General features: G+C 66.6%; 41 protein-coding genes and 2 tRNA genes (1 of these 43 running past the window's edge). 24 read left to right on the top strand and 19 right to left on the bottom strand.

What is annotated here, in order from left to right; all coding sequences use genetic code 11:
* Window positions 1-162: 162 nt before the first annotated feature.
* On the bottom strand, window positions 163-426 hold the full coding sequence (rpsT, locus tag ASD82_RS15140) for a 30S ribosomal protein S20 (protein ID WP_007804840.1): 264 nt from the start codon (window positions 424-426) through the stop codon (window positions 163-165).
* 69 nt (window positions 427-495) lie between these two features.
* Window positions 496-693: a hypothetical protein gene (locus ASD82_RS17915; protein WP_162253834.1), complete on the bottom strand. Its 198-nt coding sequence runs from the start codon at window positions 691-693 to the stop codon at window positions 496-498.
* On the opposite strand from ASD82_RS17915, the gene murJ reads away from it, so the two are divergent.
* The 14 genes from murJ to ASD82_RS15210 all read left to right on the top strand — a co-directional run bounded on the left by murJ (window position 647) and on the right by ASD82_RS15210 (window position 21,086).
* The gene (gene murJ, locus ASD82_RS15145; protein ID WP_056718644.1) at window positions 647-2,257 is read left to right on the top strand and encodes a murein biosynthesis integral membrane protein MurJ; all 1,611 of its coding nucleotides are present in this window, start codon (window positions 647-649) and stop codon (window positions 2,255-2,257) included. The two genes, ASD82_RS17915 and murJ, sit on opposite strands and share 47 nt — an antisense overlap.
* Before the next feature lie 49 nt (window positions 2,258-2,306).
* Window positions 2,307-3,260 carry a bifunctional riboflavin kinase/FAD synthetase gene (locus tag ASD82_RS15150; RefSeq protein WP_056718645.1) on the top strand — a complete coding sequence of 318 codons (954 nt, stop codon included), beginning with the start codon at window positions 2,307-2,309 and terminating at the stop codon, window positions 3,258-3,260.
* A gap of 90 nt (window positions 3,261-3,350) precedes the next feature.
* Window positions 3,351-6,257: an isoleucine--tRNA ligase gene (ileS, locus tag ASD82_RS15155; RefSeq protein ID WP_056718646.1), complete on the top strand. Its 2,907-nt coding sequence runs from the start codon at window positions 3,351-3,353 to the stop codon at window positions 6,255-6,257.
* A gap of 200 nt (window positions 6,258-6,457) precedes the next feature.
* Window positions 6,458-6,955 carry a signal peptidase II gene (gene lspA / locus ASD82_RS15160; RefSeq protein ID WP_056718647.1) on the top strand — a complete coding sequence of 166 codons (498 nt, stop codon included), beginning with the start codon at window positions 6,458-6,460 and terminating at the stop codon, window positions 6,953-6,955.
* An 87-nt stretch (window positions 6,956-7,042) separates the two neighbouring features.
* On the top strand, window positions 7,043-8,002 hold the full coding sequence (gene ispH / locus ASD82_RS15165) for a 4-hydroxy-3-methylbut-2-enyl diphosphate reductase (protein ID WP_056718648.1): 960 nt from the start codon (window positions 7,043-7,045) through the stop codon (window positions 8,000-8,002).
* Between the two features lie 94 nt (window positions 8,003-8,096).
* A tRNA-Thr gene (locus ASD82_RS15170) sits at window positions 8,097-8,172 on the top strand.
* A 184-nt stretch (window positions 8,173-8,356) separates the two neighbouring features.
* Window positions 8,357-8,941, top strand: a complete 585-nt coding sequence (locus tag ASD82_RS15175) for a GspH/FimT family pseudopilin (protein ID WP_056718649.1) — start codon at window positions 8,357-8,359, stop codon at window positions 8,939-8,941.
* Window positions 8,872-9,480, top strand: coding sequence for a type IV pilus modification protein PilV (gene pilV / locus ASD82_RS15180; RefSeq protein ID WP_235580736.1), 609 nt, complete (start codon window positions 8,872-8,874; stop codon window positions 9,478-9,480). Before ASD82_RS15175 ends, pilV begins: the two co-directional genes overlap by 70 nt.
* Window positions 9,477-10,526, top strand: a complete 1,050-nt coding sequence (locus tag ASD82_RS15185; RefSeq protein ID WP_082585383.1) for a prepilin-type N-terminal cleavage/methylation domain-containing protein — start codon at window positions 9,477-9,479, stop codon at window positions 10,524-10,526. The genes pilV and ASD82_RS15185 overlap by 4 nt, the downstream gene beginning before the upstream one ends.
* 1 nt (window position 10,527) lies before the next feature.
* Complete coding sequence (locus tag ASD82_RS15190) at window positions 10,528-11,142, top strand: PilX N-terminal domain-containing pilus assembly protein (protein WP_235580737.1); 615 nt, start codon at window positions 10,528-10,530, stop codon at window positions 11,140-11,142.
* A 77-nt stretch (window positions 11,143-11,219) separates the two neighbouring features.
* Window positions 11,220-15,158 (top strand): PilC/PilY family type IV pilus protein, encoded by a 3,939-nt coding sequence (locus ASD82_RS15195; RefSeq protein WP_056718652.1) that lies wholly within the window; start codon window positions 11,220-11,222, stop codon window positions 15,156-15,158.
* An 11-nt stretch (window positions 15,159-15,169) separates the two neighbouring features.
* The gene (locus tag ASD82_RS15200) at window positions 15,170-15,676 is read left to right on the top strand and encodes a type IV pilin protein (RefSeq protein WP_304437867.1); all 507 of its coding nucleotides are present in this window, start codon (window positions 15,170-15,172) and stop codon (window positions 15,674-15,676) included.
* A 289-nt stretch (window positions 15,677-15,965) separates the two neighbouring features.
* A complete protein-coding gene (locus ASD82_RS15205) occupies window positions 15,966-17,243 on the top strand; it encodes an RNA polymerase sigma factor (protein WP_056718654.1) in 1,278 nt (425 codons plus the stop codon).
* 120 nt (window positions 17,244-17,363) lie between these two features.
* Complete coding sequence (locus ASD82_RS15210) at window positions 17,364-21,086, top strand: EAL domain-containing protein (RefSeq protein ID WP_056718655.1); 3,723 nt, start codon at window positions 17,364-17,366, stop codon at window positions 21,084-21,086.
* 21 nt (window positions 21,087-21,107) lie between these two features.
* Here the strand turns inward: ASD82_RS15210 and ASD82_RS15215 are convergent, their stop codons facing one another.
* The 5 genes from ASD82_RS15215 to ASD82_RS15235 all read right to left on the bottom strand — a co-directional run bounded on the left by ASD82_RS15215 (window position 21,108) and on the right by ASD82_RS15235 (window position 25,543).
* Window positions 21,108-21,746 (bottom strand): DUF2894 domain-containing protein, encoded by a 639-nt coding sequence (locus ASD82_RS15215; RefSeq protein WP_235580738.1) that lies wholly within the window; start codon window positions 21,744-21,746, stop codon window positions 21,108-21,110.
* On the bottom strand, window positions 21,739-22,377 hold the full coding sequence (locus ASD82_RS15220; protein ID WP_056718657.1) for an OmpA family protein: 639 nt from the start codon (window positions 22,375-22,377) through the stop codon (window positions 21,739-21,741). The genes ASD82_RS15215 and ASD82_RS15220 overlap by 8 nt, the downstream gene beginning before the upstream one ends.
* Complete coding sequence (locus ASD82_RS15225) at window positions 22,374-24,461, bottom strand: DUF802 domain-containing protein (RefSeq protein ID WP_056718658.1); 2,088 nt, start codon at window positions 24,459-24,461, stop codon at window positions 22,374-22,376. The genes ASD82_RS15220 and ASD82_RS15225 overlap by 4 nt, the downstream gene beginning before the upstream one ends.
* A 10-nt stretch (window positions 24,462-24,471) precedes the next feature.
* Window positions 24,472-25,179 carry a DUF3348 domain-containing protein gene (locus ASD82_RS15230; protein WP_056718659.1) on the bottom strand — a complete coding sequence of 236 codons (708 nt, stop codon included), beginning with the start codon at window positions 25,177-25,179 and terminating at the stop codon, window positions 24,472-24,474.
* A 289-nt stretch (window positions 25,180-25,468) separates the two neighbouring features.
* Window positions 25,469-25,543: transfer RNA gene (locus ASD82_RS15235), tRNA-Val, on the bottom strand.
* A gap of 136 nt (window positions 25,544-25,679) precedes the next feature.
* Here ASD82_RS15235 and ASD82_RS15240 point away from each other — a divergent pair.
* Entirely contained in the window at window positions 25,680-26,021 is a 342-nt protein-coding gene (locus ASD82_RS15240; RefSeq protein WP_056718660.1) for a lipid-A-disaccharide synthase N-terminal domain-containing protein, read from the top strand.
* A 1-nt stretch (window position 26,022) separates the two neighbouring features.
* Here ASD82_RS15240 and metH read toward each other — a convergent pair whose 3' ends face one another.
* From metH to ASD82_RS15255, 3 genes are all read right to left on the bottom strand, one after another.
* Complete coding sequence (metH, locus tag ASD82_RS15245; protein ID WP_056719118.1) at window positions 26,023-28,788, bottom strand: methionine synthase; 2,766 nt, start codon at window positions 28,786-28,788, stop codon at window positions 26,023-26,025.
* 151 nt (window positions 28,789-28,939) lie between these two features.
* Window positions 28,940-30,016, bottom strand: coding sequence for a homocysteine S-methyltransferase family protein (locus ASD82_RS15250; protein WP_056718661.1), 1,077 nt, complete (start codon window positions 30,014-30,016; stop codon window positions 28,940-28,942).
* Between the two features lie 17 nt (window positions 30,017-30,033).
* A complete protein-coding gene (locus ASD82_RS15255) occupies window positions 30,034-30,963 on the bottom strand; it encodes a metalloregulator ArsR/SmtB family transcription factor (RefSeq protein ID WP_056718662.1) in 930 nt (309 codons plus the stop codon).
* 154 nt (window positions 30,964-31,117) lie between these two features.
* Here ASD82_RS15255 and ASD82_RS15260 point away from each other — a divergent pair, with 154 nt between their 5' ends.
* On the top strand, window positions 31,118-32,278 hold the full coding sequence (locus ASD82_RS15260; protein ID WP_056718663.1) for an acyl-CoA dehydrogenase family protein: 1,161 nt from the start codon (window positions 31,118-31,120) through the stop codon (window positions 32,276-32,278).
* A gap of 64 nt (window positions 32,279-32,342) precedes the next feature.
* Here the strand turns inward: ASD82_RS15260 and ASD82_RS15265 are convergent, their stop codons facing one another.
* Genes ASD82_RS15265 through ASD82_RS15275 form a run of 3 tightly spaced genes read right to left on the bottom strand, consistent with a single transcriptional unit; the run spans window position 32,343 to window position 36,957 of the window.
* The gene (locus ASD82_RS15265; RefSeq protein WP_056718664.1) at window positions 32,343-32,588 is read right to left on the bottom strand and encodes a hypothetical protein; all 246 of its coding nucleotides are present in this window, start codon (window positions 32,586-32,588) and stop codon (window positions 32,343-32,345) included.
* Window position 32,589: 1 nt separating this feature from the next.
* Window positions 32,590-35,766, bottom strand: a complete 3,177-nt coding sequence (locus ASD82_RS15270) for an efflux RND transporter permease subunit (RefSeq protein ID WP_056718665.1) — start codon at window positions 35,764-35,766, stop codon at window positions 32,590-32,592.
* Window positions 35,767-35,778: 12 nt separating this feature from the next.
* Entirely contained in the window at window positions 35,779-36,957 is a 1,179-nt protein-coding gene (locus ASD82_RS15275; RefSeq protein ID WP_056718666.1) for an efflux RND transporter periplasmic adaptor subunit, read from the bottom strand.
* 528 nt (window positions 36,958-37,485) lie between these two features.
* Here ASD82_RS15275 and ASD82_RS15280 point away from each other — a divergent pair.
* The 3 genes from ASD82_RS15280 to ASD82_RS15290 all read left to right on the top strand — a co-directional run bounded on the left by ASD82_RS15280 (window position 37,486) and on the right by ASD82_RS15290 (window position 44,450).
* Complete coding sequence (locus ASD82_RS15280; RefSeq protein ID WP_056718667.1) at window positions 37,486-42,411, top strand: NAD-glutamate dehydrogenase domain-containing protein; 4,926 nt, start codon at window positions 37,486-37,488, stop codon at window positions 42,409-42,411.
* A gap of 242 nt (window positions 42,412-42,653) precedes the next feature.
* A complete protein-coding gene (locus ASD82_RS15285; RefSeq protein ID WP_056718668.1) occupies window positions 42,654-43,415 on the top strand; it encodes an NAD kinase in 762 nt (253 codons plus the stop codon).
* Between the two features lie 111 nt (window positions 43,416-43,526).
* Window positions 43,527-44,450: a 5'-nucleotidase gene (locus ASD82_RS15290; RefSeq protein ID WP_056718669.1), complete on the top strand. Its 924-nt coding sequence runs from the start codon at window positions 43,527-43,529 to the stop codon at window positions 44,448-44,450.
* Window positions 44,451-44,496: 46 nt separating this feature from the next.
* Here the strand turns inward: ASD82_RS15290 and ASD82_RS15295 are convergent, their stop codons facing one another.
* From ASD82_RS15295 to ASD82_RS15305, 3 genes are all read right to left on the bottom strand, one after another.
* Window positions 44,497-45,450 (bottom strand): transporter, encoded by a 954-nt coding sequence (locus ASD82_RS15295; RefSeq protein ID WP_157599299.1) that lies wholly within the window; start codon window positions 45,448-45,450, stop codon window positions 44,497-44,499.
* A 128-nt stretch (window positions 45,451-45,578) separates the two neighbouring features.
* Window positions 45,579-46,214: a LysE family translocator gene (locus ASD82_RS15300; protein WP_056718670.1), complete on the bottom strand. Its 636-nt coding sequence runs from the start codon at window positions 46,212-46,214 to the stop codon at window positions 45,579-45,581.
* The gene (locus ASD82_RS15305) at window positions 46,211-47,065 is read right to left on the bottom strand and encodes an NIPSNAP family protein (RefSeq protein WP_056718671.1); all 855 of its coding nucleotides are present in this window, start codon (window positions 47,063-47,065) and stop codon (window positions 46,211-46,213) included. Before ASD82_RS15305 ends, ASD82_RS15300 begins: the two co-directional genes overlap by 4 nt.
* Window positions 47,066-47,158: 93 nt before the next feature.
* Between ASD82_RS15305 and ASD82_RS15310 the strand changes: the two genes are divergently transcribed.
* Entirely contained in the window at window positions 47,159-48,121 is a 963-nt protein-coding gene (locus ASD82_RS15310) for a YafY family protein (protein ID WP_056718672.1), read from the top strand.
* 13 nt (window positions 48,122-48,134) lie between these two features.
* On the opposite strand, the gene ASD82_RS15315 is transcribed toward ASD82_RS15310, so the two are convergent.
* Window positions 48,135-49,010 carry a DMT family transporter gene (locus ASD82_RS15315; RefSeq protein WP_056718673.1) on the bottom strand — a complete coding sequence of 292 codons (876 nt, stop codon included), beginning with the start codon at window positions 49,008-49,010 and terminating at the stop codon, window positions 48,135-48,137.
* A 121-nt stretch (window positions 49,011-49,131) separates the two neighbouring features.
* Between ASD82_RS15315 and ASD82_RS15320 the strand changes: the two genes are divergently transcribed.
* From ASD82_RS15320 to ASD82_RS15335, 4 genes are read left to right on the top strand one after another with little or no spacing between them, the layout of a single operon-like run.
* Window positions 49,132-50,301 carry an acyl-CoA dehydrogenase family protein gene (locus ASD82_RS15320; protein WP_056718674.1) on the top strand — a complete coding sequence of 390 codons (1,170 nt, stop codon included), beginning with the start codon at window positions 49,132-49,134 and terminating at the stop codon, window positions 50,299-50,301.
* 16 nt (window positions 50,302-50,317) lie between these two features.
* Complete coding sequence (locus tag ASD82_RS15325) at window positions 50,318-50,860, top strand: GNAT family N-acetyltransferase (protein WP_056718675.1); 543 nt, start codon at window positions 50,318-50,320, stop codon at window positions 50,858-50,860.
* Complete coding sequence (locus ASD82_RS15330) at window positions 50,857-51,363, top strand: hypothetical protein (protein WP_056719123.1); 507 nt, start codon at window positions 50,857-50,859, stop codon at window positions 51,361-51,363. Before ASD82_RS15325 ends, ASD82_RS15330 begins: the two co-directional genes overlap by 4 nt.
* A gap of 40 nt (window positions 51,364-51,403) precedes the next feature.
* A complete protein-coding gene (locus ASD82_RS15335; RefSeq protein WP_056718676.1) occupies window positions 51,404-53,680 on the top strand; it encodes a thiamine pyrophosphate-dependent enzyme in 2,277 nt (758 codons plus the stop codon).
* Window positions 53,681-53,701: 21 nt separating this feature from the next.
* On the opposite strand, the gene ASD82_RS15340 is transcribed toward ASD82_RS15335, so the two are convergent.
* Entirely contained in the window at window positions 53,702-55,465 is a 1,764-nt protein-coding gene (locus tag ASD82_RS15340; RefSeq protein WP_056718677.1) for a diguanylate cyclase, read from the bottom strand.
* Window positions 55,466-55,790: 325 nt separating this feature from the next.
* Window positions 55,791-57,671, bottom strand: the 3' portion of a protein-coding gene (gene mfd / locus ASD82_RS15345; RefSeq protein WP_056718678.1) for a transcription-repair coupling factor. It continues 1,599 nt past the right edge of the window; 1,881 of the gene's 3,480 nt are visible here — the last part of the coding sequence; its start codon lies beyond the right edge, outside the window; it ends in the stop codon at window positions 55,791-55,793.

Below are 57,671 nucleotides of genomic sequence, written 5' to 3' on the forward strand. Positions count from 1 at the left end.
GGGGGGGGGGGGGGGGGGGGGGGGGCCCGCTCTTCGCCGAAGTCAAAAGCGAACCCCCTCCCAACCTCCCCCTGCGCGCAGGGGGAGGAGCCAACACTCGGGACCGGGCACGAAAAAGCCGGCTTGCGCCGGCTTCTCGTGCAACTCGAATCGCGCCCCGGCTTACGCCAGTTCGCGGATCTTCGCGTTGAGGCGGCTCTTGTGGCGGGCGGCCTTGTTCTTGTGGATCAGGCCGCGGGCGGCGTAGCGATCCATCACCGGCTGGGCGGCGGTGAAGGCGGCAACGGCGGCTGCCTTGTCCTTGGCCTCGATGGCCTTGACGACCTTCTTCAGGGCGGTGCGGACCATGGAACGTGCGCTGATGTTGCGCAGGCGGCGCTGTTCGGACTGGCGCGCGCGCTTCTTCGCGGACTTGATGTTGGCCAAGGTAGAACTCCGGAATGCAGGGTTGAGGTTGGAAAAAGACGCCAATTATGCGGGCGATTCGCCGATGCGTCAATCATTTACGCCGCCGGAATGGGCCGGCGGGGGCGTGTCGCCATCGGGGTGTCGCCATTCTGCCATATCCGGGCTGTCATCCGGCCCGCGCGGGCTGTCAGACTGTGCGCCCTGCGCGATCGGCGCCCAAGGCAGAAACCAGGCACTCATGAAGTCACCCAGCATGCTCCGCGGATTGCTCTCGTTCAGCAGCATGACGATGATTTCGCGGGTACTGGGCCTGGTGCGCGACATCTCGATGAGCCACGTGTTCGGCGCCACGGTGGCCACCGACGCCTTCGTGGTGGCGTTCCGCATCCCCAACTTCATGCGTCGGCTGTTCGCCGAAGGGTCGTTTTCCACCGCTTTCGTGCCGGTCTTCACCGAAGTGAAGGAAACCGGCAGCCACGATGACCTGAAGCGACTGATGGCGACCGTGGCCGGCACCCTGGGCGGCGTGCTGCTGGTGGTGACGGCGCTGGGACTGATCTTCGCGCCGCAGCTGGCCACCGCTTTCATCCCCGGCGCGCTGGACCAGCCGCACAAGTTCGACCTGACCACCGAGCTGGTGCGCTGGATGTTCCCGTTCCTGCTGTTCGTGTCGCTGACCGCGCTGGCCGGCGGTGCGCTGAACAGCTTCCATCGCTTCGCGATGCCGGCGCTGGCGCCGGTCATCCTCAATGTCTGCATGATCGTGGCGGCGCTGTGGATCGCGCCGCACCTGCATACGCCGATCCTGGCGATGGGCTGGGCGGTGCTGCTGGCCGGTGTGCTGCAGTTGCTGTTCCTGCTGCCGGCCCTGCGCAAGCTGGACTTGCTGGTGCTGCCGCGCTGGGGCTGGCGCCATCCGCAGGTCAGGAAAATCATGCGGCTGATGGTGCCCACGCTGTTCGGCTCGTCGGTGGCCCAGATCAACCTGCTGCTGGACACCATCGTGGTGTCGCTGCTGGTGACCGGGTCGCAGACCTGGCTGTGGCAGTCGACGCGCTTTCTGGAATTGCCGCTGGGCGTGTTTGGCGTGGCCTTGGGCACGGTGATCCTGCCGGCGCTGTCGCGTCACTATGTGGGTACCGACCAGGCGGGATTTTCGAAGGCGCTGGACTGGGGCCTGCGGCTCACCTTGTTGATCGCCGTGCCGGCCGCCATTGCGCTGGCGCTGCTGGCCGAACCGCTGGTGGCCACGCTGTTCCAGAATGGCCAGTGGACGGCTTTTGATACCCGGATGACCGCTGCCGCCGTGTTGGCGCTCAGTTGCGGCCTGCCGGCGTACGCCCTGGTCAAGGTGGTGCTGCCGGCGTTCTACTCGCGCCAGGACACCCGCACGCCGGTGAAGGCGGGCGTGGCGTCGCTGGTGGTCAACATGATCTTCAACGGCTTGCTGATCGCGTTGTTCTTCGAGCTGTGGGCGCCGGCGTCGGTGAAGCAGGGCAGCTGGCTGGAGGGCATCGCCCAGGTGCCCGGCCTGCACGTGGGCCTGGCGCTGGCCAGTGCGCTGGCCAGCTACGTGAACTTCATGCTTCTGTGGCGCTGGCTCAAGCGCGCCGGCGTGTACCAGCGGCAGCCCGGCTGGGTGCGGCACTGGCTGCGGCTGGGCTCGTCCTGCCTGGCGATGGCTGCCGTGCTGCTGCTGGGGCGCTGGCTGTGGCCGGAATGGGTGCACGGCGTTTCGGTGGCCACCCGGCTGTGGCGCCTGGCCGTGCTGGTGGTCGCGGGGGCGGGCACTTATGTCGCGGTGCTGTTTGCCGGCGGCTTCCGCCTGCGCGATCTGCGCGGGGCGTGAGCCGCGCCTGCGCGATTATCGGCGGGCGTCCGGCCGTTATACTCAGGCGATGATGAAACTTTCCAGGGATGTCGCAGGCCCTTGCCTGACGCCGCGCGGCAGCGTGATGGCGGTCGGTGCATTCGATGGTCTGCACCGTGGCCACCAGGCCTTGCTGGCGCAGGTGCGCGAACGTGCGCAGGCGCTTGGCTGCAGTCCCGTGGTGGTCAGCTTCGAGCCGCTGCCCCGGGCGTTCTTCTCGCCCGAACCGGTGCCGCGGCTGTCCAGCGTGCGCGAAAAACTGCGCGGCTTTGCCGCCGCCGGCATGGAACAGGCCCTGCTGCTGCGCTTCAACCGGGCGCTGAGCGCGATGTCGGCCGAGGATTTCGTGCGGCGGGTGCTGGTCGAGCGCCTGGCTGCGCGCGAGGTCTGGGTGGGTGGCGACTTCCGCTTCGGCCACAAGCGCGGCGGCGACGTGGCCTTGCTGGAGCGCATGGGCGCCGAACTGGGCTTCAGCGCCTGCACCATGCCGGTGATCCAGCTGGAGGGCGAACGGGTTTCCGCCAGCCGCGTGCGCGCCCTGCTGGCCGCGGGCGATTTCACCGGCGCCGAGCCACTGCTGGGCCGTCCGTTCGTGATCGACGGCAAGGTCGAATACGGCAACCAGCTGGGCCGCACGCTGGGCTATCCCACCGCCAACATCCACCTGCAGCAGCGGGTCAGCCCGATCCAGGGCATCTTCGCGGTGCGCGTGGGCCTGGGCGAGGGCGAATGCAGCTGGCCCGGCGTGGCCAGCCTCGGCGTGCGCCCCACGGTGAACCAGGTCAGCCAGCCGCTGCTGGAAGTGCACCTGTTCGACTTCGACGGCGACCTGTACGGCCAGCGCATGGCGGTGGAGTTCGTGGCCAAACTGCGCGACGAGCAGAAGTTCGACGGGCTGGAACCGCTGAAGGCGCAGATGGCGCTGGACTCGCGCCGGGCGCGTGAGCTGCTGGGCATGAACCCGCGACTGGTCGATGCGTGAGGCGGCTTCCGGCAGGCGCAGGTATCGTTTAACTTTGAACTCTTTGTCCGCGCTGGCGGACGGCAACGCTTCCATTACGGCACCCAGGCAATGACCCACGATTACAAGAGCACGATCAACCTGCCGCAGACGGACTTTCCGATGCGCGGCGATTTGCCGAAGCGCGAGCCGGGCTGGCTGGCGGAGTGGGAGCGGGTGGGGCGCTATGCGCAGATCCAGCAGAAGACCGCGCACCGCGATAGCGTGTTCGTGCTGCACGACGGCCCGCCTTACGCGAACGGCCCGATCCACATCGGCCATGCGGTGAACAAGATCCTCAAGGACATCGTGGTCAAGTCCAAGCTGCTGGCCGGCCAGCGCGCGCCCTACGTGCCGGGCTGGGACTGCCACGGCCTGCCGATCGAGATCGCGGTGGAGAAGAAGTTCGGCAAGCCGGGCGACAAGCTCGATGCGGCGGCGTTCCGGCAGAAGTGCCGCGAATACGCCGCCGAGCAGGTCGAAACCCAGCGCAACGACTTCAAGCGCCTGGGCGTGCTGGGCGACTGGGACCACCCGTACCGCTCGATGGATTTTCGCTTCGAGGCCGACATGCTGCGTGCGCTGGCGCGGATCGTTTCCAACGGCCACGTGCTGCGCGGCGCCAAGCCGGTGTACTGGTGCTTCGACTGCGCCTCGGCGCTGGCCGAGGCGGAGATCGAATACGCCGACAAGGTCTCGCCCGCCGTCGACGTCGCCTATGACGCGCTGGACGCGAAGGCGCTGGCGAAGAAGTTCGGCGTGGATGCCGGCGACGCCATCGTGGCCATCCCGATCTGGACCACCACGCCGTGGACGCTGCCGGAAAGCCAGGCGGTGTCGCTGGGCGCCGGGCTGGAATACGCGCTGATCGAAGGCCCGCAACGCGATGGCCGGCGCGTGCTGCTGGTGGTCGCCAGCGCGCTGGCCGACAAGGCCGCCCAGCGCTACAACATCTCCCTTCCCCCGCAAGCGGGGGAAGATGCCCGAAGGGCGGATGGGGGCGCTCTTCATGTACTGGGCCATGCCGAGGGCAAGGCGCTGGAAGGCTTCAAGCTGCAGCACCCGTTCTACCCGCGCGAAGTGCCGGTGATCCTGGGCGACCACGTGTCGGCCGACGACGGCACCGGCGCCGTGCACACCTCGCCCGATCACGGCGTGGAGGATTTCGTGGTGGCCCGCGAGTACGGCATCGGCCTGCTCAACTACATCGAACCGCGCGGCACCTATCGCATCGACACGCCGCAAGCGGACAGCCTCGCGCTGGGCGGCATGCACATCTGGAAGGCCAACGAGGCGCTGGTCGACCTGCTGCGCCAGCGCGGCGTGCTGCTGGCGTTCGCCAAGATCGAGCACAGCTACCCGCACTGCTGGCGGCACAAGACGCCGGTGATCTACCGCACTACGCCGCAGTGGTTCATCTCGATGGAGCAGCAGAACCTGCGCGACACGGCGCTCACCTCGATCAAGTCCGTGCGCTGGGTGCCGGGCTGGGGCGAGGAGCGCATCGCCGGCATGGTCGCCGGGCGACCGGACTGGTGCATCTCGCGTCAGCGCACCTGGGGCGTGCCGATCGCGCTGTTCGTGCACAAGGCCACGCAGGAACCGCATCCGCATTCGGTCGAATTGCTGGAGCAGGTCGCGCAGAAGGTGGAGCAGGGCGGCATCGATGCCTGGTTCACGCTGGATGCGGCCGAGCTGCTTGGCGACGACGCGCAGGATTACGAGAAAGTCACCGACGTGCTCGATGTCTGGTTCGACTCCGGCGTCACCCACTACACCGTGATCGACCAGCGTCCCGAGCTGCAGCAGGGCGCAGCCACGCACTACAAGGTGATGTACCTGGAAGGCTCCGACCAGCATCGCGGCTGGTTCCAGTCGTCCTTGCTGACCTCGGCGGCGATCCATGGCCGCGCGCCCTACAACGAGGTGCTCACCCACGGCTTCGCGGTCGACGCGAACGGCCGCAAGATGTCCAAGTCGCTGGGCAACGTGGTGGCGCCGCAGAAGGTGATGGACACGCTGGGCGCCGACGTGTTGCGCCTGTGGGTAGCCTCGGCCGATTACCGCAACGAGATGACCGTCTCCGACGAGATCCTGAAGCGCGTGTCGGACAGCTACCGGCGCATCCGCAACACCGCGCGTTTCCTGCTCGGCAACCTCGACGGTTTCGATCCGGCCACGCACCTGCTACCGGTGGCGGACAGCCTGCTGCTCGACCAGTGGGCCGTGCAGCAGGCGCATGACGTGCAGCAGGCGGTGACTGCCGCGTACGAGCGCAACGACTATCCGGACGTCATCGCGCGCATCCAGAACTTCTGCACCAACGAACTGGGCGCGTTGTACCTGGACATCACCAAGGACCGGCTCTACACCATGCCCACCGACAGTCGCGGTCGGCGCAGCGCGCAAAGCGCGATGTACCGCATCGCCGAGGCGCTGGTGCGCTGGCTGGCGCCGGTGCTGAGCTTCACCGCCGAGGAAATCTGGCAGCAGTTGCCGGGCGAGCGCGGTGACAGCGTGCTGTTCGAAACCTGGTACGACGGCCTGAGCGCGGCCCAGGCTTCGCCGGAACAGCGGCGCTGGTGGACCGACCTGCTGGCGATCCGCGATGCGTCCTCGCGCGTGCTCGAAGGCATGCGCAAGGCCGAGCGGATCGGCGCGGCGCTGGAGGCGAAGCTGGTGGTCCACGCCGACGCGATGCTTTCGACCCGCTACGCCGAAGCCGCCGACGAGCTGCGCTTCTTCTTCATCACCTCCGACTTCACCCTGGCCCCGCTCGCCCCGCGTGCGGACGACGCGGTGAAGGTGGAGCTGGATGGCGCCGAAGCCTGGGTTTCCGCCAGCGTCAGCGGCGCAGCCAAATGCGTACGCTGCTGGCACCGCCGCGACGACGTGGGCAGCCACGCCGAGCATCCGGAGTTGTGCGGTCGGTGCATCGGCAATATCGAGGGCGCGGGCGAAGATCGCCGCTGGTTCTGAGCCCGGCGTGCCCCCATCCGCCCTTCGGGCACCTTCCCCCGCAGGCGGGGGAAGGAAACGGCGGCGCCGCACTTCAAACGAACGGCGTCGTCCCACCACGTTCCTTCCCCCCGCTTGCGGGGGAAGGTGGCCGACAGGCCGGATGGGGGCGCTGCGCAGCAGCGACCACTACCATCGAAGAACACCAACGAGCCCATCCCATGATCAAACCCAACGCACTCATCTGGCTATGGCTGTCCTCCCTTGTCATCGCGCTCGACCAGCTCAGCAAATGGTGGGCGCTGCACGCGCTGCAGCCGATGGGCGTGCCGCATCCGGTGATTCCCGGTTTCCTCAACTGGACGCTGGCCTTCAACAAGGGCGCCGCCTTCAGCTTCCTGGCCAGCGGTGCGGGCTGGCAGCGCTGGTTCTTCGTGGTGCTGGCGCTGGTGATCAGCGCGGTGCTGGTGACCTGGCTGGCGCGCACACCACGCCGCGACTGGCGCACCAGCCTGCCGCTGGCGCTGATCGTGGGCGGTGCGATCGGCAACCTGATCGACCGGCTGCATGCCGCGCAGGTCACCGACTTCATCCACGTGTACTTCCGCCAGTGGGATTACCCGGTGTTCAACCTGGCCGATTGCGGCATCACGGTCGGCGCGGTGATGCTGGTCGTGTTCGGCCTGTTCGCCGGCAAGCCGGCGGACGGCGTGCGATAATTCGCCGCTGCAGCCTTTCGCATCTGCGAAGCGCACTCCTCCATCTCCCCATGCTTCGCAGGGGGAGGGACAAGGTCACGAGTTCCCATGGATATCCTGCTTGCCAACCCCCGCGGCTTCTGCGCCGGCGTCGATCGCGCCATAGCCATCGTCGAACGTGCGCTGGAATCGTACGGTGCGCCGATCTATGTCCGGCATGAAGTGGTGCACAACCGCTACGTGGTCGACAAGCTGCATGCCGACGGCGCGGTGTTCGTCGAGGAACTGCACGAAGTGCCCGATGGCGCCACGGTGATCTTCAGCGCACACGGCGTGTCGCAGGCGGTGCGCGAGGAGGCCGATCAGCGGCACCTGAAAGTGTTCGACGCCACCTGTCCGCTGGTCACCAAGGTGCACATGGAAGTGGCGCGGCTGGGTCGCATCGGCCGCAGCGTGGTGCTGATCGGCCACGCCGGGCATCCGGAGGTGGAGGGGACGATGGGTCAGTGGAACCCCGCCAACAGCGGCGAGATCCTGCTGGTCGAGTCGCTGGAAGATGTCGCCACGCTGGCGCCCGCGTTCCCGCAGCTGTTGTCCTACGTCACCCAGACCACGCTGTCGGTGGACGACACCAAGGCGATCATCGAAGCCCTGCGGCTGAAGTTTCCCGACATCGAAGGGCCGCGCAAGGACGACATCTGCTACGCCACGCAGAACCGCCAGGACGCCGTGCGCCGGCTGGCCGACGCGGTCGACCTGATGCTGGTGGTCGGCTCGGTCAACAGCTCCAACTCCAACCGCTTGCGCGAGCTGGCCGAGAAGCAGGGCGTGCGTTCGTTCCTGATCGACGGCGCCGAGCACATCGAGCGCAGCTGGCTGGATGGCGTGAACCGCATCGGCCTCACCGCCGGCGCTTCCGCACCGGAGAAGCTGGTGCGCGACGTGATTGCCCGCCTGCAGTCGTGGGGTGCCGGCGCGGTGCGTGAGCTGGACGGCGAACCGGAAAACATCACCTTCGCCCTGCCCAAGGAACTGCGCGTGGTCGGCGACAACAGCTCCAGCCTCTGACCCGACACGAGCCGCGGTGCGTGCGGCCCGTAGGGCGCTCACCGCCCGCCGCTTGCGCCACCCTGCCGCGACAACGTAAAATCCGCGGCTCTTTGCCGGAATAGCTCAGTTGGTAGAGCGGCGCATTCGTAATGCGTAGGTCGTAGGTTCGATTCCTATTTCCGGCACCAGAACCCCAAAGGCCCGCGCAAGCGGGCCTTTGCTTTTCCGGAGCGGCCCCCGCCCGTGATCCCCGTCACCCTTTCCAGCGGGCCAGCGGCCGTTTGTCGGCCAATCCCTACCGCTGGTCGGCTGGGGGCTGGCTGGCGGTGACGGCGTGGGTACAGTGCGCTCAGGGGTATCAGGGAGAATTCCATGCAAGTCTTGTCGTGTCAGCGAGCTGTCTCGCTGGTCGCATCGCCCGGGTCGGCGCGCCGCGCGCAGCGCGGTTTCACGCTGGTCGAGCTGATGGTCACCATGACCATTGCGCTGGTGCTGATCATGATCGCGGTGCCGAGTTTCAAGAACATCATTCTCCAGAACAAACTCACCACCGCCGCCAACGAGGTCGTCGGGGCCATCAATGTCGCGCGGATGGAAGCCATCAAGCGCAATGCCAGCACCCAATTGTGCGGCAGTGCCTCCAATGGCACGGATACGCTCGGCAGTGCATGCAAACAGGCTGGCGAGGTGTATGCGCTGAGCAATGGCGTGGTCACGCAAGTACGTGCTGGCACCAGCGGCATCAGGGCCCCGATCGCGTTGACCGGCAACATGATTCCGGTGCGTTTTGGTGGACAGGGGCTGGGGCACTCTCCCACCAGTACGGCGCCGTATTCCGGCCCGATCGCGGACATTTCCACTTCCTCGATCAGCACCCGCAATCATCGGTGCATCAGGATAACGGCAGGCTCGATCCTCGCCACGACCACTTCATCGGCAGCGTGCCCGACATCATGAACACTTCCTGCTCGGCCTCATCCTCGATTTTCGCGAAAGAAGCAGGTCGCATGCCCGCGCGCTTGCTCCGCAAGCGCGGGCTCCCTCCCACTGCGGCGACCCAGTCCGGCGTTGGCCTGATCGAGGTGCTGGTGGCGGTGCTGATCTTGTCGATCGGCTTTCTCGGCATCGCGGCGCTGCAGACCATGTCGCTGTCCACCAACAACAGCGCGATGGCGCGCAGCATGGCCACCGTCAGCAGTTACTCGATCCTGGATGCGATGCGGGCGGACAGCGTCAATGCCAAGAGTTCCGGCCTTCCTTACAACGGCACCGTCACCGCGAGCAGCTGTCCCACCACCACGACCACATTGGCCCAGGCCCAGCTCAAGCAATGGTGCGCACAACTCGGCAAGACTCTCGGTGAGGCAGCGACCACCACGGGCAAGATCGCGTGCGTGACCAGCGGCGAGTGCACAGTGACCATCACCTTCGACGACAGTCGGTCGGGCAAGGGCGGCAGCAGCACCCAGCAAATCATCACCAAGGCCATCCTATGAACAAGCGCCCCCACATTTGTCCGCCATGCACCGGCAATCCGGTACGGTCGGCGAAGTTTTCAGCGGGCTTCACCCTGATCGAGCTGATGATCGCCATGGTGCTGGGCTTGATCGTCATTGCCGGCGTTACCAGCGTGTTTATTGCCACGCAGCGCTCCTATCGCACCAACCAGGCGCTGGGTGACGTGCAGGACAGTTCACGCGTGGCGTTCGAGCTGATGGCGCGCGACATCCGCGATGCTGGCCTCACCGGTTGCGGCAATTCCGGGCGGGTTGCCAATGTGCTGAACCCCAGTGCGACCAATTGGTGGGCGGACTGGGGCAACGCGGTGCATGGCTATGGTGCAGGTACGGTGGTAGACCCAGCCTTGACGGTCGGTACGGCCGCGGGCAATCAGCTGACAGGCACCGACTCGCTGCAATTGCTGGGTGCTGCCGACACCGGCCTGAGCGTGGCAGCCACCCCCAGTTCGACGGCAGCCAATTTCAAGCTCAACGACACGACTTCGGATCTGAAGACCGGCGAAGTGATCATCGTCTGCGACCCCGACCATGCCACCATCGTGCAGATCAGCGATTACAACGACAGCAATGTCACGGTGGTGCACAACGTAGGCAACAAGGTTTCGCCCGGCAATTGTTCCAAAGGCATGGGCTACCCCACCGTGTGCAGCACCAACGGCACCGGCTACATGTTCGGGGCCAACTCGCAGATCTTCAAACTGGCTGCGGTGGACTGGTACATCGGTACCAACCCAGTGGGTGGCAAATCGCTGTACCGCATGACCGTGGACACCACGGGGGCCGCGCCAGCAACGAGTTCCCAGGAAATGGTGCGTGACGTCACGGCGATGAACCTTCGCTATCACGTGGCCGGTGGCGCCAGTTTCGTGGATGCAGCCACCGTGGCGGCCAACTGGCCCACCGTCGACTCCGTGCAGGTCAAGCTCACGCTGGAAAGCGTCGACAAGCGCGCAGGTACTGATACCAAGGCGATCTCGCGCGACTTCACGGCCACCACCACCATTCGCAACCGGGTGCCATGAGATGAACCACAAGACTCTCGATCCCTCGGGTTCCATCAGCCGCTCGCGGCGTCAGCGCAGCGCGAGGCTCCATCCCCATGCCGCTCAAGGTGGCGTGGCCTTGGTGGTGGCGATGATCCTGCTACTGGTGATTACCCTGGTCGGCCTGGCCGCCGTGCGCGGCACCATCATGCAGCAGAAGATGGCTGGCAACATGTACGACCGACAGCTGGCCTTCCAGAACGCCGAGGCAGCCATGCGTGCGGCGGCGGCAAGCATCCCCGACAATCCGGGCGACATTGCGCGCAATTGCCAGACCCCGGCCGTGATCTGTCTGACCAACCCGTTCGAAGACAAGAACCTGCCCGCAAACGGCATCAAGACGCTCAGCAAAACCCTGTACACGGCAGGTGCGCTGGCCGTCGGCCAGCCGCAGTACGTGATCGAGAACATGGGCAACTTCCAGGATCCGAGCGCCAGCACCGGGTTCAACCAGAGCGCCAACTCGCACAACTATGGCGTCAACGGCGGCACCATCACCAACATCTATTACCGCGTCACTGTCCGCAGTGCCGATCCTGCGGTCGTGGGTGACCGTGCCGTGGTCGTGCTGCAGGCCATGATCAAGCAGGGCTGAGCTTCCGGCCACAGGCCGACTTCACCAAGGGCGCATGGGCCTTCCCATGCCGCACCATCGCCAAGAGCGGAACCGACATGAACATCATTCCCCGTCTGCACAGCAAGTCCGGCAACCTCATCGGCAGACTGCTGACCACCGGTGTATCCGTCTGGCTGCTGGGCGTCGCCTTCACGCCGGCGCTGGCTGCCACGCAGAACCCGGTGGTCGAACAGGCCCCGCTGATCATCCAGAAGCCGCTGCCACCGAATATCGTGCTGATGCTGGATGACTCGGGGTCGATGGATTCGGATCTCATGCCGGATAGTGGGTCTCTTCCAAGCGATACAGCCGGGACGACATCCAATCCGGACTCGTACCGCATTGCTTCCAATAACGGAACCTATTACGACCCAACGATCACTTACAAAACGCCACCGTATGCGACGAAGCAAAGCGATGGTTCGACCAATTACCCGGTGCCGACCAATATTGGCGCCGCTCCCAATAATGGATTCAGTGGTACCAGCACGAAAGACGTTACGTCCTACAACGGCGGGACTTACGATTATTTTACGAGTCTTCAAGTCACCACGACGACTCCCTATGACCCAATTCCCGTCTATACTTATTCGTGCCCGAAGGGAGGGGCGTTAAATAGCTTTGGCGGAACTAATTATTGCGTAATAAGTTACAGCAATTATTATGTCGCAACGGCGACCATTTCGGGTTATTCATGCAATGGCACTGATTCGAAGAATGCTGACGGTAAATGTGTCCTGATCGGAACGGCCAATAAAAACTTCTTCACTTACGACACGGGTACGGCAACGGGAAAGCTTTCGGACGGCACGCTTGTCCGGAATTACGTTGGCAAGACCGCCGGTGACTGCGCCAGTTTGACATCGGCGACGGCCAAGGCCGTCTGCAAGGATGACGCAACAACCCAGAAAAATGTGGCAACGTGGTTTTCGTTCTACCGCACGCGCATGTTGATGGCCAAGAGCGGTGTCATGAATGCGTTTTCCGGGGTGGAGTCGAACTTTCGCGTGGGCTTCGGTTCCATTGGAGGAAGTAATGCAAGCAAGAGTTCGTTGGGAGATGACTACTACGCCTTCACCACTTCTGCGCACAACGTGACATACCAGACGGGTATCGCGCAGGTAAAGCCATTTGGTGACGGTACCACCGGTACTCAAAAGAGCAGGCTATGGAGTTGGCTGGTGGGCACGACGCCTAGCAGCTGGACACCTTTGCGCGGCGCCTTGGACGCCTTAGGTAAATATTATCGTACCCAGCAGCCCTGGCTGACGTTGAATGGAGAGTCCGGGTACGTCAGCGGCACCAATACCGAACTGGCCTGCCGGCAGTCGTATACCATCCTGACCACGGATGGCTTCTGGAACGACGATGCGCCCGCCAACATCGGCAATGTGGACAACACCAAGGCCGGTCCCATTCCAAGGCCCAACAATCTGCCTACCGTTACTTACACCCCTGCCTCCCCTTATTCGGACAGCAACAGCAGTACGCTGGCCGACGTCGCCATGAAGTATTGGGTTACCGATTTGCGCACGGCCTCCAACGAGGTGCCGACCAGCAAGGAAGATCCGGCTTACTGGCAGCACATGGTTACATTCACTTTGGGCATGGGCTTTTCGCCGGTCAATATTTTGGGTGACAGCACGGCGGATAAGGACATCTTCGCCTGGGCCAATGGCGGCTCCGCCATTGCCAATTTCAAGTGGCCGACGCCTTCGAAGGACAACATAAACAATATTGCCGACTTGGAGCATGCCGCGGTCAACGGCCACGGCGGCTTCGCCTCCGCGAAGACACCCGACGAGTTCAGCAATGCCTTGAAGAAGGCGCTGCAACGCGCCTCCGACCGCGTGGGTACGGGCGCCAGCCTGGCGGCCAACTCCACCCAGTTGAAAACCGGTGCGTTCGCCTACCAGGCCAACTACTACACGGGCGACTGGAAAGGCGACCTGAAGGCAATCAAGGTGGATCCCAACAACGGCACGCTGGCCACGTCGGCGTCGTGGACCGTATCCAGCGAAATGCCTGCGGCCACCGACCGGAAGATCTATACCTGCGTGACCTGCACGACCTCGTCGGCGACGGCTGTGGCGTTCAAGACCGTCACTGATCTGTCGAGTGCCCAACAGACCGCACTGGGCAGCGACGCGACGGCGCAGCAGAACATGATCGACTATCTGCGCGGTGACGGCTCCAAGGAGGTCGGCAAGACGGGCGGCGTCTACCGTCCCCGTACCACGCCGCTGGGCGATATCGTCGATTCGCAGCCGGTCTTCGTGGGCCAGCCCGACGCGAACCAGTTTGTCGGCCAGTCGTTCACGGGATCGGACACCTATCTTTCCTATGCCTCGACCGTCCGGAATGGCCTGATTTTCGTGGCAGCCAACGACGGCATGCTGCATGCGTTCTACACCGATGACATCGCCGCGACCGATACCACGGCGGCCATCGCCGCAGGCACCGAGGCCTATGCCTACCTGCCGTCGGCCGTGATCACCACCAATACCAGCACGACCACGCCGGCGCGGGCCACCAGCGACCTGACCACCTTGGCAGACCCTGGCTACGGCACCACGACGGCGGTGCCGCACCAGTACTTCAACGACGGCGAGCTGACCGTGGCCGATGTGTATTTCGGATCGGCCTGGCATACCGTGGCCGTGGGCACCACAGGTCGTGGCCTGGCCAAGACGGTCTATGCGCTGGACGTGACCAGTTCGACGCCCAAGCTGCTGTGGGAGCGCTCCGCCGGTGACGGCAAGACCAATGCCGACTACATCGGCCAGATGACCGGTAAGCCGGTGATCGCCCAGACCAATGATAAGGGTAGCGCGGATCTGACGGGCAACAGCAACTGGTCGGTGCTGATCGGCAATGGTTACAACAGCAAGAACAACGTAGCAGCATTGCTGCAGTTCAATATCTCCGATGGCGCTCTTACCGTGCATCAAACGGACTCCACGACCAATAACGGCCTAGCTGCACCGGCCGTATGGATGGATGACCTGTCCACGGGTATCAGCACGACGGCGTATGCGGGTGATGCGCAGGGCCGGGTGTGGTCGTTCCTGCTCAACGCCATCGTGCAGTCCGGAAACGGCAACAATGCCGTCTACACCCCCACTGCTTATCCCGACAGCACCGGCACCAAACTGTTCACCGCCACCGATGGCACGAACGCACAGCCGATCACGGCCGGCATGCTGGTGGGCAAGAACCCGACCACCCAGGACCTGTGGCTGTTCTTCGGCACCGGGCAGTACCTGGGCAACGGCGACCTTGCCACGAAGACGACCCAGTCCTGGTACGGATTGATCGTGAAGGCGGGACCGAGCAGCGGCAGCAAGGTCGTGACCACCAGCACGACGCGCACATCGACCACCACCCAGCTGAAGCGGCGCTCGATCATCGCGGAAACGCCGGGAACCGACGCGGTTCTGAATGACGACGGCACCATCAAGACGGCGGCGATCGCGCCGGCGCGGGCAGTGACGGCGTTGCCGACTACTTCCGACATGACCGACATGTCGGGTTGGTACATGGATTTGCTGTCGCCGACCAGCACGACCGCCGATGGCAAGGTGACATACACCGCCAATCAGACCGCCCAAGGCGAGCGGATCGTCACGCCCAGCCAGTTCCAGGGCAACCAGTTGCTGGCCACCACGCGCATCCCCGAGGCGGCCGACCTGTGCAACCCTTCCGGACGCGGCTGGATCATGGCTGTCGACCCGTTCACCGGTACCAATCCGAAGTCGAGCTTCTTCGATCTCAATGGCGACGGTCAGATCAACCAGCCGGCCGATTACATCATGGTGAACGGAGTCGCGGTGGCCACCAGCGGCATCGGTTTCAGCTCGCTGCCGAACAACCCGATCTTCATGGGCGGCACGATGTTGGTGAGCTTCGACAACGGCAGTGCCAGCAGTATCAAGACCTCCGGCACATCCAACACCCTGCAGCGCGTTTCATGGCGCGAAATGATCGCCCAGTAAAGGACTGAATGATGAAATCGCTCTCGAATGAAGGCAGTTGTTTCTCGAATCTCGGGTCGCCGGCGACCCGAGGCGAGGGTGGGTCGTGCCGCATCGGCGGCTTCACCTTGATGGAGCTGATGATCACGGTGCTGATCATCGCCATCCTCGCGGCCATCGCCTGGCCGATCTACAGCAAGTACGTGACCAAGACCCGCCGCGTGGCAGCCGAGGGTTGCCTGTCGGAGTACGCGAACTACATGGAGCGGTATTACACGACCAACCTTCGTTATGATCAGGATGCTGCAGGTACCGGTAACAAACTTGCACTGGCCAATCTGGATTGTGCCGCCGCTGCGCAGACCGGGCGCTTTTACAGTTATGCGTTTCCCACTGGTGCGGCGAGTACGTCCAAGTACACGATCCAGGCCACGCCGATAGAACCTCAGAAGACCAAAGACGCAAAGTGCGGCAATCTGAAGTTGACCAACACCGGCGCGCGCACTGCCGACGGCACCGACCCGGGCTCATGCTGGTGACGAGGAACGCGACGCGCGCATGACGGCGCGTTGCACGGTTCGATAGCGCTTCAACCACCGGCCTTCCGCTGCAACAGCGGAGGGCCGGTTTCTTTTTGGGCTGTCGCCAGCCGTTTTCTCCGGGCTGCCAAGCCGGACACGAACCGTCGTTCGCGTCGCGATGCGGGGGCGGCGGACGGTGGTCCGCCCTGCGGGGTGTCGTGGGTTTGCGTGAATCCGGCATTGTTCGCCATGCGAGCGCGGCGGGATGTGTTGCGCTGGCGCCGTGGCAATGCTTTGATCGACGGTCATGAGCCAGACTGATACCCATCGCGCCATCGATACCGTGTGGCGAAGCGAATCCGCGCGGTTGATCGCGGGGCTGACCCGCATGCTGCGTGACGTGGGGTTGGCCGAGGAGCTGGCGCAGGATGCCCTGGTGACGGCGCTGGAGCAGTGGCCGCGCAGCGGTGTGCCGGAGAACCCCGGTGCGTGGCTGATGACCACGGCCAAACACCGCGCAATCGACCGCCTGCGCCGCAGCAAGCTGCTGGAGCGCAAGCATGCACAGCTGGTGCATGAGCTGGAGCACGAGCAGGAGCACGCCCACGCGGCGGCGGAGGCGGCGCTGGATGATCCGTTCGGCGACGACCTGCTGCGGCTGATCTTCGTCGCCTGCCATCCGCTGCTGTCGATGGAGGCCCGCGTGGCGCTGACCCTGCGCCTGCTCGGCGGCCTCAGCACGGAGGAAATCGCGCGCGCCTTCCTGATTCCCGAGCCCACCATCGCGCAGCGCATCGTGCGGGCCAAGCGCAGCCTGGCCAAGGCCGAGGTGGCCTACGAGGTGCCAAGGGGCGACGAACTGCACGAACGCCTTTCCGCCGTGCTCGGGGTGATCTACCTGATCTTCAACGAAGGCTATTCGGCCACCACCGGCGATGACTGGATGCGACCTGCGTTGTGCGATGACGCGCTGCGGCTGGGGCGCGTGCTGACCGGTCTGATGCCGCGCGAAGCCGAGGTGCACGGGTTGCTCGCGCTGATGGAAATCCAGGCCTCACGTTCCGCCGCCCGCGTGGATGCGCAGGGCGAACCGATCCTGCTGCTGGAACAGGACCGCAACCTGTGGGATCACCTGCGTATCCGCCGGGGACTGGCTGCACTGGAGCAGGCGGGCAGGCTGGGTGGGGCCGAGGGTCCGTATGCGCTGCAGGCGGCGATTGCCGCGTGTCACGCGCGCGCCTCGACCAGCGAGCAGACGGACTGGAATGGCATCGCCGGCCTGTACGCGACGCTGGCCGAAGTGGCGCCTTCGCCCATCGTCGAGCTCAACCGGGCGGTGGCGGTGGGCATGGCGGCGGGCGCCGCCGCCGGGCTGGCGCTGGCGGATGGGCTGGTCGACGAGCCGAGCCTGCAGAAGTACCACCTGCTGCAGGCCGTGCGCGGCGACCTGCTCGAACGGCTCGGCCGTCGTGGCGAGGCGCGGGAGGCGTTCGAGCAGGCGGCCGCGCTGACCATGAATCGGCGCGAACGCGAGTTGATGCTCGGTCGCGCCCGCCTCTGTGCAGGCGACCCGCCACCGGCGTGAGCCGCCGACATCGCCATCCTGCCGCGCGCCTGCACGCCGTGATGGATTCCTGCCGGCGGCCGTGCTGAAGTAGGCCGGAAGGGGAACCCTCGTCCACGCGTACGGGACACTGGCGGGCGAATGAACAACCAGGAACAGGCCCGCGCCGAACTCAGGGAACGCTTCTACCGGAGCGTGGCGGAAACCCTCGCGCTGTTGCATGCCAAGCCCGATCGCGATCGCGAAGGAGTCATGCAGACCATCGCCGGCATCCTGGCGTCGACCATGGATCTGCCGCTGGTCTGGATTGGCCGGCGCGAGTCGGCTAGCGATGCGGTCCAGGTGCTGACCGCCGCCGGCCCGGCGGCGGCTTACGCGACGGCGCTCAAGCTCAGTGCGGATGCCTCCCAGCCTGGTGGCCGTGGCCCGGTGGGCATCGTGTTGCGACAGGAGCAGGCTCGCGCCACCTCGGTCGATGCCCCGGAGTTCCGGCCGTGGCGCGAGGCGGCACAACCCTGGGGTTTCGGCTCCTGCATCGCGGCTGCGGCGAGGACGCGCGATCATGGCCAGCTGGTGCTGGTGGCCTATTCCGGCGACGGTGGCCCGAGCCTGAGCGCGGAACTGCTCGACTGGGAGCAACGGCTGGTCGATGAACTGGCCCGCTTCTGGGACCACCACATGCTGCTCCAGCGCAGCCTGCGGATGAGCCGCTACCGCGATGCGCAGCGCACGATCCAGCGCGCGCTGCTGGAGCAGCCCGATCCCGAGGCGGTCTACCGCACGCTGGCGCAGGCACTGGCCGGGATCGCCGGCGCGGCCGCGGTCGACGTGTTCGCCGCCGATGGCGAGGACGGCCTGTTGCGCCGGGTGGCCCTGGTCGGCCCGCTCGCCGAGGTCATGCTGGCCTTGCCGCTGCCGCCGCTGCGCATGGACGCCGGCGCGGTGCCGGTACCCACGCTGGCCTTCATGCAGGGTGCGCCGGTGATCCGGCGGCTGGGCGCGCCGCCGGCCGATGCCGACGTCTGCGGCGACTTGCCCGCGCACGCAGGGGCGCTGGGTTGCTGGCCGCTGTTTTCCGCGCCGAACGACACTGCCGCGATGCGGGTGCCGGCTGGCGTATTTGCCGTGGCCACCGTCGAGCCGGATGCGTTCGACGACGAGATGTGCCGCCTGCTGGACGAGATCGCCGACGCCGCCGGGCTGGCCCTGAAGCAGCATGCCCAGCGCGACGCCCTGCTGCAGGAGCAGCAGCGGCAGACCTACCTGGCCCTGCATGACGACCTCACCGGGCTGCCCAACCGGCGCGCGCTGGATCAATACCTCGACAAGGTGCTGGCGCAGGCGCGCCGGCACTCCCGCCAGGTCGCCGTGGGCCTGCTCGACCTGGACGACCTGAAGCCGATCAACGATCTTTGCGGCCACGCGGTGGGCGATCGCATCCTGATCGAAGTGGCGAGCCGTTTTCAGCAGGTGCTGCGCGCCAACGATTACGTGGCGCGCCTGGGCGGCGACGAGTTCGTGCTGGTGTTCGGCGATCTGGAGGACGAGTCCGACCTGGACGAGCTGCTCGGGCGCGTCGACGCTGCACTGCGCCGGGCGATACGTATCGACGATGCGGTGTTTTCGGTCGCTGCCAGTCTGGGCATCGCGATGTATTCCAGCCAGACGATCGCCACCGGCGAACAATTGCTGCGGCGCGCCGACCAGGCGATGTACCAGGTCAAGGCACGCAAGCGCAGCCGTTCGCGCTGGTGGGGCATGGCCTTGCCCGAAGGCCAGCGGGATCACACGGTCGAGCTGGACGTGGTCGCCGCCCCTTATGGCGATCATGCCGGCGACCTGCTGCAGGCCTGCCGGGAAATCTGGGAGCGCCAGCTGCCGGCGGTGGTGGAGCAGTTCCACGCCGGGTTGCGCCTGCACGAAGGCATTGCCCGGCTGCTCGACGTGCTGCCGGCGGCCGACCTGGAAACCTTGAAGCTCCGCATCCTGCAGCACCTGCAGTTCCTGTTGCGGCCGGACCTGGATGTGGACACCCATCGCAAGCGGGCCAGCCGGACCGGCCTGTTCCACGCCGGTTGCGGACTGGAGGAGGTGTGGTTGCTGGAGGCGATCGAGCAGTTGCGCGACATCCTGGCGATGCAGCTGGGCGGCAGCGGCCCGAACGATCGCCGCGCACTGGCGATCCTGTTGCAGCGTCTTGGCATGGAGCGCCAATGGCAGCTGGAGAGCATGCGCGAGCTGCAGCGTCGCCGGGTCGCCCTGCTGGCCCGGGTGAATGCGCTGGCGTGGTCGGCCGAAGGCTATCTCGAACTGATCCAGGGCGTGGTCGATGCGCTGGTGTCGCATCGGGAAATCGCCGCCTGCGCGGTGGGCCGCCCCGACGCGTCGGGCGAGCTGACTTACGAGGCGGTGGCCGGTGTCGCCTTCGCCGAATACCTGCATGCACTGGGCACCGGCAAGGCCATGCCGATTCGGGTGCAGGCCGGCAGCCCGGACGGCGAGGGGCCGAGCGGGCGGGCCTGGCGCAGCGCGACCATCCAGCGCTGCACGCACTACGGCAGCGATCCGTCGATGCTCGGCTGGCGCGACATCGCGCTGAGCCTGGGCGTGGTTTCCAACGTGGCGATTCCGCTGTCGCCGGTGCCGGCGACGCCGGCCGTGCTGCTTACCCTGTACAGCCCGTATGCCGGCGGTTTCCAGGGCGAGGATCAACAAGCCTTCGTTGGCCAGATCAAGAGCGTGCTCGATCTTGCGCTGGCCCGCCTGGCGCCACCGCGGCAGGGCACCGAGCTGCTGCCGTTCTTCGTGCGCGAGCGCTGGCGTGCGCTGGTCGCGACCGACGCGCTGCAGATGCACTACCAGCCGCTGATCCGCTTGGCCGACGGCTCGGTCGGCGAGTTCGAGGCGCTGGCGCGCCTGCGCGACGACGGCGGCGAGCTGCTGTCGCCGGCGCGCTTTCTTCCCGCGCTGGGCGCCGACGATCTGCTGGCGCTGTTCGGCCAGGGCGTGCGGCAGGCGCTGGCCTGCCGCGAGGCGCTGCTGCAGGCCGGCCACCCGCTGGACATGTCGGTGAATGTGCCCGCGGCGGCGCTGGAGGACGTGCGCTACGCCGGGGTGCTCGCCGGCCTGCTGTCCGGCAGCCGCTGTCCGCCGCCGTCATTGCTGCTGGAAATACTCGAGTCGCCGATCGGCACCGAACATGACGTGGTGTTGCATGGCCCCGGCATGCAGTCGCTGCGGGCGCTGGGCATACGCTTGGTCGAAGACGATCTGGGCGCGGGCTACAGTTCGCTGATCCGCCTGCGCCAGTGGCCGTTCGACCGCATCAAGATCGATCAGGCCATCGTGCTGCAGGTGCGACAGGACCCGCTGGGTACCTTGCGCTTCATCCGCCAGCTGATCCGCATCGGGCACGACCTGCAACTGGAGGTGGTGGTCGAGGGGCTGGAATCCGCCGAGCTGTTCGAGGCCGCCGCGATCCTGGGCGCGGACTTCGGCCAGGGTTATGCGCTGGCGCGTCCGATGCCGACCGATGCGCTGGCGAACTGGCTGGTCGGCCATCGGCATCCGCCGCGCCGGGGCGGGCCGCGAACCGGGCTCGGTGCGCTGGCCGGCGAGTTGCGCTGGGAAGAACAGTTCGTGGCGCTGCCGCCGGAGCCGGCGTTCTGGGCAAGGCATGCCGGAGGCAACTGCGATCCGGGCGAGTACCTGCACGGCGCGAACCTGGGCGCGGCGCTGAACGCGAGTCATCAGGCGATGCACGAGGCAGCTCTGGCCGGTCCGCTGGACCCGGTCTATCGCCGTCGACGCGAGGCTTTCCTCGCGCTGCTGGTCGAACACGTGCTGGAGCGGGAAGGCGGTTGAGCGGGCTTGCGTCGGCGCGCGTCAGTCCGCGCGCTTGCCGCGGACGCGTTTCCTGCTGCCGCTGGCGCGCGCGCTCTGCGGTGCTCCGAACGCACCGGCTTCCTTCATCTGCTCCATCCACGACAAGGCGTCGAGGTAGGCCAGGAAATGCTGGAGATAACCGGGCGAGAGTTCGCGCATGAGGGTGAGCGAACGGTGCACCAGGCTGCCGGAGTTGAGCGGGCCGGCGTTGGCCGGCACCTGCTCGAGCGATTGCCGCAACTGGCTGCGGGCGCGCACATGCGTCCACAGGCTCCTGAATTCGCCCAGTGATTCGAGCACGGGCAGGGCGGCCGGCGCGGGCGCTTTTCCGGTGACGGCGGAGTCGGCACGAACCGCGGCGATTTCCTCGACCAGCCGGCCCAGCGCGCCAGGCCTGGATGGCTGGGCGAATGCCGTGGCGCCGTCGAGTGCGCCTGTCGAGTGCTCGACTTCGTTCGCATAGGCATCGACCAGGCTGGCCAGCCGTTCGTCCAGCATGCAGCGCGCCGTGCCCTGCTGATCTGCCGCGTGCCGCTCCAGCGCGTCGATGAGCTGGAAGCGGACGGGGTCCAGCCGATCGGCCTGCCGCTCGCGCCACGCGTCGAGCATCGCCCGGGTTCGCGAGCAGGTGTCAGTCACGGGGCGTGGCCGGCTGCTTCGGGATCGGCGACATCTCCACGCGCCGATTGCGCGCGCGTCCGTCCTCGTCGACATTCGGACTCACCGGCTGCTGCGCGCCGAACGCGGCGGCAAACACCGCGGAAGCGGGCAGGCCATCGGCGATCAGGGCGCGCGTCACGGTCAGGGCACGCTGGGCGGACAGCTCCCAGTTGTCGGCGAACTGGCGATTGCCGCCGCTGATCGGCCGGTCGTCGGTGAAGCCGCTGACCATCAGGATTTCATGGCGCGAAGCGAGATACGCGGCGAGCGGCGCGGCCAGGCTTTTCAGCAGTTCGCGGCCCGCGGGTTGCAACTGGTCGGAGTTCAGCGCGAACAGCACGCTGCCGCGGATGCCGATGCGTCCGTTGACCAGGGTGACCCGGCCGGCGGCCAGCGGCACGGCCAGCGCCTGCTCCAGCGTGATGCGGCGTTGCGCCTCGATCTGGCGCTGGCGCACTTCCTCCTGCAACTTGCTGGACAGCTGCAGCTGCATGCCGATCACGCCCACCAGGATCAGCACGAACACGCCGAGCAACACCGACATCAGGTCGCCGAAGGCGGCCCAGATCGGCGCGCCCGTTTCCTCGATGCCATCGGTCTCCCCGCTCATGCGGTTTCGGCTCCCGCGCTGGCGGCAAGCTGCTGCATCTCGCCGATGATCTGTTTCTGCGACAGCATGCTGAGGTCGATGACTTCCCTGGCCTGCGCCACGTAATAGGCCAGCTGTTCGTCACTGCGCGCCAGCGACTTGTCCAGCGCCGCCTGGATGCCGAGCAGGCGATCCATCAGCATGTCGTTGGCCGTGCCGAAGCTGTGCACCGCACCGGCGAACATTTCGCCCAGGCTGGCCACCTCGGTTGCACTGCTGCTGACCTGGGCGGCCACCGCGCCGAGCTTGCCGGTCTCGTTTTCCACGTGCTCGGTGAAGCGGCTGCTGACCCGTTCCAGCAGGTCCGCCGAGGTGGCCACCAGTGCATCGACGGCGGTCCGCTGTTCGGTGGAAGCGTGGTTCACGGCGTCGAGCAAGGTGTCCAGCGTGGCCAGCAGGCGGCTGCGTTCCTCCAGCATGGCGTTGTCGCGGACCATGCTGTCGGACAGCTTCTGGCGCAGCTCGGCGACCACTTCGGCCGCGGCGCGAGGCGCCTCGGAGGCCGCCTGCACCAGTCGGGAAATCTCGGCGATGGTGTCGCTGGCGTGGGCGCGGGTCTGCGCCGAGATGTCCTGCGCGGTGCTGGCCAGGGTGTCGCAGATCTGCTGCTGGCGGCTGGCGGTCTGCTCGCCTGCAAGCTCCCATTGCCGGCCCAGGGCGGCGGTCATCGCCGCGAGCTGCTCGGCCCACTGCGCCAGGCGTGCGCTGTCCCGCTGTTCCAGGGTCGTCTGCAGGTCGGCGTGCGACTGCTGCACGACGCGCACCAGCGACGTCGCGTGTTCCTCGAAGCTCGCAGCCGCCCCGCTCATGGCCTGCTGGTTGCGTGCGACCAGGTTCTCGTTGGTGGCCTGCTGCGTCGACAGCGCCGTGCTCCACGCTGCCGCCGTGCTGTCCGCGGTGGCGTCCAGCCGTGCAGAGACGCTTTCGACCAGGCTGGCTGAGCGCTGCTCGAAGGTCTCGGCGAAGCGCTCCAGCGTGCGATGCAGCTCCGCGTTCAGCGCACCGTTCGACTGGCGCTGCGCGTCCAGCGCATCGCGCCAGCGTTCCGCCAGCTCTTGGGTGCTCGCGGCGAGCCCGCTCGACACGCCGTCCAGCTGCTGCTGCACAGCCCGGCTCACGCTGTCGTGCAGCGCGGCCGTTTCGCGCGCCAGGCCCGCCATCGTCGCTTCCATCGCGGGCTGCAGCGCGGCGCCGACGGCCCTCGCGTTCGCCGCCATGCTGTCCTGCATGGCGGCCTCGATGGCAAGGGCCAGGCGCGTGTGGGTCGCCTCGGCGGCGGCGTTGAAGCTTTGCTGGCTGGCCAGTTGGCGCTCGCTGGCGGCAAGTCCCTGTTGCTCGATGGCCGTCATCATCGCCTGCAGGCGATCGACCAGCGCCGGCATCAGTTCGGTCTGTTGCTGCAGCAACTGGAACGAGGCTTCGCGCTGGTGGCTCTGCGAATGGACGCGCAGGGTAGTGGCGATCTTCGTGTCCAGCGCTTGCACCGCCTGCAGGCGCTCGCGCCGGCACAGCGCGGAAAGCAGGCCCAGCATCGCCGAACTCGCCACGCCTGCGATCGAGGTGCCGAACGCGAAACCCAGACCCTTGACCGGCGCGGCCAGCGACTCGCGGATGGCCTGCAGGTCGGTGGCGCTTTCCAGCGCCATGCCGGTGCCGCGCAGCGTCGCCATCATGCCCAGCAAGGTGCCCAGCATGCCCAGCAACACCAGCAGGCCGACCAGGTACGGCGTCAGCACCGGCACCGGCAGGGCCACGCGGCCACCCTCGATGCGCAGGCGCGTGGCGTTGCGCAGGCTCGGGTGCAGCTCCGCGAGCCAGTCAGCCAGGTGGTCCGGCGTGGCGGACAGCCCGCTGACGGCGCGCGTCAGGGTCGAGCTGGCCTGCCGATAGCGATGCAATTCCAGGGCGCCGGCCAGGTAGCACGCGGCAATCAGCGCCGCGACCGCGGCGCCCGCCGGATTGGAGCCGAGATAGCCGGCGCCGATCCAGCAGACCACGGCGAGGCCTGCGCAGAACACGGCGAGGTGGAGAAAATTTCTGAACATGACTTCCCGGTTAGCAGGTGCGAAGGGCTGCAAGCAGACCCTCGACGGGTTGAAAACGAACATCCAGTTCGGCGAGCAGCACGCTCTGCCGGTTCTGGCGAAAGACCTCCAGCCAGGCGTCAGGCGAGGTCGGGGTGGCCTGCGCCGAGGCAGCCTGGTGCAGGCGCTCGAAATGTTCCCCGAGCAGGTCGGGCACGTGGGCCAGCAGGGACTGCTCGCGCGGGCTCAGCGCCGCTTCCATGGCGGCATCCACGGCCGCCAGTCGCGCCATCGCGGCCGACTTCCCGGTCAGCGTGTCGCGCAGGCGGCCGCGCAGCTCACCGGTGGCAGCTTGCATCGACCGCTGCAGGGACAGATGGCGCTGACGGAACATCGGGTAGTCGACGGCTTCCGATGCATCGGCTTTCCGCGCCTCGCCGCCGGCGCGCCGCGGCGGGCCGGCCGGCACGCGGTCGCCGACGATGGTGCCGGCCAATGAGCGGCGTATCCGGGTGCATTCGTGCTCCTCGCTGCCGGAGTCATGCGCGCCGGAGTCGGTCGCGGCAGGCTTGCCGTCGAGCGCGGTGGACAGGGCAATCGCGTGGCTCCAGTCCAGCCACCGGCCCAGGTGGTCGGCGAGCGATGGCGGTGAGGGCGGAACGTCGGCGCCCACCAGGTTCGCCAGCAGGCGAATGAACGTCGGGCCATGGACCGGGGGCCGTTGAGGAGCTTGCACCATGCGTTTCGCTTGAGAAAACCGCCAGTTTACATGCTGCCGGGGCCGCGGCTGTCGCCGCGATCCGTGCCGCGGCGATGGGCCAGCTGGATGTCTCGTGCGCAAACGAAAGAAGCCATCGCTGCGGATGGCTTCAGATGAATCAGGAGGTGGCGGGCGAGGCAGGGACCGTTGTGCGACACCTGCCGTGTGAAGTGCCCGTTGCTGCACGCACGTTGCGCTTTTCGTGCCACCCACTTTCGAGGTGCCCAAACGACGAAACCGGCCATGAAAGGCCGGTTTCCTGTAACGATGGTGGGCGATGCAAGGATCGAACTTGCGACACCTGCCGTGTGAAGGCAGTGCTCTACCGCTGAGCTAATCGCCCGCCGAGAACGCGCAATTTTAGGGATAGTCGCGGGGCGGGTCAATGCCTTTTGCAGCGACGACCGTCGCGACGGTCACGGGGCCTTGGGGTGGCCTTGCTAGACTTGCGCCCCTGTCTTCCGCCCAGGCGCGCCGCCGTGCTTCTTTTCAGCCCCCATTTCGATCACATCCTCCACGCGCTGCAGCAGTTCGAGCTGACGCCGTGGAAGATGGTCGGCTTCGCCGGCACCTTGCTGTTCACCAGCCGCTGGTTCGTGCAGCTCTACTACACACGCAAGTACAAGCGCGTGGTGATGCCGCTGGCGTTCTGGTGGCTGTCGGTATGCGGCAGTGTGCTGTTGCTGGCGTACTTCACCCTGGGCAAGAACGACTCGGTGGGCATCATCTCGAATTTCTTCCCGGTCTTCGTGTCGGTCTACAACCTCATCGTGCATCTGCGCCACCGCAAGCACAGCATGACCGGCGACGCGACCGCGTAAGTCACTCCGGGTCGTAGTCGAGGTTGGAGGCGAGCCAGCGCTCGGCCTCGGCCAGCGTCCAGCCCTTGCGCTTCGCGTAATCCTCGACCTGTTCCTTGCCGAGGCGGCCGACCACGAAATACTGGCTGTCCGGGTGCGAGTAGTACCAGCCGGAGACGGCGGCGGCCGGATACATCGAGAAGCCTTCGGTGAGTTCGATGCCGGTGTTCCTGGTGACGTCGAGCAGCTTGAACAGCGTGGTTTTCTCGGTGTGGTCGGGGCAGGCGGGATAGCCGGGCGCGGGGCGGATGCCACGATATTTTTCGGCGATCAGCGCGTCGTTGTCGAGCGATTCGTCGGGCACGAAACCCCAGAATTCCTTGCGTACGCGTTCGTGCATGTGCTCGGCGAAGGCTTCGGCAAGGCGATCGGCCAGGGCCTTGAGGATGATCGAGGAATAGTCGTCGTAGTCGGCCAGGAAACGGTTGAGGTGTTCCTCGATGCCGATCCCCGCGGTGACCGCGAAGCCGCCGATCCAGTCGGGTTTGGCGAATTCCTTTGGCGTGATGAAATCGGCGAGGCAGAGATTGGGGCGCTCGGGGGGTTTGTCGGCTTGCTGGCGGAGGCTGTGGAGGGTGGCCAGGGACGTGCCCCCATCCGCCCTTCGGGCACCTTCCCCCGCTTGCGGGGGAAGGGAAGTCGAGGTGAGCCCCGCTTGCGGGGGAAGGGAGGTCGGGGCATACACCTCGACGTCGTCGCCGACGTTGGCGGCGGGCCACAGGCCGATCACGGCGCGGGCGGTGAGCCACTTCTCGGCGATGATCTTGTCCATCATCGCCTGGGCGTCACGGAACAGTTCGCTGGCCTGGGGGCCGACGATGTCGTCGGTGAGGATGGCCGGGTAGTGGCCGGCCAGTTCCCAGGCCTGGAAGAACGGGGTCCAGTCGATGTAGTCGCGCAGCGTGGCCAGGTCGTAGTCGTCGAAGACGGTGATGCCGGGTTTGGCCGGCTGCGGCGGATCGTAGTTGGCCCAGTCGCAACGGAAGCGCTGTGCGCGGGCTTTTTCCAGCGACACCAGTTTCTTGCCGGGGCCGCGGTTGCGATGGCGTTCGCGCACGTCGGCGTAGTCGGCGCGCACCTTGGCCAGGAAGTCGTCGACCAGTTCCTTGCTGACCAGCGACTGCGCCACGCCGACCGCGCGCGAGGCGTCCTTCACCCATACCGTACCGGCCTTGTAGTGCGGTTCGATTTTCAGCGCGGTGTGCGCGCGCGAGGTGGTGGCGCCGCCGATCAGCAGCGGGATGTGGAAGTCCCGGCGCTGCATCTCGCGGGCGACCTGGCTCATTTCCTCCAGCGATGGCGTGATCAGGCCGGACAGGCCGATCATGTCGGCGTGCTCGGCGATCGCGGTTTCGAGGATCTTCTGCGCGGGCACCATCACGCCCAGGTCGATCACCTCGAAGTTGTTGCAGCGGAGCACCACGCCGACGATGTTCTTGCCGATGTCGTGCACGTCGCCCTTGACCGTGGCCATCACGATCTTGCCGTTGTTCTTGCCGGTGTCGCCGGTGCGCTCCTTTTCGGCCTCGATGTAGGGCAGCAGATAGGCCACCGCCTTCTTCATCACGCGGGCGGATTTCACCACCTGGGGCAGGAACATCTTGCCGGCGCCGAACAGGTCGCCGACCACGTTCATGCCGTCCATCAGCGGGCCTTCGATCACGTCGAGCGGGCGCGTGGACAGCTGGCGGGCCTCCTCGGTGTCCTCGACCACGTACTGGTCGATGCCGTGCACCAGTGCGTGGCTGAGCCGGGCGCGCACGTCGTTCTCGCGCCAGGCCAGCGTCTCGACTTCGGCCGCGCCGCGCTTGCCCTTGTAGTTGTCGGCGATCTCCAGCAGGCGCTCGGTGGCATCCTCGCGGCGGTTCAGTACCACGTCCTCGACGCGCTCGCGCAGCGGCGGATCGATGTCATCCATGATGGTCAGCGCGCCCGCGTTGACGATGCCCATGTCCATGCCGGCACGGATCGCGTGATACAGGAACACCGAATGGATCGCCTCGCGCACGATGTTGTTGCCGCGGAACGAGAACGACACGTTGGAGACGCCGCCGGAGATGTGGCAGTCGGGGAAGCGCTTCTTCAGCTCGCGGGTGGCTTCGATGAAATCCACCGCGTAATTGTTGTGTTCCTCGATGCCGGTGGCGATGGCGAAGATGTTGGGGTCGAAGATGATGTCTTCGGGCGGGAAGTCGAGTTCCTTCGTCAGCAGCTCGTGGGCGCGCGAACAGATCTCCACCTTGCGCTCGATGGTGTCGGCCTGGCCCTGTTCGTCGAACGCCATCACCACCGCGGCGGCGCCGTACTGGCGCACCTTGCGCGCCTGTTCGAGGAATGCCGCCTCGCCTTCCTTCATCGAGATCGAGTTGACGATGCCCTTGCCTTGCAGGCAGCGCAGGCCGGCCTCGATCACCGTCCACTTCGACGAGTCGATCATGAACGGCACGCGGGCGATGTCCGGTTCGGACGAGATCAGGTTGACGAAGCGGGTCATCGCCGCCTCGGAATCGATCAGGCCCTCGTCCATGTTGATGTCGATCACCTGCGCGCCGTTGGCGACCTGCTGACGGGCGACTTCGACGGCCTCGTCGTAGCGGTCTTCCTTGATCAGCTTCTTGAACTGCGCCGAGCCGGTGACGTTGGTGCGCTCGCCCACGTTGATGAACAGCAGGTCGGGGGTGACGACCAGTGGTTCGAGGCCGGAGAGGCGGGTGTGGCGAATACTCATGTGCGGCGACACCATGCTGTTGCTCCCTCCCCTGCGTGCAGGGGAGGGTTGCGGAGGGGTAAGGCTTTTGACCTGGTTTTTGAGATGGAAGTCAAAAGCGTGACCCCCACCCAACCTCCCCCTGCAAGCAGGGGGAGGAGCGACGGTGCGTTCATGCGGCCTCCGCGTCATGCGCAGGCAACGTCCTTGGCGCGCAATCGCGCACAGCTTCGGCAATCGCCTTGATGTGCGCGGGCGTCGTGCCGCAACAGCCGCCGACCAGGTTCAGCAAACCATCGCGGGCGAAGCCGCCGATCACGCCAGCCATGTGCTCGGGCGTTTCGTCGTACTCGCCGAAGGCATTCGGCAGGCCGGCGTTGGGATGAGTGCTGACGTAGCTTTCGGCGAGGTTGGCCAGGGTCTGCACGTGCGGGCGCAAGTCCTCGGCGCCCAGCGCGCAGTTGAAGCCCACCGACAGCGGGCGCGCATGGCGCACCGAGTAGTAGAACGCTTCGGCGGTCTGGCCCGAGAGCGTGCGGCCGGAGCGGTCGGTGATGGTGCCAGAGATCATCACCGGCAGGCGCGCCCCGCGCTGGTGGAACAGTTCGGCGAGGGCGAACAGCGCGGCTTTCGCATTCAGCGTGTCGAAGATCGTCTCGACCATGATCACGTCGGCACCGCCGTCGATCAGGCCATTGGCGGACTCGGTGTAGTTCGCCGCCAGTTCCTCGAAGGTGACGTTGCGGAAGCCGGGATCGTTGACGTCGGGCGACAGCGAAGCGGTGCGGCTGGTGGGGCCGAGCACGCCGATCACGAAGCGCGGTTTGTCCGGTGTCTTCGCGGTCATCGCGTCGCAGGCGGCGCGGGCGAGCTTCGCGCCTTCGAGGTTCAGCTCGTGTGCCAGGTGTTGCAGCTTGTAGTCAGCCTGGCTGATCCGCGTCGAATTGAAGGTGTTGGTTTCGATCAGGTCGGCGCCGGCTTCGAGATAAGCGTCGTGCACGCCGCGGATGATGTCCGGCCGGGTCAGCGTGAGCAGGTCGTTGTTGCCCTTGAGGTCGCAACTGCCGGCGTGGTCGTGCGCGTGGCCATCGTGCCCGTGTTCGAAACGTTCGCCGCGGAAGCCGCTTTCGTCCAGCTCGTGTGCCTGCAGCATGGTGCCCATGCCGCCGTCGAGGATCAGGATGCGCTGGCGCAGTGCGTGCTCCAGCAAGGCGACGCGTTCGGGGTGGAGCCAGGGGAGGGTGCTCATCGAACTTCCTTGCAGGTTCAGGCAGGCTTGCGCGCCAGCAGGCTGATCACTTCGAAATGCGGCGCCTTGCGCTCGCGGCTGAGCCGGTTGCAGCTCAGGACGTCGAGCCTGGCGGCCCGGGCATAGCCGTCCAGCTGATCGCTGCTGAAGCCGAGGTTGCGGTGGTCGAACGGTTCGACCGCCTTGCCGTGGTCGTGCTTGCCCAGGGTGACGGCGAGCAGGCGGCCGCCCGGGCGCAGCAGGCGCGCAGCCTCGGCCACCGCCCTGGCCGGGTGTTCGGCATAGGTCAGCGCGTGCAGCATCAGCACCAGGTCGAAGCGCTGGTCGCCCAGCTCCAGCGCGTGCATGTCGCCCTGGATCACGCGCACGTTGGTGAAGGCCTGCAATCGCTTCGCGGCGGCTTCGACCACCCGCTCGCTGGAATCCACGCAGACGATGGAGTGCGCGTGGGGCGCCAGCAGTTCGGCGGTGATGCCGTCGCCGGAGGCGATGTCCAGCACGTCGCCGGTGCCCAGCAATTGCAGCAGCGAGCGGGCCAGCGTTTCCCAGGTACGGCCGGGCGAGTAGTGGCGCTCCATGTCGCCGGCCACGGTGTCGGCCCAGCCTTCCTCGCGGGCTCGGTTGGCCAGCACGCCGGGCAGGCGGGCGGCATCCTCGCGCAGCAGGGCGTCGTCGATGCTGGCGCGCAGCGAGGCGAGCAGGTCATGCTGCGCCTCGTCGCCTTCGTTGTTGGCGCGGTAATAGGCGGAGACGCCGGCGCGACGATCGCGCACCAGCCCGGCTTCCTTCAGTTTGGCCAGGTGGGTCGATACGCGCGGCTGGGCCAGATGCAGCACGGCAGCCAGTTCGGCCACCGTGAGTTCCTCGTGTTCAAGCAGGGCCAGCAGGCGGACCCGGGTGGGGTCGGCCAGCAGGCGCAGCACGCTCGAAGCGGTTGCCAGATCCATAATCATCCCTGTATCGCGATACAAAGATGTGTAGGCTAGGCCCCGTTGATGCAAGCGTCAAGCGTCGACGCGCCGGGTGGTTGCCGCGTCGCGCGCCCCGCCACCGGGCATCCCGGCTAAAATGTCCGGCTTTCCCCGTTGCCGGAGCTTTCCCATGGATTTCAGCTTTACCGAAGACCAGTTGTCGATCCAGTCGATCGCCCGTGATTTTGCGCAGAAGCGCATCGCACCGGTGGCCGCCGAGCTCGACGCGAAGGGCGAGTTTCCGCTGGAGAACATCCGCGAGATGGGCCAGCTCGGCCTGATGGGCATCGAGGTGCCCGAGGAGTACGGCGGCGCCGGCATGGACCCGGTGGCCTATGTGCTGGCGATGATCGAGATCGCCGCGGCCGACGCGGCCACCGCGACCATCATGTCGGTGAACAACTCGCTGTTCTGCAACGGCATCCTCAAGCATGGCAACGAGGAGCAGAAGCAGAAGTATGTGCGCGCGATCGCCACCGGCGAGGCGATCGGCGCCTACGCGCTGACCGAGCCGCAGTCCGGTTCGGACGCCTCGGCGATGCACACGCGCGCCGCGAAGAACGCCAACGGCGACTGGGTGATCAACGGCAAGAAGAGCTGGATCACCTCCGGCCCGGTGGCGCGTTACATCGTGCTGTTCGCCATCAGCACGCCCGGCATCGGCGCCAAGGGCGTGTCGGCCTTCATCGTCGACACGCAGCTGCCGGGTTTCCACGCCGGCAAGAGCGAGCCCAAGCTCGGCATCCGCGCCTCGGCCACCTGCGAGATCGAATTCACCGATTACGTGTTGCCCAAGGAGAACCTGCTCGGCGAGGAGGGCAAGGGCTTCTCGATGGCGATGGGCGTACTCGACGCCGGCCGCATCGGCATCGCCTCGCAGGCGGTGGGCATCTGCCGTGCGGCGTATGAGGCCACCTTGCAGTGGTCGCGCGACCGCAAGGCTTTCGGCGCGCCGATCGGCACGTTCCAGATGACCCAGTCCAAGATCGCCGACATGAAGTGCAAGCTCGACGCGGCCACGCTGCTGACCCTGCGCGCGGCCTGGGCCAAGGGCGAGGCGGAGAAGAACGGTGGACGCTTCGGCACCGAGGCCGCGGTGGCCAAGCTGGTCGCCTCGGAGGCGGCGATGTGGATCAGCCACCAGGCGGTGCAGATCCATGGCGGCATGGGCTATTCGAAGGAAATGCCGCTGGAGCGTTACTTCCGCGATGCGAAGATCACCGAGATCTACGAAGGTACCAGCGAAATCCAGCGGATGGTGATCGCGCGGGCGGAGACGGGCCTGCGCTGAAACGCCAACGATTCAAAAAAAGGCCCGGACAGGGGAAGCCTGTCCGGGCCTTTTTTTGTCAAATTCACTTATTCCAGCGTCGCCATGTCTTTTTGCTCTCGGCGATTTCTTCCCTGAAATCCTTTTCCAACTCCTGCTTCTTTGGAAAAGGAACTAGTGATACCAGCACGGCGAAAAGGGCGACAGACACCAGCAAGGCAAGTGTGCCTGGCAAAAACTGAAACGCCAGTCGCGCCAGAGCCATCCAAAGAAATCCCGAGAAAAGACTGAACAAGCGGGACTTCCGGAGATGGCTCCATTCCTTCTTCATATCAGTGTCCGCGACGGGGATCCGAATCGAACGACTGCATGCCGTTATGGCTCGCTGTGCCAGCCGGTGTATCGCCGTCCAGCTTGTCGCCGAGCAGGCGGCGCACCACCACGTAGAACACCGGGATCAGCAAGACGCCGAGGAAGGTGGCAAACAGCATGCCGCCGATCACGCCGGTGCCGATCGCATGGCGTGCATTGGCGCCGGCGCCGCTGGAGATGAACAGCGGGAACACGCCCAGGATGAAGGCCAGCGAGGTCATCAGGATCGGCCGCAGGCGCAGACGGGCCGCGTCGACGGTGGCCTCGCGCAGGGTGCGTCCGGCTTTCTGCTCGGCCACCGCGAACTCCACGATCAGGATCGCGTTCTTGGCCGCCAGGCCGATCACCGTGATCAGGCCGATCTTGAAGTAGATGTCGTCGGGCAGTCCGCGCAGCAGCGAGAACACCACCGCGCCGAGCAGGCCCAGCGGCACCACCAGCATCACCGACACCGGGATCGACCAGCTCTCGTACAACGCCGCCAGGGCCAGGAACACGATCACGATCGACAGCAGCATCAGCAGGGTGGCCGCGTTGCCGGACAGGATTTCCTGGTAGGACTGGCCGGTCCAGTCGAAGCCGAAGCCCTTGGGAAGATCGTTGTTGACGATCCGCTCCATCTCGCTCATGGCTTCGCCCGAGGCGTGCCCGGGCGCCGGAGAGCCGACGATCTCCACCGCCGAATAGCCGTTGTAGCGGGTCAGCGAGGGTGAAGACACCTGCCACTGGCTGCGCACCACGGTGGACAGCGGGATCATCTCCGGCGCGGCGCCGGCGGCACCCAGCGTGCTGGGGGTGAAGATGTGCTGCAGTGCCTCCGGACCCATGCGATAGGGCGCATCGGCCTGCATGATCACCCGCTTGATGCGGCCGCCGTAGGTGAAGTCGTTGACGTAGACCGGCGCCAGCATCAGGCCGATCGCGTTGTAGATGTCACCGACCTGCAAGCCCATCGATTGCGCCTGCACGCGGTCCACGTCCAGGTGCAGCTGTGGCGAGTCTTCCAGTGCATTGGGGCGCACGCCGACCAGCGACTTGTCCTGGCTGGCCTTGCCCAGCAGCATGTTGCGGGCCTGGGTCAGCGCCTCGCGACCGGCGCCGCCGCGGTCCTGCAGGTACATGTCGAAACCGCCGAACTGGCCCAATCCCTGCACCGTCGGAATGTTGGCCACGAAGATCCGCGCGTCGTGGATCTGCTGCATGGAGCCATTGGCACGCTGGATGAACTGGGCCGCCGTGTCGTCGCGCTTGGCCCAGTCCTTGAGCTTGATGAAGGCCATGCCGGCGTTCTCGCCCGAACCGATGAAGCTGAAGCCGGTGACCTGCAGCACGCCTTCGACGGCCGGATCCTTGTTCAGGATCTCGCGCATCTGCGTCATCACCGCCGAGGTGCGCTGCTTGGTGGCGCCCGGTGGCAGCTGGATCACCGACAGCGCGTAGCCCTGGTCCTCCTCGGGCAGGAAGCTGCCGGGCAGGCGCGTGTACAGGAAGCCGCCCAGCACGGCCAGCAGCACGAACACCAGCATCCAGCGTGGCGCGTGGCGCACGGCGCCGCCGATGTGGCCGGTATAGGTGTGCGTGGTCCAGTCGAACAGCTCGTTAAACTTGCGGAAGACGACGTTCTTCTTCTTGTGGTGTTCCGGCTGCAGGAAGCTGGCGCACAGCGCTGGCGTGAAGGACAGCGCGAGGAAGGCCGAGAAGCCCATCGACACCGCGATGGTCAGCGCGAACTGCTTGTAGATGATGCCCGACGCGCCCGGCTGCAACGACGAGGGCACGAACACGGCAGCCAGCACCACGGTGATCGCCACCACCGCGCCGGTGATCTGGCCCATCGCCTTGCGCGTCGCGTCCTTCGGCGACAGACCTTCCTCGGTCATGATGCGCTCGACGTTCTCGATCACCACGATCGCGTCGTCGACCACGATGCCGATCGCCAGCACCATGCCGAACAGGGTCAGCTGGTTGATGCTGAAGCCGAGCACCAGCATGCCCAGGAAGGTGCCCAGCAGGGCCACCGGGATCACCAGGGTCGGGATGATGGTGGCGCGGATGTTCTGCAGGAACAGCAACATCACCAGGAACACCAGGATGATCGCCTCGATCAGCGTGTGCACCACCTCGTTGATCGAGATGGTGACGAAGGCGGTGCTGTCGTACGGGCTGAACCAGGTCACGCCCTGTGGGAAGCTCGGCGCCAGCTCGTCCATCTTGCCGCGCACCGCGGTGGCCACGTTGAGCGCGTTGGCGCCGGGCAGCAGCTGGATCGCGAACGCACCGATCGGCTTGCCCTGGTACTGCGTGTCGAAACCGTAGCCGCCGGGACCGAAGCTGATCCGCGCCACGTCGCCCAGCTTGACGGTGGTGCCGTCGGGATCGGCGCGCAGGATGATGTCGGCGAACTGTTCAGGCGTAGTGAAGCGCCCCTCGGTGGACACCGTGGCAGTGAAGCCGTGGCCGGGCAGGGCCGGGTCCGCGCCCAGCGAACCGGCCGCGAACTGCACGTTCTGCGCCTTGATCGCCGCCAGCACCTGGGTGGCCGACAGGCTGTAACCGTGCAGCTTGTCCGGGTTCAGCCAGATCCGCATGGCGTATTCGGAGCCGAACTGCTGGGTGCTGCCGACGCCTGGCACGCGCGAGATCTGGTCGAGCACCTGCGAACCGACGATGTCGTTGAGACGGTCGCGGTCGATGTTCTTGTTGTCCGAGGTCAGCGCGACGACCATCAGGAAGCCGGCGTTGGCCTTGGCCACCACCACGCCCTGCTGGGTCACTTCGGACGGCAGTCGCGGCGTGGCCAGTGCCACCTTGTTCTGCACCTGCACCTGGGCGATGTCCGGGTCGGTGCCGGACTCGAAGGTCAGCGTGATGCTGGCGCGGCCGCTGGCGCTGGACGAGGAGCTGAAGTACAGCAGGTGGTCGATGCCGGTCAGTTGCTGCTCGATCACCTGGGTGACGGTTTTCTCGGTGGTTTCGGCGCTGGCGCCGGGGTAGGTCGCGCTGACCGTCACCGAGGGCGGCGCGATCGTCGGATACGACTCCACGCCCAGGTTGAGGATGGCCAGCACGCCACCCAGGGAAATCAGGATCGCCACCACCCAGGCGAAGATCGGGCGGTCAATGAAGAAACTCGGCATCGTCCGGCTCCGTTACTTGCTGCTGTGCGCGGCTGGCGGCTGGCTCGATGACGAGCTGGCGGGCTTCCACGGACTGGCCTTGGCCGGTGCACCGGCCTTCACGTTCTGGATGCCCGACACCACCACCTGGTCGCCGGCGGCGAGGCCGTCGTTGATGACCCACTTGCCGTCGACCATGTCGGCGGTGCTGACGTCCTTGCGCACGACCTTGCCGTCGGCACCGACGGTCATCACGTAGGCGCCCACGGTGTCGCGCTGCACGGCCTGTTGCGGCACCAGGAACACCTTGTGCTGCTGGCCCAGGTTCGCTTTCAGCGTCACGTACATGCCGGGCAACAGGCTGCGTTTCGGGTTGGCCACCTTGGCACGCAGGTTGACCGAACCGGTGGACGGGTTGACCGTGGTATCGGAGAAATCCAGCACGCCCGGCTCGGAATAGTCGCTGCCGTCGGGCAGGGTGATCTGCACGCTGGCCTTGTTCGGATCGGCCAGGGTGACGTTGCCGCTGCTCTGCGCGCGGCGCATCTGTTCCAGCGAGTCGACGCCCATGGTGAAGTTCACGTACAGCGGGTCCATCTGGTCGACGGTGGTGAGCAGGGTGGCTTCGCCGTTGCCGACCAGGGCGCCTTCGGTGACCTGCTGCTGGCCGGCGCGACCATCGATCGGAGAGGTCACGTTGGCGTAGCCCAGGTTGATGCGGGCGGTCTCGACGTTGGCGCGGGCTGCCTGCACCGCGGCGGCGGCGCTGCGTTCGGCGGCCAGCGCATTGTCCAGGTCGGACTTCGACACATAGCCCTTCGGCGCCAGCTCGCGCACCCGCTGCGCGGTGACCTTGTTGTTGGTCCAGGTGGCCTGTGCCTGGGCCAGCGACGCCTGGGCCGCGCTCAGCGAGGCCTTCAGCGGCGCCGGATCGATCTGGAACAGCAACTGGCCCTGCTTGACGTTGGTGCCTTCCTCATAGGTGCGCTTGAGCAGCACGCCGGCCACGCGGGCGCGGACATCGGCACTGCGATAGGCGGACAGGCGGCCGACCAGATCGCGGGTCAGCGGCGAGGTCTGCGGCTGGACCTTGATCACGCCCACGTCGGGGGGCGGCATCTGCGGCGGACCCTGTTCCTTGCCCTTGCCGCAGGCGGTCAACGCCAGCAGGCCCAGGCACAACAATGGCGTGCGCAACAACGAGGAATTCATGGAAGCTCCAGAACTGGCTTGTACGGGGAGGGGGTGCCGACGCGCGCTGCGATGTCGTCAGAAACGGAATACCGCATCTTGCGTCACATGTCCTGTGTCAAAGGTTGCGGACGTGTCGGCCCGCGTTTCAAACCCGCCGACACGGCGGGAAGCGCCATGCGAAGCGCTTTGCCAACAAGACTATACCGGCGAGTTTACATTTTATCCGGGCCGCGAATCCAGTCATTGACAGTCGTTTCAAACCGTGGACAGCGCCAGCGCTGTTCCGCACGGCGTCCATTCAAGAACGGGGATGGTCTGCGGCAGCGGCTGCGACGCAGCAAGCGACAGGTGCATCGCGTGCATCGACAGGTGCGTTGCACCGGCATGCCGCGCCAGCTGTACCAGGGCTGACGATGAGCCCCGAACATGCGCCGCAGCATGGTCGGGCGGGCGCTGCGTGGGTGGATTCGCCCGGGTGCGCGGCGTATCCTTTCAAGGCTTTTTACCCGTGTTACCCACCATCGTCTCCACTGAACAGTAGATGCCATGAATGCGACCCATGCGGCGAACGATCCTTCCCTTCCGTCAGTAGTGCTTGCAGAGCTGAAAATGGGCGGTTTCTCGCCCGAACGCCTCGGTGAGGCGCAGGTTTTCTGCGAGGCTTTCTTTGCACGAGTGGGGGGCGGCGACGCGCATCTGCACACGCCCGTTCAATGGGCCGCACTGGTCGGCAGCCTGCTGGAGTTCATGCAGCAGCGGCAACGCGGCAGCGCCAGCGTGCGCGTGCTCAATCCCGTGGACGCGAATTCGGGCCGCAGCATGTTGCAGATCGTCACCGACGACATGCCGTTCCTGGTCGACACGGTCAGCATGATCGTGTCGGCGAAGTTGCAGATCCACGCTGTGATCCATCCCGTGCTGAAGGTGACCCGCGATGCCTCGGGCAAGCTGCTGTCGCTGGGCGACGCGGCCGGCGAGGGCGAGTCGCTGATGCATTTCGAGATCGACCGGGTCGCCGATGCCGCCGAACAGGAGCAGCTGACCGCCCACGTCGAGGCCGCCCTGGATGACGTGCGCGCCGCGGTCAGCGACTGGTCGGCGATGCGCGACAAGGCGCTGGCGATCGCCAACGAGCTGCCGCAGCGCAAGCTGCCGATCGATGCCGCCTCGGTGCAGGAGGCCAGCGAGTTCATGAACTGGATCGCGGCCGACAACTTCACCTTCCTGGGTTACCGCGAGTACGAGGTCGCCGACGCCCAAGGCGATCGCGTGCTGCGTGCCATCGATGCGTCCGGCCTGGGCATCCTGCGCGCCAACGAGCGCTCGATGGCGCCGCGTTCGCTGCGCACGCTGGCGGCCAGCGAGTTGCCGCAGTCCGGTTCCACCGATGCGATCATCCTGACCAAGACCAATGCCCGTTCGCACGTGCACCGCGCCGGCTACATGGATTACATCGGCGTGCTGCAGTTCGGTGCCGACGGTCGCGCCGTGGCCGAGCAGCGCTTCCTGGGCCTGTTCTCCTCCAATGCCTACATGGCCCGCCCGCAGGACGTGCCGCTGGTGCGGCACAAGGTCGAGGCGGTGCTGGCGCGTTCGGGCCTCAAGCGCGATTCGTACTCGGGCAAGTCGCTGCGCCACATCCTCGAAACGCTGCCGCGCGAGGAACTGCTGCAGGGCACCGAGGACGAGCTGTTCGCCACCGCGATGGGCATCCTGGAGCTGCGCCAGCGCGCGCATACGCGCCTGTTCATGCGTCGCGACCGCTACGGCCGCTTCTTCACCTGCATGGTGTTCGTGCCGCGTGACCGGTTCAACACTTCGGTGCGCGAACGCATCGAGGCGCTGCTGGGTTCGGCGCTGCACGCCGAGCAGATCGATTCGTCGGTGCTGATGGGCGAGGCCGCCCTGGCGCGCCTGCACATCGTGCTGCGGCCGAAGATCGGCGACCAGCCGAACTATGATCTCGCCGAGCTGGAAAACGGCGTCGCCGGGATCGTGCGCAACTGGCACGACGAGGTGCGCGATGCGCTGGTGGCCCAGCGTGGCGAACACGAGGGCGTGGTGCTGGCCAACCGCTACGCGCGCTCGCTGCCCGCCGGTTACGTCGAGGACGTGAGCCCGGCCGTGGCCGCCGCGGACGTGCATCAGCTGTCCCTGCTGCAGGGCGACAACGCGTTGCGCATGTCGTTCTACCACCCGCCCGAGGAACCCGAGACGCTGCGCTTCAAGGTCTACCGCTCCGGTGGCGACATCGCGCTTTCCGAAGTGCTGCCGCAGCTGGAGAACCTCGGCCTGCGCGTGTTGACCGAGCATGTCTACGACATCACCGGTGAGGCTTCGCTGTCGATCCAGGACTTCGAAGTGCAGCCGGTCGGCAAGCTCACCTTCGGGGTGGAGCAGGTCGGTGCGCTGTTCGAGGAAGCCTTCGAGCAGATCTGGCGCGGCCACGCCGAGAACGACGGCTTCAACCGGCTGGTGCTGGGCGCCAAGCTGAGCTGGCGACAGGTGGCGATGCTGCGCGGCTACTGCAAGTACCTGTTGCAGACCGGCGCCACGTTCTCGCAGTCGTACATGGAGGAAACCCTCAACCGCTATCCGGCGATCGCCGGCCTGCTGGTCGAGCTGTTCCTGGCCAAGTTCGATCCGCGTCGCGAGGCGCTGTCCGCCGACGAATTGAAGGGCGCCGGTGCGACCCTGGCCGCCGAGATGCACGCGCTGATTCCGGCCAACGTGCAGGCTGCCCAGCCGGGCCTGATCGACGGCCTGGGCGCGGTGCTGTCGAAGCCGCGCGCCGACCAGGTGGCGATGGTCGAAAGCGCCATCCACGTGCTGCTGGAGAACGTCGCCAGCCTCGACGAAGACCGCATCCTGCGCAGCTTCGTCAACCTGATCCGTGCCACCTTGCGCACCAGCTTCTTCCAGCAATGGGAGGGCGCTTACCGCGACTACATCAGCTACAAGATTGATCCGCACAAGGTGCCCGAGCTGCCCAAGCCGGTGCCGTATCGCGAGATCTGGGTGTGCGCGCCGCGTGTCGAGGGCATCCACCTGCGCTTCGGCGCGGTGGCCCGCGGCGGCCTGCGCTGGTCGGATCGTCGCGAGGATTTCCGCACCGAGGTGCTGGGCCTGGTCAAGGCACAGATGGTGAAGAACACGGTGATCGTGCCGGTCGGCTCCAAGGGCGGCTTCTTCGTCAAGAAGGCACCGGTGGGCGGCGACCGCGACGCGCAGCTGGCCGAGGGCATTGCCTGCTACAAGCTGTTCATCAACGGCCTGCTCGACATCACCGACAACCTGATCGAAGGCAAGGTGGTCAATCCGCATGACGTGGTGCGCCACGACGCGGACGACCCCTACCTGGTGGTGGCCGCCGACAAGGGCACGGCGACCTTCTCCGACATCGCCAACGCGATCTCGATCGAGCACGACTACTGGCTGGGCGACGCGTTCGCCTCCGGCGGTTCGCACGGTTACGACCACAAGGGCATGGGCATCACCGCCAAGGGCGCGTGGGAATCGGTCAAGCGCCACTTCCGCTCGCTCGGCCGCGACAGCCAGACGCAGGACTTCACCTGCGTCGGCATCGGCGACATGTCCGGCGACGTGTTCGGCAACGGCATGCTGCTGTCCGAGCACATCCGCCTGCTGGCCGCGTTCGACCATCGCCACGTGTTCCTCGACCCGAACCCGGACGCGGCGCGCACCTTCGTCGAGCGCCAGCGCCTGTTCAAGGTGCCGCGCTCGAGCTGGGACGACTACGACAAGTCGCTGATCTCCGCCGGTGGCGGCGTGTATCCGCGCAGCGCCAAGTCGATCCCGATCTCGCCCGAAGTGCGCACGGCGCTGGGCCTGAAGCCCGACGTCGAACAGATGGCGCCCAGCGACCTGCTCAGCGCGATCCTGAAGGCGCCGGTCGACCTGCTGTGGAACGGCGGCATCGGCACCTACGTGAAGTCATCCGCCGAGACGCATGCCGATGTGGGCGACCGCGCCAACAACGCACTGCGCGTCAACGGTGGCGACCTGCGCTGCAAGATCGTGGGCGAGGGCGGCAACCTCGGCTTCACCCAGAAGGGCCGCATCGAGGCGGCACAGAAGGGCGTGCTGCTGAACACCGACTTCATCGACAATTCGGCCGGCGTGGACACCTCCGACCACGAGGTGAACATCAAGATCCTGCTGAACGATGCGGTACAGCGTGGCGAACTGAGCTTCGATGCGCGCAACACCCAGCTCGCCGCGATGACCGACGAGGTGGGTGAGCTGGTGCTGTGGGACAACTACCGGCAGAACCAGGCGATCACCCTGATGGAACACCAGTCGGTGGGCCGCATCGGTTCGATGGCGCACTTCATCCGCACGCTGGAAGCCGAAGGCACGCTGGATCGCCAGGTCGAGAACCTGCCGTCCGAAGCCGAGCTGACCGAACGCAAGAGCCGCGGCATCGGCATGACCCGGCCCGAACTGGCGGTGCTGCTGTCGTACGACAAGCTGCGCCTGTTCCAGCAGCTGCTCGACTCCGACGTGCCGGAAGATCCGTACCTGTCGAAAGAACTGGTGCGCTACTTCCCGCTGCCGCTGCACGACAAGTACGCCGAGCACATGCAGCGCCACCGCCTGAAGCGCGAGATCATCGCCACCTCGGTGACCAACTCGACGATCAACCGCATGGGCGCCACCTTCATGATGCGCATGCAGGAAGACACCGGCCAGGGTCCGGCGGCCATCGCCAAGGCATACACCGCCGCGCGCGAGATTCTCGACGCGCGCGCATTGTGGGCGCAGATCGAGGCGCTCGACACCAAGGTGGCCGAAGATACCCAGATCGACGCGATCAAGCAGATCTGGTCGCTGCTGCGGCACATGACGCGCTGGCTGCTCAACCGCCCGGGTGGTTCGCTGGACATCGCGGCCAACGTGGAGCGCTACCAGTCGGTGGTGTCGAACCTGCGCAATGCCTTGCCGCAGGTGCTGACGCCGACCGGCCAGGGTGACTTCGCCTGCAACCGCGAAAAATGGGAAGGCCTGGGCCTGCCCGCCGACCTGGCGCTGCGCCTGGCCCGCATGCCGGTGCTGCGTGCCGCGCTGGACATGGTCGAGGTGGCCCAGCAGAGCGGCCAGCCGGTGGACAAGGTGGCCGGCGTGTTCTACGAGCTGGGCCAGGCGCTGGACCTGGAGTGGTTGCGCGACCAGATCGAGGCCTTGCCGGTGGAGGGTCACTGGCATGCGCAGGCACGCGGCTCGCTGCTGGACGAACTCAACCACCAGCACCGCGCGCTGGCCTTGCAGGTGTTGAACCTCAGCGGCGCCAGCAAGGACGTTTCGCCAGTGCAGGCATGGCTGCAGCGCGACGACGCCACCCTGAAGTACACCCGCAGCATGCTGGCGGAAATCCTCACCCAGAACGCGGACTACCCGATCGCCTCGGTGGCGGTGCGGCGGTTGGCGCAGCTGGCGCAGGTGCCGGTTTGAGCTGCCCGCACTGAGGGTTCGGCGCGGCGTGGACCCCACCCCTTCCCTCCTCTGCTAGCAGGGGAGGGTGTCCCGGCACGATCCAGCTTCGCCTCTGTTTGGCTTTGCCCCTCCCCCTGCTTGCCCCAAAGGGACTTCCTTCGGTCGCAGGGGGAGGTTGGGAGGGGGTGCTCTTTTGCGGAGAGTCACGAACTAGCCGCTCTGTCGTACTCTTGGGCTCTTTCCGCCACCTCGGGGTTTCCATGCGCCTAGCTTTCGTTGCCAGTGATGCCGGCGTCGCGCAGCAGGCGCGGCGCAAGCTGGTGGAGCGTTATGGCGACGTGCCGCCGGAACAGGCCGAGCTGATCGTGGCGCTGGGTGGCGACGGTTTCATGCTGCGCACGCTGCATGACTGGCGCGAACTTGAAGTGCCGGTGTACGGCATGAAGCTGGGTCGGGTCGGTTTCCTGATGAACAAGCACAAGCTCGATGGCCTGCCCGAGCGGATCGCCCGTGCCCACACGGCATCGCTGTTCCCGCTACAGATGCAGGTCACCGACGGCGCCGGCAACGAACACGCGGCGCTGGCTTTCAATGAAGTCTCGCTGCTGCGCCAGAGCAATCAGGCGGCACACCTGGAAGTGCAGCTCAACGACATCGTCAAGCTGCCGAACCTGATCTGCGACGGCATCATGGTGGCCACGCCGGCCGGTTCCACCGCCTACAACCTCTCGGCGCACGGACCGATCCTGCCGCTGGATGCCAACGTGCTGGCGCTCACCCCGATCAGTCCGTTCCGCCCGCGTCGCTGGCGCGGCGCGATCCTTCCTCACCGCACCGCGGTCGTTCTGCGCGTGCTCGATCCGGGCAAGCGCCCCGTCAGCGCCACCGCGGACTTCCATGAAGTGCGCGACGTGCGCACGGTGTCCATCAAGCAATCCGGAGGGCAGGGCGTGCGGCTGCTGTTCGATCCCGAGCACAACCTGGAACAACGCATCCTGGATGAGCAGTTCGCCGCTGAATAGGAGTGAGTGGAGAGGAGTGAGGAGTGAGAGAAGGCAAAAGCACAGACCTCGGCTCTCTCTCACTTCTCTCCACTCACTCCCCGCTCCTCGCCGATGCAGTAGATTCGCGTCATGACCCAGCCAACCATCCATGCTCCCGATTCGCCCGTCGACAACCGGCTCGTCGTGGCCATTTCCTCGCGCGCCTTGTTCGACCTTGGCGACAGCCACGCGTTGTTCGAGCGTGATGGCCTGGACGCCTACCGCGCATTCCAGATCGATCACGAGAACGAGATCCTGCAGCCCGGCGTGGCGTTTCCGCTGGTGCAGAAGCTGCTCGGCCTCAACAAGCTCGCCGGCGACGTGCCGCCGGTCGAGGTGATCCTGCTGTCGCGCAACTCCGGCGACACCGGTTTGCGCATCTTCAACGCGATCCAGCACTACGGCCTGGAAATCAGCCGTGCCGCGTTCACCAGTGGCGCGCCCACCTCCGATTACATCGCGCCGTTCAAGGCCGATCTGTTCCTTTCCGCCAACGCCGAGGACGTCGGCCGCGCGCTCGCCGCCGGGGTGGCTGCGGCCACGATCCTGCCCAGCACCGCGCCGCCGCGGGCCAGCGAACAACTGCGCATCGCTTTCGATGGCGATGCCGTGCTGTTCGGCGACGAGGGCGAGCGGGTGTCACGCGAGGAAGGTCTGGAAGCCTTCCATCGCAGCGAGACCGAACACGCCGCCGAGCCGCTGTCTGTGGGGCCGTTCCGCGGCTTCCTCACCGCGCTGCATCGCCTGCAGGCCGCGTTTCCGGCCGAGAACTCGCCGATCCGCACCGCCCTGGTCACCGCGCGCTCCGCGCCCGCGCACAAGCGGGTGATCCTCACCTTACGCCGCTGGGGTGTGCGCATCGACGAGGCGCTGTTCCTCGGCGGCCGCGACAAGGGGCCGTTCCTCGACGCATTCGGTGCCGACATCTTCTTCGACGACTCGCCGGCCAATGTGGAATCCGCGCGCCGGCATGTGGCAACGGGACACGTACCGCACGGCGTGAGCAATCGCTGATCGGGTTCGGTACGGAAAGGCTTCCGCCGGCACGAAGCGTCTCGTTTCAATGAACGTAATTGATCGCGATGGCCGGCGTGATCGTGGTCGTCGTGCGATGGCCGGTAATCACCCGCGTGCCGAACAGCACGCCCAGGTTGGCGCTCCAGCTGTACTCGATCGCCGGCGCAAAGCCGAACGCTTCGCTGGTCCCCGAGTTTCGATGGATGCGCGCATCGCCGTAGCCGGGCAGCATCACGCCGTTCACGCTGCTGCCGTGACTGCGGCGATAGGTGACGTCCAGTGCCAACACCCAGCGTTGGCTCAGGCTGTATTCCCAGGCGGCGTTGACGAAGAACGAGTAGCCAGGCCGGGCGTTGCCGCGAAAGCCCTGGGCCGTGCCATAGACGCTTGCGTCCTCGACGTGTGCATGGCCGGAAACGGACTGCGCAACGTTGAGACGCATGCGCAGGATGCGGCCGTTCGCAAGCCAGAAGTAAGTCTGCGTGTTGAGCTGCAAGGTCGTGGTGCTGGCCCCGCTGCCGAGGCCATCGCCAGGCCGGTCGCCCAGCCGGTCATGCTTTCCGCTCGGCAGCGTCTGTTGCAATTGCAGCGAGATCGTCGGCAGGGAACTGCCTTCGTGGAATTCGGTGAGCCGGTATTGCGCCTGTACGCTCACGTCGCCCATTCGGACGCCCGAACTGTCGCCCGGGCCATCCAGCCGGGTGTAGCCCAGCACGGGAACCAGGCCCACCGTCAGCCGATCGGTGAGTCCATAGAGCATGTACGTCAGCGAGCCGAAACCATCCGAGTGGGGCGAGGACACGTCGTAGACATAGGGCTCGATCAGGTAATGGCCACGCGGCAACGTCGCGGCCGAGTTCGCCAGCATCGGACCGGTCCACCACGCGTCGTCCAGCGACTGTCGCGCAGGGGGCGAGGGCGGGGCTTCGGAGGGCGCCGCCGGATTTGCCGCGGCCTGGCCCCACACGGCCGGCGACAGCATGATGCCGACGAGCATGCGGGACAGGGTGAAACATCGTCGTCGCGGCGATGGGGTTCTTGCCGACTTCATCTTCAAGGTGCTCCGCTCTGCTGGTTTGGCCGTACGATCCGTTGTCTGCCTCGTCACCGCCATCCGTTTCTTGCTCAGATCCGCTGCCAGCCTTCGAATCCGGTCAGCATCGCCGCGGCAATCAGCAGGCCGCCCACGCAGCGGTTCGCCAGCATGCTGGCTGCCGGCCGGCCTTGCAGCCACCGTCGTGCCCGGTCGGCCATCACGGTCACGCCGCCGTAGATGAAGAACTGGTTGATCGCGATGATCAGCCACATCAGCGTCGCCTGCAGCCAGATCAGGCCGTATTCGGGCCGCAGGAACTGCGGGAACACGGCGAGCATGAACAGGTAGGCCTTGGGGTTGAGCAGGCTGGTCAGCACACCTTGGCGAAACGTCGCCGCGCGCGAACGCAGCGGGACGTCCGTGTGCAGGCCGAGGGAGGCCTCGCTGCGCAGCAGCGAGATGCCGATCCACGCGATGTAAAGCGCACCGGCCAGCAGCAGCGCGTTGAACGCACCCGGAACCAGCTTGATCAGCACGCTGATGCCCAGCGCCGTCATCAACACGTGGCAGACCCCGCCGGCGATGATGCCGGCCACCGCGGCGAAACCGCGGCTGCGCCCGCCGGCCAGGGTGCTGCCCATGACGAAGGCCATGTCCAGGCCCGGCAACACGATGATGCCGAAGACCAGGGCGAAGAACAGCCACAGTTGTTCGTAGTGGTTCATGGCGCGCTCCCCGCGTTCGCATCGGGCAACCAGCGCAGGCGCGAGCGCGGGGTCGGGTCCATCACCACGCGTTCCGGCGTGCCGCGCAGCAGGCCGCTGGCGGCGAGCGACTGTTCGGCGGCCGCCAGCCGTGGCATCAGTTGCTTGTCCAGCGTGGCGTTGTCGCGGACCACGCCCAGCCACACCAGGAACGGCCCATCACTGCGTATCGGCAGCTGCGGAAAGTTGTTCGGCACGTCCAGCGACACCAGCACGCCGGCCGGGTGCACGCCGTCGACACGGTAGGCGTCGAACGCCGCCTCGGCCTGTTTCGCGAAGGCTTCCTCGCTGCCTTTCTTCACCGCGAAGATCTGCGCGACCACGACACCCTGCGCGCCGCGTTGTTCGGTCACCGGGTCCACCGCGGGCAGCACGCTGACGCCCTGATCCGCATGCAGCGGGCGCAACAGCATCACGTTGTCGCTGTCCGGCAGGATCGCGTTGACCTTGACCCGGTGCTCCTTCCATAGCGGCCCGTAGTAGAACGCGGCGTTGACGATCGGCCGCGCGTTGATGTCGTGGAAGCCGCGCAGCCAGGTGAAGCGGTCCGGATGGCCGCGCTCGGCGAACTGACCGAACACCATCGCGCCGAGCTGCTCGAAGGCCTCCGGGAAATACGCGTCGAAGTATTTGACGAAGTGCGCCAGCTCGCCGTCGCTGGTGACGTAACGACGGAACTCGACGACCTGGTAATCCTGCAGATGCTGCACGCTTTCCATCGTGGGGGCCTCGTTCGTGGCGTGTGCCGACAGGGCGGTACCGAGCGCGATGGCCGCGACGGTGCCGGACAACAGTCGTTGGACGTGGTTCATGGGGATTCCTGGCTGTGCGCCGAGTCGCGCGAGACCTACGCTAAGGCACATACAGGGCAATAATCGCCCTGATTTGCCGTTACCATGGCGGCCATGGCCAAACCCACCACCCGCGTGCTGGCGGTGCTCGACCTGCTGCAGAGCCACGGCCGCATGAGCGGGCCGGAACTGGCGCGCCGGGTCGGCGTCGACGTGCGCACGCTGCGGCGCTACATCGTGGCGCTGGAAGACCTCGGCATCCCGCTCACCACCGAGCGCGGCCGCGCCGGTGCCTACATGCTGGTCGCCGGCTTCAAGTTGCCGCCGATGATGTTCACCAACGACGAGGCGGTGGCGCTGTCGGTCGGCTTGGTGGCGGCGCGGGGGTTGGGCCTGGCCGAAGCGTCACCGGCGGTGGAAAGCGTGCAGGCCAAGCTGGCGCGGGTGATGCCCGACAAGTTGAAGCGCCACGCGAATGCGATTGCCGACACGGTGAAGGTGGACTTGTTGCCGGCCTCGGGCACGCCGGGCAGCAACGCGGCGCTGATCGCGCTGGCGGGTGCGGCGCAGGCGCAGCGGCGCGTGCGGATGCATTACGAATCGGCCGCGGGCCTGCGCACCGAGCGCGAGTTCGATCCCTACGGCCTGGCCTGGCGGGCCGGTGCCTGGTACGCGCTGGGCATGTGCCACCTGCGTCATGGCCTGCGTTCGTTCCGGCTCGATCGCGTGGGCGAGGTGAGCCTGCTCGAACCGTCGTTCCGGCGGCCGCCGGGTTTCGATGCGCTGGATCAGCTGCTGCAATCCATCGGCGCGATCGCCTACACCCACCCGATCGAGGTGCTGCTGCACACGGACCTGCAGACGGCGCGCCGGGTGTTCTCGCTTGCCTTCGGCGTGCTCGAGCCGGTCGAAGGCGGCGTGCTCCTGCGCACCAGCGCCGATGATCTCGACTGGTTCGCCCGCCAGCTGGCCGGACTGGCGTTCGACTTCGAGGTCCGCACGCCCGCGAAGCTCCGTGTCGAACTGGCCCGTTGCGCGGCACGGCTGCAGCATCTGGCCACGACCGCTGGCGGCTGAGCTGCAGCGACCCTCACACCACCCGCGTGCGCTTCCACCAGCGCGTGACCTTGTCCTCGCGCACGAAGGTGAACAGGCCGGCGCCCAGGATGATCGCGATGCCGATCGCCATCGGCCAGTCCAGCGCGTCGTGGAACAGCACGTAGCCCAGCAGCACCGCCCACAGCATCTGGCTGTACTGGGTCGGCGCGACATGGTTGGCCGGCGCGCGCTGGGTGGCCAGCATCAGCAGCACCGAGGCCAGCGCGGCGAGCAGGCCGTAGCCGAGCAGGAACAGCCACTGCACGAGTCCGGGCCAGCGGAAATCGGCCAGCATCATCAGCCCGGCGAACAGCAGCGAGCCGATCATGCCGGCGCCGTACAGGGTGATGCGTTTCTCGTGGGGGCCGGCCATGCGCAGCGCGATCATCGAGATCGCGCCCGAAAGCCCGCAGATGATCGCGGCCAGGTGGCCGATGCCGAGCACCCGGAAACCCGGTCGCAGCACCACCAGCACGCCGATGAAGCCGGCCACCACCGCCGACCAGCGGCGCCAGCCCACGTGCTCCTTCAGCACCAGCACCGACAGGATGGTGACGAAGATCGGCAGCAGGAAGATCAGCGCGAACGCCTCGGCCATCGGCAGCGCGGTGAACGCGACCACGGCGGAAATGCTGCCGATCGCGCTGGCCACCGCGCGCACCAGCCACAGGCCCTGGCGCTGCGCCCGCACCACGTCGCGCCAGCGATCGCCGCGGCCCTTGATGAAGGGCAGGGCGGTCAGCCCCAGCATCGCGCCGAAGAACACCGCCTCGTAGGGCGGCAGCGAGCCGCGCAGCAGCTTCACGAAGGCATCGCTGAGGGCGAACGCGGCGAAGGCCATGAAGCCGAGCAAGACGCCTTTGAACATGGGATTCCGGAGCGGCGGGGTGACCGGCGGGAATTGTACGCGCCGCAAGCCCGCTTTCGGCCTGCGGGGCAGGTCCGCCCGCGCTACAATGCCCGCTTTACGTGCCCTTGCCGGAGCTTCCATGGCTGTCAGTCTGAATCCGCTCGATCTGTACGATGTCCGCTCGCTGCTCACCGACGAGGAGCGCATGGTGCAGGACTCCGTCGGCCGTTTCGTCGACGAGCGCGTGTTGCCGATCATCGGCGACTGCTTCGACCAGGGCCGCTTCCCGAAGGAGCTGATCCCCGAGATCGCCGGCCTCGGCCTGCTCGGCGCCACCATCCCCGAGGAATACGGCGGCGCCGGCATGAACGGCGTCAGCTACGGCCTGATCTGCCAGGAACTGGAGCGCGGCGACTCCGGCCTGCGCAGCTTCGCCTCGGTGCAGAGCTCGCTGTGCATGTACCCGATCTTCGCCTACGGCAGCGAGGAGCAGAAGAAGCACTACCTGCCGCAGATGTCGGCCGGCGAAGTGATCGGCTGCTTCGGCCTGACCGAACCGCACGGCGGCTCCGACCCGGCCAACATGAAGACGAACGCCAGGAAGGACGGCGGCGACTGGGTCATCAACGGCGCCAAGATGTGGATCACCAACGGCAACCTGGCGCACATCGCGATCGTCTGGGCGCAGACGGACGACGGCATCCAGGGCTTCGTGGTGCCGACCGACACGGCCGGCTTCAAGGCGCAGGAAATCCACAAGAAGATGAGCTTGCGCGCCTCGGTCACCAGCGCGCTGTTCTTCGACAACGTGCGCGTGCCGGACAGTGCGCGCCTGCCGAACGTGAAAGGCCTGAAGGGCCCGCTGGGCTGCCTGACCCAGGCGCGCTATGGCATCACCTGGGGTCCGATCGGCGCGGCGCAGGCCTGCTTGAAGGAAGTGCTCGACTACACGGCCGAGCGCATCCTGTTCGGCAAGCCGCTGGCCTCCAACCAGGCGGTGCAGCTGAAGATGGCGGACATGGCCAGGCGCATCACCACCGCCCAGCTGCTGTCGCTGCAGCTCGGCCGGCTGAAGGATGCGGGCAAGATGCAGCCGACCCAGGTCTCGCTGGCGAAGTGGAACAACTGCCGCATGGCCATCGACATCGCTCGCCAGTGCCGCGACATCCTGGGCGGTGCCGGCATCACCACCGAGCACGGCGCGATCCGCCACGCGCTGAACCTGGAATCGGTGATCACCTATGAAGGCACCGAGACCGTGCACGAGCTGGTGGTCGGCCGCGAACTGACCGGCATCAACGCGTTCTGAAAGGGGTTTGCCGCGCATGGATTTCGATTCGCTGCGCATCGACACCGAACGCCTGATCCTGCGGCCGCCGCGGGCAGAGGATTTCGACGCCTATGCCGCCAACATGGCCGATGCCGAAGCGGCCCGCTTCATCGGCGGGCAGCAGGCGCGTGCGGCGGCGTGGCGAGGTTTCCTGTCGCTGGCTGGTGCGTGGATGATCCAGGGTTTCTCGATGTTTTCGGTGATCGAGAAAAGCAGCGGCCAGTGGATCGGCCGGCTCGGCCCCTGGCATCCGGAAGGCTGGCCCGGCACCGAGGTGGGCTGGGGCCTGGCCCGCAGCGCCTGGGGCAAGGGCTACGCGCTGGAAGGCTGCACCGCCGCGATCGACTGGACCTTCGACCAGCTTGGCTGGGACGAGATGATCCATTCCATCCACCCCGACAACCACGCCTCGCAGGCGCTGGCGCAGCGGCTGGGTTCGACCTGCCGCGGCCCCGGCAAGCTGCCCGCGCCGTATGAGGATTCGCCCACCGAAATCTGGGTGCAGACGCACGAGCAGTGGCGCCGGCGTCGCGGATGAGCCACCTGTCGCCCGCGCTGTACACCACCCTGGCCGAGATCGTGCCGGACCTGCACGTGCAGTGCGTCGATCCGTGGTGCGTGATCGGCAGCACCGCGGCGCTGCTGCTCGGCGCGCAGACCAGCGCGGCGGATGTGGATGTGCTGACCTCGCGGGCGGACGCGGAGCGTCTGATGGCGCACTGGGCAGCGCGCCGCGAGTCCGCGTTTGCGCCGCCCGATGACGATCGCTTCCGCTCGCATTTCGCCCGTTTCCGTTTTCCCGGCGCGCCTGTCGAAGTGATGGGCGCGCTTGAACTCCATGTCGACGAATGCTGGCAGCCCGTGCTGCCGGGAAAGCTGGTGCTGGCCGGCGTGAATGGCCTCGCCGTGCCGGTGCCGTCGGCCGACGACCAGATCCGGCTGCTTGAAAGCTTCGGTCGCGAAAAAGATGCGCCCCGCGTTGCCGCCTTGCGCGCCCTGGCCGCTCCGGTCTTCAGCATGCCGGTCGTATCCCTCCATTGATGCCGCGTCGCGGCTGCCTGTCCACCCACACGAATTCGCCATGACCGCCATTCCGTTTGCCATCAGCGCTCGCCACAAGGGTTTCAACCGTGCCGAGGTCGTCGACCAGAACTTCATCGAGTTCGTGCAGTTGTGGAACGGCGAGGTGCGCGCCGCGCCGCGCGATGACGCCGCCGTGCTGCCGGGCAGTGCGCTGGATGCGCGCGGTTTCCGCGAGCTGCTGGAATCCCAATTGATCTCGCGCCACCTCGACCTGATGGCCCGCGTGCTGCGCGTGCAGAACAAGGTGTTCTACACGATCGGTTCGTCCGGCCACGAAGGTAACGCGATGGTGGCGCGGCTGACCCGGCACACCGATCCGGCCTTCCTGCACTACCGCTCCGGTGGCTTCATGGCCGAGCGCTTCCGCAAGATCCCGGGCATGGACCCGGTGATGGACTCGGCGTTGTCTTTCGCCGCCAGCAAGGACGATCCGGCCTCCGGCGGTCGCCACAAGGTATGGGGCAGCAAGCCGTTGTGGGTGCTGCCGCAGACCTCGACGATCGCCTCGCACCTGCCCAAGGCGCTGGGCACCGCGGTGGCGATCGAGCAGGCACGGCGCATCGGCCATCAACTGCCGATCCCCGACGACAGCATCACGATCTGCTCGTTCGGGGATGCCTCCAGCAACCACGCCACCGCGCAGACCGCGTTCAACACCGCGGCGTGGACGGCGTACCAGAAGCTGCCCGCACCGGTGCTGTTCGTGTGCGAGGACAACGGCATCGGCATCTCGGTGAAGACGCCGTCGGGCTGGGTCGCGAACAACTACCAGCATCGCGCCAACCTCGATTACTTCTTCGCCGATGGCCTGGATCTCGCCGAAGGCTACGCCCAGGTGCAGCGCGCGGTGGAGCATTGCCGCACGACGCGCCGGCCGACCTTCCTGCACCTGAAGACCACCCGCGTGATGGGCCATGCCGGCACCGACTTCGAGATCGAGTGGCGCAGCATCGAGGAACTGTTCGCGGTCGAATGCTCCGATCCGCTGCTGCGCTCGGCCGGCATTGCGCTGGAGTCGGGCCTGTACTCGAAGGACGAGCTGCTGAACCTCTACGAAGCCACCCGCAAGCGCTGCTTCGCCGCCGCCGAGGATGCGGATTCGCGTCATCGGCTGACCTCGCTGGACGACGTGATGGCCCCGCTGGCGCCATACACGCCGGCCGCGGTGAAGGCCGAAGCCACGCGCGTCGACTACGCGGAGAAGCGTCTGGCCGTGTTCGGCGGCGAGGCGAAGTTGCCCGAGAAACTGCCGCCGCGGCACCTGGCGATCCAGATCGGCCAGGCCCTGCACGACCTGCTGGCGAAGTATCCCGAGGCGTTGCTGTTCGGCGAGGACGTGGCGCAGAAGGGCGGCGTGTACACCGTCACCAAGGGACTCAACAAGACCTTCAAGGGCAGCCGCGTGTTCAACACGCTGCTCGATGAAACGATGATCCTGGGCCTGGCCCAGGGCTACGCCAACATGGGCATGTTGCCCATGCCGGAGATCCAGTACCTGGCGTACTTCCACAACGCCTGCGACCAGATCCGCGGCGAGGCGGCCTCGCTGCAGTTCTTCTCCAACAACCAGTACCGCAACCCGATGGTGATGCGCGTGGCCTCGCTGGGTTACCAGAAGGGTTTCGGCGGTCACTTCCACAACGACAACTCGATCACCGCGCTGCGCGACATCCCCGGCCTGGTGGTCGGTTGCCCCAGCCGCGGCGACGACGCGGCGATGATGCTGCGCACGCTGATGGCGCTAGCGAAGGTCGATGGCCGCGTTTGCGCCTTCCTCGAACCGATCGCACTGTACATGACCAAGGATCTGTACGAGGCCGGCGACGGCCAGTGGCAGTTCGACTATCCCGCGCCCGACCAGGCGATGACGCTGGGCGAGGGCCGTGTCTACAACGACGCGGCGAACGACCTGGTGGTGTTCACCTTCGGCAACGGCGTGCCGATGGCGTTGCGCGCCGCGCGCACGATCGAAGCGGAGTTGAAGTGGAAGGTGCGCGTGGTCGACCTGCGCTGGCTGGCACCGCTCAACGACGGCTTCATCGCGGCCCAGGCGAAAACCGCCAAGCGCATCCTGGTGCTGGACGAGGGCCGCAAGAGCGCGGGCGTGGGCGAGGGTGTGATCACCGCGATCGTCGAAGGCGGCAGCGGCGCCACCCCGCTGCATCGCGTGGTCGGCGCCGACACGTTCACGCCGCTGGCCGGTGCGGCGCTGCTGGTGTTGCCGGGCGAGGCTGACGTGGTGGCCGCGGCGAAGGAGCTGGCGGCAAGGTCCTGATGAACGGTCCGGCGGGTTGGCCTACTTGTCCGATTCGCGCCGTTCCACGATATGCAGGCGCCGGCCCGGAGACGGGTTGGCGCCGCGCACCTCGCCATCGTCCTGGCGATACATGCAGACCCGGTTGCGTCCCTTGAGCTTGGCGTCGTACATCGCCTGATCGGCGCGTTCGACCAGCGATTCCACGTCGTCGTCGTGGTGGCGGATGGTGACGCCGATGCTGATGCTGAGCAGCGCCTCGGCATTCACCGGAATTTCCAGGCGATGGACGCGACGGCACAATCGGGTCGCCACGTGCATGGCCTGTTCCGGCCGGGTGTTGTCGAGCAGGGCGACGAATTCCTCGCCGCCGTAGCGGCCGAACAGGTCGCCGGGCCGCAGTTCGGCGGTCAGCGCGTTGGCCACCGCGACCAAGGCGCGATCGCCGGTGTTGTGGCCCTGGCGGTCGTTCAGCAGCTTGAAATGATCGAGGTCCAGGAACAGCAGGGCCATCGGTCGCGTCGTGCTGGCCGACATCAGCGTGTTGACCCGTTCGGTCCAGCCGCGGCGGTTGAGCACGTCGGTCAGCGCGTCGCGGTCGGCCAGCACGCGCACCACGTCGCGGTCGTGGCGCAGGCGCAGCGCACGGTCGGCCAGTCCCAGCGACAGCACCACCGCCTCGAACGCGCCACCGGCCACGCTCGCGTCGTTGAGCCAGTCCAGTTGCGGCAGGGCGCCGTTGACCTGGGCGCTGCTCAGCGCGGTGAGCAGCAGCAGCGGCGTCCACCCGGCCAGGAAGAACCACGCCTGCCGCGAACCGCGGGCGGCCGCCACGATGGCGGCTATCAGCAACAGCGCCGCGCCGATCATCAGCAGGGGGTTCAGCAGGATCTGCGCCACATGCACCAGCAGCGGGACCTGGCTGCTGCGCATCAGCACCAGCTGGATCATGCCCACCGCGAGTGCGGTGATCGGCACCCGCAGCAAGGGCGCGTAACGCTGCAGCTCGCAGAATCGCGTCATGAACAGCGAGGCAAACGCCACCGACAGCGCGACCGCGGCAGAGCCGACCATCACGGCCATGCCCGACAGCCACTCCCATTCCAGCGGATGGAACACGAAGCCGGTCTGGATGCCCTGGATCAGGCAGTAGCAGAGGATGTAGCCGGCGTACCAGGCATAGGTGACGTCGCGCAGCATGCCGGCAAAGCACAGGGCCATCAGCACCATCGCCAGCATCACCGCGAAGCAGGCGCTGGCGAACACCAGCCAGCGCGCGTCCTGCTGCACGTAGTCGCGCATGGGCTCGACCTGGAAACGCACCGGGGCCACCAGGGTTGCCGAGGGATCGAAGCGCAGCAGGATCGGCGTGGACGCCGCCATGCCGACGGGAACCTGCCATGCCAGCCGGCCATGACCGTGGAAGGGCGCGCTGAAGTCGTCCAGCGCCAGCGTCGTCGGCACGCTCCCGGCGAATACGGTGACATTGGCCAGGGTGGGCGGATAGATCGTCAGTACGCGGCCGCTGTTGTCCCAGGGCGGTTGCGGCGCGATGACCACCCAACTGCCGGCGCCGTCATGGGGAAAGCGCTGCAGCAGCGAGGGGTCGAAACTCTTCAGCGCACCCTGGTGGTATTCCGCCATCACCGAGGCTGGCGTGTCGCCGGCGCGCACCTGGCGCCAGGCGCCATTCAGCGGTGTGGCAGCGTGGGCGACCCCCAGGGTGAGCCAGAGCAGGGCCGACAGCAGGGCGCGCCATGCAAGTGGCCGACGCCGTGGTGTCAGAAGTGTGAGCAGCCTCTCCATCTGCCTCTCTCCGCCCTGCCGAATTCCTGCGGGATTGCACGTGCTGGATCGTGTTGCCGAAAACATGGGCGAATGGGCACCGGCGCATCCCGATGCGCCGGCCGACGGGTCCCCGACCTGCCGTGCAGCATGTCCCCGGCGGGTTGACTATCCAACCTGCCGACCTTTGAGGCCAGTGTCAAGCACGCCCCGTGCCAGCGAATCGACGGCCGGCGCAAACCTCGGCCTGGCGGGGCCGGGGGCGCCCCGGCCCGATGGCACCCGGCAGGACGCAGGCGCTGGGGCGGGTCCAGTCCGGACCCTGGGCGTCAGCGATGTGGCGCCATCAGCCCGGTCGGCGCGCGCCCAGCAGCACCAGCACTTCCTGCGCGCTGCGGATGCGTTCGCTGGCGCCGGGCAGGTCGAGGATCACCTTCAGCTTGTCCTGGCCGTCCAGCTTGTACACGCGGGGCAGTTGCTGGATCAGCTTGATGATCGCCATCGGGTCGATCTCGGGTTTCTCGCGGAAGGTGATGCGACCGCCGTTGGCACCGAAATCCAGCTTGCGGATGCCCAGCGGAGTGGCCATCAGCTTCAGGCTGGCCACCGCGAACAATTGTTTGGTGGCATCGGGGAGCAGGCCGAAGCGGTCGATCATCTCCACCTGCAGGTCGCGCAGGTCGTCCTCGCTGCGGGCGCTGGCGATGCGCTTGTACAGGGTCAGGCGGTGATGCACGTCGCCCAGGTAATCGTCGGGGATCAGCGCGGGCAGGTGCAGCTCGACTTCGGTCTCGTGCTCGGAGCTCAGGTCGAAATCCGGCACCTTGCCGGACTTCAGCGCGCGTACCGCCCGATCGAGCAGCTCGGTGTACAGGCCGAAGCCGATCTCCTGGATCTGGCCGGACTGCTCATCGCCGAGCAGTTCGCCGGCACCGCGGATTTCCAGGTCGTGGGTGGCCAGGGTGAAGCCGGCACCGAGTTCCTCCAGCGAGGCGAGTGCTTCCAGCCGCTTCTGCGCATCGGCGGTGATCGACTTGCGGTCGGGCACCACCAGGTACGCATACGCGCGGTGATGCGAGCGACCCACGCGACCGCGCAGCTGATGCAGCTGGGCCAGGCCGAAGTGGTCGGCGCGGTTGATGATGATGGTGTTGGCGCTGGGGATGTCGATGCCGGTTTCGATGATCGTGGTGCACACCAGCACGTTGAAGCGCTGGCGGTGGAAATCCGCCATCACGCCTTCCAGTTCGCGTTCGGGCATCTGGCCGTGGGCGATGCGGATGCGCGCCTCGGGCACCAGCTCCTCCAGTTCGCGCACGATCCGCTCGATGCTCTGCACCTCGTTGTGCAGGAAGTAAACCTGGCCGCCGCGCGACAGCTCGCGCTGCAGCGCCTCGCGGATCGTCGCCGGGTCCCACGCCGAGATGAAGGTGCGCACGGCGCTGCGGTGCGCCGGCGGCGTGGCGATCAATGAAAGATCGCGCAGGCCGGCCATCGCCATGTTCAAGGTGCGCGGGATCGGCGTGGCGGTCATCGTCAGCAGGTCGACCTCGGCACGCAGCTTCTTCAGCTGCTCCTTCTGGCGCACGCCGAAACGTTGTTCCTCGTCGACGATCACCAGGCCCAGGTTCTTGAACCGGATGTCCGGCTGCAGCAGCTTGTGGGTGCCCACGATCACGTCGATCTGGCCGTCGGCGAGGCGCTTCAGCGCCTCGTTCACTTCCTTGGCCGACTTGAAGCGCGACAGCACGTCGACCCGCACCGGCCAGTCGGCGAAGCGGTCGGCGAAGTTGCGGTAGTGCTGCTGGGCGAGCAGGGTGGTCGGCACCAGCACGGCGACCTGCTTGCCCGCGGTGGCGGTGGCGAAGGCGGCGCGCAGCGCGACCTCGGTCTTGCCGAAACCCACGTCGCCGCAGATCACCCGATCCATCGCGCGGGGCGCGGCCAGATCCTCCAGCACGGCCTCGATCGCGGTTTCCTGGTCGGGGGTTTCCTCGAACGGAAAGGTGCTGCCGAACTGTTCGACCATCTGCCGGTCGATCGGCATCGACTCGCCGCCGCGTGCCTGGCGCTGGGCGTAGATCGCCAGCAGTTCGGCGGCCACGTCGCGCACTTTTTCCGCGGCCTTCCGGCGCGCGCGTTCCCACGCATCGCCGCCCAGCGAATGCAGCGGCGCCAGTTCCGGCGCGGTGCCGGAGTAGCGGCTGACCAGGCCCAGCTGTGCGAC

It is taken from the genome of Rhodanobacter sp. Root179, assembly GCF_001428465.1.
In the GTDB taxonomy this organism is placed as follows: Bacteria; Pseudomonadota; Gammaproteobacteria; order Xanthomonadales; family Rhodanobacteraceae; genus Rhodanobacter.

Bases quoted from the DNA above. Each gene is read 5' to 3' on its own strand.
- murJ (WP_056718644.1), top strand. From the start codon at position 647: ATGAAGTCACCCAGCATGCTCCGCGGATTGCTCTCGTTCAGCAGCATG.
- ASD82_RS17915 (WP_162253834.1), bottom strand. From the start codon at position 693: ATGCTGCTGAACGAGAGCAATCCGCGGAGCATGCTGGGTGACTTCATG.
- ASD82_RS15150 (WP_056718645.1), top strand. From the start codon at position 2,307: ATGATGAAACTTTCCAGGGATGTCGCAGGCCCTTGCCTGACGCCGCGC.
- ileS (WP_056718646.1), top strand. From the start codon at position 3,351: ATGACCCACGATTACAAGAGCACGATCAACCTGCCGCAGACGGACTTT.
- lspA (WP_056718647.1), top strand. From the start codon at position 6,458: ATGATCAAACCCAACGCACTCATCTGGCTATGGCTGTCCTCCCTTGTC.
- ispH (WP_056718648.1), top strand. From the start codon at position 7,043: ATGGATATCCTGCTTGCCAACCCCCGCGGCTTCTGCGCCGGCGTCGAT.
- ASD82_RS15175 (WP_056718649.1), top strand. From the start codon at position 8,357: ATGCAAGTCTTGTCGTGTCAGCGAGCTGTCTCGCTGGTCGCATCGCCC.
- ASD82_RS15185 (WP_082585383.1), top strand. From the start codon at position 9,477: ATGAACAAGCGCCCCCACATTTGTCCGCCATGCACCGGCAATCCGGTA.
- ASD82_RS15190 (WP_235580737.1), top strand. From the start codon at position 10,528: ATGAACCACAAGACTCTCGATCCCTCGGGTTCCATCAGCCGCTCGCGG.
- ASD82_RS15195 (WP_056718652.1), top strand. From the start codon at position 11,220: ATGAACATCATTCCCCGTCTGCACAGCAAGTCCGGCAACCTCATCGGC.
- ASD82_RS15200 (WP_304437867.1), top strand. From the start codon at position 15,170: ATGAAATCGCTCTCGAATGAAGGCAGTTGTTTCTCGAATCTCGGGTCG.
- ASD82_RS15205 (WP_056718654.1), top strand. From the start codon at position 15,966: ATGAGCCAGACTGATACCCATCGCGCCATCGATACCGTGTGGCGAAGC.
- ASD82_RS15210 (WP_056718655.1), top strand. From the start codon at position 17,364: ATGAACAACCAGGAACAGGCCCGCGCCGAACTCAGGGAACGCTTCTAC.
- ASD82_RS15220 (WP_056718657.1), bottom strand. From the start codon at position 22,377: ATGAGCGGGGAGACCGATGGCATCGAGGAAACGGGCGCGCCGATCTGG.
- ASD82_RS15225 (WP_056718658.1), bottom strand. From the start codon at position 24,461: ATGTTCAGAAATTTTCTCCACCTCGCCGTGTTCTGCGCAGGCCTCGCC.
- ASD82_RS15230 (WP_056718659.1), bottom strand. From the start codon at position 25,179: ATGGTGCAAGCTCCTCAACGGCCCCCGGTCCATGGCCCGACGTTCATT.
- metH (WP_056719118.1), bottom strand. From the start codon at position 28,788: ATGAGTATTCGCCACACCCGCCTCTCCGGCCTCGAACCACTGGTCGTC.
- ASD82_RS15250 (WP_056718661.1), bottom strand. From the start codon at position 30,016: ATGAGCACCCTCCCCTGGCTCCACCCCGAACGCGTCGCCTTGCTGGAG.
- ASD82_RS15255 (WP_056718662.1), bottom strand. From the start codon at position 30,963: ATGGATCTGGCAACCGCTTCGAGCGTGCTGCGCCTGCTGGCCGACCCC.
- ASD82_RS15260 (WP_056718663.1), top strand. From the start codon at position 31,118: ATGGATTTCAGCTTTACCGAAGACCAGTTGTCGATCCAGTCGATCGCC.
- ASD82_RS15265 (WP_056718664.1), bottom strand. From the start codon at position 32,588: ATGAAGAAGGAATGGAGCCATCTCCGGAAGTCCCGCTTGTTCAGTCTT.
- ASD82_RS15270 (WP_056718665.1), bottom strand. From the start codon at position 35,766: ATGCCGAGTTTCTTCATTGACCGCCCGATCTTCGCCTGGGTGGTGGCG.
- ASD82_RS15275 (WP_056718666.1), bottom strand. From the start codon at position 36,957: ATGAATTCCTCGTTGTTGCGCACGCCATTGTTGTGCCTGGGCCTGCTG.
- ASD82_RS15280 (WP_056718667.1), top strand. From the start codon at position 37,486: ATGAATGCGACCCATGCGGCGAACGATCCTTCCCTTCCGTCAGTAGTG.
- ASD82_RS15285 (WP_056718668.1), top strand. From the start codon at position 42,654: ATGCGCCTAGCTTTCGTTGCCAGTGATGCCGGCGTCGCGCAGCAGGCG.
- ASD82_RS15290 (WP_056718669.1), top strand. From the start codon at position 43,527: ATGACCCAGCCAACCATCCATGCTCCCGATTCGCCCGTCGACAACCGG.
- ASD82_RS15295 (WP_157599299.1), bottom strand. From the start codon at position 45,450: ATGCTCGTCGGCATCATGCTGTCGCCGGCCGTGTGGGGCCAGGCCGCG.
- ASD82_RS15300 (WP_056718670.1), bottom strand. From the start codon at position 46,214: ATGAACCACTACGAACAACTGTGGCTGTTCTTCGCCCTGGTCTTCGGC.
- ASD82_RS15305 (WP_056718671.1), bottom strand. From the start codon at position 47,065: ATGAACCACGTCCAACGACTGTTGTCCGGCACCGTCGCGGCCATCGCG.
- ASD82_RS15310 (WP_056718672.1), top strand. From the start codon at position 47,159: ATGGCCAAACCCACCACCCGCGTGCTGGCGGTGCTCGACCTGCTGCAG.
- ASD82_RS15315 (WP_056718673.1), bottom strand. From the start codon at position 49,010: ATGTTCAAAGGCGTCTTGCTCGGCTTCATGGCCTTCGCCGCGTTCGCC.
- ASD82_RS15320 (WP_056718674.1), top strand. From the start codon at position 49,132: ATGGCTGTCAGTCTGAATCCGCTCGATCTGTACGATGTCCGCTCGCTG.
- ASD82_RS15325 (WP_056718675.1), top strand. From the start codon at position 50,318: ATGGATTTCGATTCGCTGCGCATCGACACCGAACGCCTGATCCTGCGG.
- ASD82_RS15330 (WP_056719123.1), top strand. From the start codon at position 50,857: ATGAGCCACCTGTCGCCCGCGCTGTACACCACCCTGGCCGAGATCGTG.
- ASD82_RS15335 (WP_056718676.1), top strand. From the start codon at position 51,404: ATGACCGCCATTCCGTTTGCCATCAGCGCTCGCCACAAGGGTTTCAAC.
- ASD82_RS15340 (WP_056718677.1), bottom strand. From the start codon at position 55,465: ATGGAGAGGCTGCTCACACTTCTGACACCACGGCGTCGGCCACTTGCA.